The sequence below is a fragment of the Polynucleobacter sp. 31A-FELB genome (assembly GCF_018882405.1).
Lineage (GTDB): Bacteria > Pseudomonadota > Gammaproteobacteria > Burkholderiales > Burkholderiaceae > Polynucleobacter.
Genome location: NZ_JACVOO010000015.1, coordinates 1 through 51,990 on the forward strand (window position 1 = coordinate 1; position 51,990 = coordinate 51,990).

57 protein-coding genes and 1 pseudogene are annotated in these 51,990 nt (G+C 45.4%); 33 read left to right on the top strand and 25 right to left on the bottom strand.

Going from position 1 to position 51,990, the window contains the following annotated elements; all coding sequences use genetic code 11:
• On the bottom strand, window positions 1–64 hold a 64-nt coding region (locus tag ICN30_RS11780; protein ID WP_223146557.1), incomplete at its 3' end, for a transposase.
• 81 nt (window positions 65–145) lie between these two features.
• On the opposite strand from ICN30_RS11780, the gene ICN30_RS09010 reads away from it, so the two are divergent.
• The 3 genes from ICN30_RS09010 to ICN30_RS09020 are packed head-to-tail and all read left to right on the top strand — an operon-like array spanning window position 146 to window position 3,712.
• The gene (locus ICN30_RS09010; protein WP_216136276.1) at window positions 146–1,024 is read left to right on the top strand and encodes a branched-chain amino acid ABC transporter permease; all 879 of its coding nucleotides are present in this window, start codon (window positions 146–148) and stop codon (window positions 1,022–1,024) included.
• On the top strand, window positions 1,024–2,952 hold the full coding sequence (locus ICN30_RS09015; protein ID WP_216274979.1) for an ATP-binding cassette domain-containing protein: 1,929 nt from the start codon (window positions 1,024–1,026) through the stop codon (window positions 2,950–2,952). The genes ICN30_RS09010 and ICN30_RS09015 overlap by 1 nt, the downstream gene beginning before the upstream one ends.
• Before the next feature lie 31 nt (window positions 2,953–2,983).
• Window positions 2,984–3,712 (top strand): ABC transporter ATP-binding protein, encoded by a 729-nt coding sequence (locus ICN30_RS09020; protein ID WP_015420530.1) that lies wholly within the window; start codon window positions 2,984–2,986, stop codon window positions 3,710–3,712.
• 80 nt (window positions 3,713–3,792) lie between these two features.
• Here ICN30_RS09020 and ICN30_RS09025 read toward each other — a convergent pair whose 3' ends face one another.
• Both ICN30_RS09025 and ICN30_RS09030 read right to left on the bottom strand, forming a co-directional pair.
• Window positions 3,793–4,290, bottom strand: a complete 498-nt coding sequence (locus ICN30_RS09025; protein ID WP_255533193.1) for a hypothetical protein — start codon at window positions 4,288–4,290, stop codon at window positions 3,793–3,795.
• A gap of 59 nt (window positions 4,291–4,349) precedes the next feature.
• Window positions 4,350–5,174, bottom strand: a complete 825-nt coding sequence (locus ICN30_RS09030; protein WP_216274983.1) for a sulfite exporter TauE/SafE family protein — start codon at window positions 5,172–5,174, stop codon at window positions 4,350–4,352.
• A 66-nt stretch (window positions 5,175–5,240) separates the two neighbouring features.
• Here ICN30_RS09030 and ICN30_RS09035 point away from each other — a divergent pair, with 66 nt between their 5' ends.
• The 3 genes from ICN30_RS09035 to ICN30_RS09045 are packed head-to-tail and all read left to right on the top strand — an operon-like array spanning window position 5,241 to window position 6,696.
• Window positions 5,241–6,113 carry an MBL fold metallo-hydrolase gene (locus ICN30_RS09035; protein WP_216274984.1) on the top strand — a complete coding sequence of 291 codons (873 nt, stop codon included), beginning with the start codon at window positions 5,241–5,243 and terminating at the stop codon, window positions 6,111–6,113.
• 13 nt (window positions 6,114–6,126) lie between these two features.
• A complete protein-coding gene (locus tag ICN30_RS09040; RefSeq protein ID WP_216274987.1) occupies window positions 6,127–6,444 on the top strand; it encodes a metalloregulator ArsR/SmtB family transcription factor in 318 nt (105 codons plus the stop codon).
• 39 nt (window positions 6,445–6,483) lie between these two features.
• Complete coding sequence (locus ICN30_RS09045; RefSeq protein ID WP_216136262.1) at window positions 6,484–6,696, top strand: DUF2892 domain-containing protein; 213 nt, start codon at window positions 6,484–6,486, stop codon at window positions 6,694–6,696.
• A 40-nt stretch (window positions 6,697–6,736) separates the two neighbouring features.
• On the opposite strand, the gene ICN30_RS09050 is transcribed toward ICN30_RS09045, so the two are convergent.
• From ICN30_RS09050 to ICN30_RS09070, 5 genes are read right to left on the bottom strand one after another with little or no spacing between them, the layout of a single operon-like run.
• Window positions 6,737–7,183 carry a hypothetical protein gene (locus ICN30_RS09050; protein ID WP_216274990.1) on the bottom strand — a complete coding sequence of 149 codons (447 nt, stop codon included), beginning with the start codon at window positions 7,181–7,183 and terminating at the stop codon, window positions 6,737–6,739.
• Entirely contained in the window at window positions 7,180–8,007 is an 828-nt protein-coding gene (locus ICN30_RS09055; protein ID WP_216274992.1) for an FAD:protein FMN transferase, read from the bottom strand. Before ICN30_RS09055 ends, ICN30_RS09050 begins: the two co-directional genes overlap by 4 nt.
• Window positions 8,004–8,558, bottom strand: a complete 555-nt coding sequence (locus ICN30_RS09060) for an FMN-binding protein (RefSeq protein ID WP_216274994.1) — start codon at window positions 8,556–8,558, stop codon at window positions 8,004–8,006. The genes ICN30_RS09055 and ICN30_RS09060 overlap by 4 nt, the downstream gene beginning before the upstream one ends.
• A gap of 33 nt (window positions 8,559–8,591) precedes the next feature.
• Window positions 8,592–8,771 (bottom strand): hypothetical protein, encoded by a 180-nt coding sequence (locus ICN30_RS09065; protein WP_216274996.1) that lies wholly within the window; start codon window positions 8,769–8,771, stop codon window positions 8,592–8,594.
• 35 nt (window positions 8,772–8,806) lie between these two features.
• Window positions 8,807–9,721, bottom strand: a complete 915-nt coding sequence (locus ICN30_RS09070) for a DUF6662 family protein (RefSeq protein ID WP_216228744.1) — start codon at window positions 9,719–9,721, stop codon at window positions 8,807–8,809.
• 148 nt (window positions 9,722–9,869) lie between these two features.
• On the opposite strand from ICN30_RS09070, the gene ICN30_RS09075 reads away from it, so the two are divergent.
• Entirely contained in the window at window positions 9,870–10,109 is a 240-nt protein-coding gene (locus tag ICN30_RS09075; RefSeq protein ID WP_215334436.1) for a DUF3820 family protein, read from the top strand.
• Between the two features lie 4 nt (window positions 10,110–10,113).
• Here the strand turns inward: ICN30_RS09075 and ICN30_RS09080 are convergent, their stop codons facing one another.
• Complete coding sequence (locus ICN30_RS09080) at window positions 10,114–11,133, bottom strand: DNA/RNA non-specific endonuclease (protein WP_216274998.1); 1,020 nt, start codon at window positions 11,131–11,133, stop codon at window positions 10,114–10,116.
• A gap of 553 nt (window positions 11,134–11,686) precedes the next feature.
• On the opposite strand from ICN30_RS09080, the gene ICN30_RS09085 reads away from it, so the two are divergent.
• The gene (locus ICN30_RS09085) at window positions 11,687–12,637 is read left to right on the top strand and encodes a transglycosylase SLT domain-containing protein (RefSeq protein ID WP_255533195.1); all 951 of its coding nucleotides are present in this window, start codon (window positions 11,687–11,689) and stop codon (window positions 12,635–12,637) included.
• A gap of 74 nt (window positions 12,638–12,711) precedes the next feature.
• Here the strand turns inward: ICN30_RS09085 and ICN30_RS09090 are convergent, their stop codons facing one another.
• On the bottom strand, window positions 12,712–13,059 hold the full coding sequence (locus tag ICN30_RS09090) for an FKBP-type peptidyl-prolyl cis-trans isomerase (RefSeq protein ID WP_216275002.1): 348 nt from the start codon (window positions 13,057–13,059) through the stop codon (window positions 12,712–12,714).
• A 75-nt stretch (window positions 13,060–13,134) separates the two neighbouring features.
• On the opposite strand from ICN30_RS09090, the gene ICN30_RS09095 reads away from it, so the two are divergent.
• The gene (locus tag ICN30_RS09095) at window positions 13,135–14,151 is read left to right on the top strand and encodes a DUF6352 family protein (protein ID WP_216275004.1); all 1,017 of its coding nucleotides are present in this window, start codon (window positions 13,135–13,137) and stop codon (window positions 14,149–14,151) included.
• On the opposite strand, the gene ICN30_RS09100 is transcribed toward ICN30_RS09095, so the two are convergent.
• Window positions 14,148–15,350: an MFS transporter gene (locus ICN30_RS09100; protein WP_216275006.1), complete on the bottom strand. Its 1,203-nt coding sequence runs from the start codon at window positions 15,348–15,350 to the stop codon at window positions 14,148–14,150. The two genes, ICN30_RS09095 and ICN30_RS09100, sit on opposite strands and share 4 nt — an antisense overlap.
• A gap of 251 nt (window positions 15,351–15,601) precedes the next feature.
• Between ICN30_RS09100 and ICN30_RS09105 the strand changes: the two genes are divergently transcribed.
• Window positions 15,602–17,836, top strand: a complete 2,235-nt coding sequence (locus ICN30_RS09105) for an NADP-dependent isocitrate dehydrogenase (protein ID WP_216275009.1) — start codon at window positions 15,602–15,604, stop codon at window positions 17,834–17,836.
• A 68-nt stretch (window positions 17,837–17,904) separates the two neighbouring features.
• Here the strand turns inward: ICN30_RS09105 and ICN30_RS09110 are convergent, their stop codons facing one another.
• Window positions 17,905–18,552 (bottom strand): energy-coupling factor ABC transporter permease, encoded by a 648-nt coding sequence (locus ICN30_RS09110; RefSeq protein ID WP_216275010.1) that lies wholly within the window; start codon window positions 18,550–18,552, stop codon window positions 17,905–17,907.
• A 146-nt stretch (window positions 18,553–18,698) separates the two neighbouring features.
• On the opposite strand from ICN30_RS09110, the gene msrP reads away from it, so the two are divergent.
• Genes msrP through ICN30_RS09130 form a run of 4 tightly spaced genes read left to right on the top strand, consistent with a single transcriptional unit; the run spans window position 18,699 to window position 21,799 of the window.
• Window positions 18,699–19,661, top strand: coding sequence for a protein-methionine-sulfoxide reductase catalytic subunit MsrP (msrP, locus tag ICN30_RS09115; RefSeq protein ID WP_216275013.1), 963 nt, complete (start codon window positions 18,699–18,701; stop codon window positions 19,659–19,661).
• 21 nt (window positions 19,662–19,682) lie between these two features.
• Window positions 19,683–20,270, top strand: coding sequence for a sulfite oxidase heme-binding subunit YedZ (locus tag ICN30_RS09120; protein ID WP_216275015.1), 588 nt, complete (start codon window positions 19,683–19,685; stop codon window positions 20,268–20,270).
• Between the two features lie 13 nt (window positions 20,271–20,283).
• Window positions 20,284–20,859 carry a lipocalin family protein gene (locus ICN30_RS09125; protein WP_216275017.1) on the top strand — a complete coding sequence of 192 codons (576 nt, stop codon included), beginning with the start codon at window positions 20,284–20,286 and terminating at the stop codon, window positions 20,857–20,859.
• Window positions 20,834–21,799, top strand: a complete 966-nt coding sequence (locus tag ICN30_RS09130) for an MBL fold metallo-hydrolase (RefSeq protein ID WP_255533196.1) — start codon at window positions 20,834–20,836, stop codon at window positions 21,797–21,799. Before ICN30_RS09125 ends, ICN30_RS09130 begins: the two co-directional genes overlap by 26 nt.
• A 9-nt stretch (window positions 21,800–21,808) precedes the next feature.
• On the opposite strand, the gene ICN30_RS09135 is transcribed toward ICN30_RS09130, so the two are convergent.
• Window positions 21,809–22,624, bottom strand: coding sequence for a hypothetical protein (locus tag ICN30_RS09135; protein WP_255533197.1), 816 nt, complete (start codon window positions 22,622–22,624; stop codon window positions 21,809–21,811).
• Window positions 22,625–22,695: 71 nt separating this feature from the next.
• On the opposite strand from ICN30_RS09135, the gene ICN30_RS09140 reads away from it, so the two are divergent.
• Window positions 22,696–23,466, top strand: coding sequence for an SDR family oxidoreductase (locus tag ICN30_RS09140; protein ID WP_216275019.1), 771 nt, complete (start codon window positions 22,696–22,698; stop codon window positions 23,464–23,466).
• 6 nt (window positions 23,467–23,472) lie between these two features.
• Here the strand turns inward: ICN30_RS09140 and ICN30_RS09145 are convergent, their stop codons facing one another.
• A complete protein-coding gene (locus tag ICN30_RS09145) occupies window positions 23,473–24,012 on the bottom strand; it encodes a DUF2889 domain-containing protein (RefSeq protein ID WP_216228731.1) in 540 nt (179 codons plus the stop codon).
• A gap of 101 nt (window positions 24,013–24,113) precedes the next feature.
• Here ICN30_RS09145 and ICN30_RS09150 point away from each other — a divergent pair, with 101 nt between their 5' ends.
• The gene (locus ICN30_RS09150) at window positions 24,114–24,848 is read left to right on the top strand and encodes a pseudouridine synthase (RefSeq protein WP_216275021.1); all 735 of its coding nucleotides are present in this window, start codon (window positions 24,114–24,116) and stop codon (window positions 24,846–24,848) included.
• The gene (locus ICN30_RS09155) at window positions 24,841–25,143 is read left to right on the top strand and encodes a 4a-hydroxytetrahydrobiopterin dehydratase (protein WP_370626627.1); all 303 of its coding nucleotides are present in this window, start codon (window positions 24,841–24,843) and stop codon (window positions 25,141–25,143) included. The genes ICN30_RS09150 and ICN30_RS09155 overlap by 8 nt, the downstream gene beginning before the upstream one ends.
• Before the next feature lie 4 nt (window positions 25,144–25,147).
• Here the strand turns inward: ICN30_RS09155 and ICN30_RS09160 are convergent, their stop codons facing one another.
• From ICN30_RS09160 to ICN30_RS09170, 3 genes are read right to left on the bottom strand one after another with little or no spacing between them, the layout of a single operon-like run.
• Window positions 25,148–25,366 (bottom strand): hypothetical protein, encoded by a 219-nt coding sequence (locus ICN30_RS09160; protein WP_216275025.1) that lies wholly within the window; start codon window positions 25,364–25,366, stop codon window positions 25,148–25,150.
• A gap of 58 nt (window positions 25,367–25,424) precedes the next feature.
• The gene (locus ICN30_RS09165; protein ID WP_216275027.1) at window positions 25,425–25,967 is read right to left on the bottom strand and encodes an isochorismatase family protein; all 543 of its coding nucleotides are present in this window, start codon (window positions 25,965–25,967) and stop codon (window positions 25,425–25,427) included.
• A gap of 11 nt (window positions 25,968–25,978) precedes the next feature.
• Window positions 25,979–26,509, bottom strand: coding sequence for a GNAT family N-acetyltransferase (locus tag ICN30_RS09170; RefSeq protein ID WP_216275029.1), 531 nt, complete (start codon window positions 26,507–26,509; stop codon window positions 25,979–25,981).
• Between the two features lie 111 nt (window positions 26,510–26,620).
• Between ICN30_RS09170 and ICN30_RS09175 the strand changes: the two genes are divergently transcribed.
• The 4 genes from ICN30_RS09175 to ICN30_RS09190 all read left to right on the top strand — a co-directional run bounded on the left by ICN30_RS09175 (window position 26,621) and on the right by ICN30_RS09190 (window position 29,293).
• Window positions 26,621–27,394, top strand: coding sequence for a sulfite exporter TauE/SafE family protein (locus tag ICN30_RS09175; protein WP_216275031.1), 774 nt, complete (start codon window positions 26,621–26,623; stop codon window positions 27,392–27,394).
• Window positions 27,395–27,407: 13 nt separating this feature from the next.
• On the top strand, window positions 27,408–27,725 hold the full coding sequence (locus ICN30_RS09180) for a hypothetical protein (RefSeq protein ID WP_216275034.1): 318 nt from the start codon (window positions 27,408–27,410) through the stop codon (window positions 27,723–27,725).
• 48 nt (window positions 27,726–27,773) lie between these two features.
• The gene (locus ICN30_RS09185) at window positions 27,774–28,592 is read left to right on the top strand and encodes a peptidylprolyl isomerase (RefSeq protein WP_216275036.1); all 819 of its coding nucleotides are present in this window, start codon (window positions 27,774–27,776) and stop codon (window positions 28,590–28,592) included.
• 137 nt (window positions 28,593–28,729) lie between these two features.
• Complete coding sequence (locus ICN30_RS09190) at window positions 28,730–29,293, top strand: phasin family protein (RefSeq protein WP_216275038.1); 564 nt, start codon at window positions 28,730–28,732, stop codon at window positions 29,291–29,293.
• A gap of 5 nt (window positions 29,294–29,298) precedes the next feature.
• Here ICN30_RS09190 and ICN30_RS09195 read toward each other — a convergent pair whose 3' ends face one another.
• Together ICN30_RS09195 and ICN30_RS09200 are read right to left on the bottom strand one after the other, a co-directional pair.
• Window positions 29,299–30,267 carry a sodium-dependent bicarbonate transport family permease gene (locus tag ICN30_RS09195; RefSeq protein WP_216275040.1) on the bottom strand — a complete coding sequence of 323 codons (969 nt, stop codon included), beginning with the start codon at window positions 30,265–30,267 and terminating at the stop codon, window positions 29,299–29,301.
• Between the two features lie 3 nt (window positions 30,268–30,270).
• The gene (locus ICN30_RS09200) at window positions 30,271–31,143 is read right to left on the bottom strand and encodes a LysR family transcriptional regulator (protein ID WP_216863117.1); all 873 of its coding nucleotides are present in this window, start codon (window positions 31,141–31,143) and stop codon (window positions 30,271–30,273) included.
• 119 nt (window positions 31,144–31,262) lie between these two features.
• On the opposite strand from ICN30_RS09200, the pseudogene ICN30_RS11675 reads away from it, so the two are divergent.
• From ICN30_RS11675 to ICN30_RS09240, 9 genes and pseudogenes are all read left to right on the top strand, one after another.
• Window positions 31,263–31,931, top strand: a pseudogene (locus tag ICN30_RS11675) (TerC family protein); the annotation flags it as partial.
• A gap of 93 nt (window positions 31,932–32,024) precedes the next feature.
• Complete coding sequence (locus ICN30_RS11680) at window positions 32,025–32,534, top strand: universal stress protein (protein WP_255533201.1); 510 nt, start codon at window positions 32,025–32,027, stop codon at window positions 32,532–32,534.
• Between the two features lie 159 nt (window positions 32,535–32,693).
• Window positions 32,694–33,026: a hypothetical protein gene (locus ICN30_RS09210; protein WP_216275045.1), complete on the top strand. Its 333-nt coding sequence runs from the start codon at window positions 32,694–32,696 to the stop codon at window positions 33,024–33,026.
• Window positions 33,027–33,341: 315 nt separating this feature from the next.
• The gene (locus ICN30_RS09215) at window positions 33,342–34,607 is read left to right on the top strand and encodes a TolC family protein (protein WP_216275047.1); all 1,266 of its coding nucleotides are present in this window, start codon (window positions 33,342–33,344) and stop codon (window positions 34,605–34,607) included.
• Complete coding sequence (locus ICN30_RS09220; protein WP_216275048.1) at window positions 34,604–35,950, top strand: efflux RND transporter periplasmic adaptor subunit; 1,347 nt, start codon at window positions 34,604–34,606, stop codon at window positions 35,948–35,950. Before ICN30_RS09215 ends, ICN30_RS09220 begins: the two co-directional genes overlap by 4 nt.
• 5 nt (window positions 35,951–35,955) lie before the next feature.
• A complete protein-coding gene (locus ICN30_RS09225) occupies window positions 35,956–39,051 on the top strand; it encodes an efflux RND transporter permease subunit (RefSeq protein ID WP_216275050.1) in 3,096 nt (1,031 codons plus the stop codon).
• On the top strand, window positions 39,048–39,371 hold the full coding sequence (locus tag ICN30_RS09230) for a P-II family nitrogen regulator (RefSeq protein WP_216275052.1): 324 nt from the start codon (window positions 39,048–39,050) through the stop codon (window positions 39,369–39,371). Before ICN30_RS09225 ends, ICN30_RS09230 begins: the two co-directional genes overlap by 4 nt.
• A gap of 112 nt (window positions 39,372–39,483) precedes the next feature.
• The gene (locus ICN30_RS09235) at window positions 39,484–42,381 is read left to right on the top strand and encodes an FAD-binding and (Fe-S)-binding domain-containing protein (protein ID WP_216275054.1); all 2,898 of its coding nucleotides are present in this window, start codon (window positions 39,484–39,486) and stop codon (window positions 42,379–42,381) included.
• 170 nt (window positions 42,382–42,551) lie between these two features.
• The gene (locus ICN30_RS09240) at window positions 42,552–43,826 is read left to right on the top strand and encodes a Glu/Leu/Phe/Val dehydrogenase (protein ID WP_216275057.1); all 1,275 of its coding nucleotides are present in this window, start codon (window positions 42,552–42,554) and stop codon (window positions 43,824–43,826) included.
• Window positions 43,827–43,911: 85 nt separating this feature from the next.
• Here ICN30_RS09240 and ahpF read toward each other — a convergent pair whose 3' ends face one another.
• Both ahpF and ahpC read right to left on the bottom strand, forming a co-directional pair.
• Window positions 43,912–45,456 (bottom strand): alkyl hydroperoxide reductase subunit F, encoded by a 1,545-nt coding sequence (gene ahpF, locus ICN30_RS09245; protein ID WP_216275059.1) that lies wholly within the window; start codon window positions 45,454–45,456, stop codon window positions 43,912–43,914.
• Between the two features lie 120 nt (window positions 45,457–45,576).
• Entirely contained in the window at window positions 45,577–46,140 is a 564-nt protein-coding gene (ahpC, locus tag ICN30_RS09250; RefSeq protein WP_216275061.1) for an alkyl hydroperoxide reductase subunit C, read from the bottom strand.
• Between the two features lie 233 nt (window positions 46,141–46,373).
• On the opposite strand from ahpC, the gene ICN30_RS09255 reads away from it, so the two are divergent.
• Complete coding sequence (locus ICN30_RS09255; RefSeq protein ID WP_216275063.1) at window positions 46,374–47,645, top strand: NRAMP family divalent metal transporter; 1,272 nt, start codon at window positions 46,374–46,376, stop codon at window positions 47,643–47,645.
• A gap of 6 nt (window positions 47,646–47,651) precedes the next feature.
• Window positions 47,652–48,260 (top strand): glutathione S-transferase, encoded by a 609-nt coding sequence (locus ICN30_RS09260; RefSeq protein WP_216275065.1) that lies wholly within the window; start codon window positions 47,652–47,654, stop codon window positions 48,258–48,260.
• A 218-nt stretch (window positions 48,261–48,478) separates the two neighbouring features.
• On the opposite strand, the gene ICN30_RS09265 is transcribed toward ICN30_RS09260, so the two are convergent.
• From ICN30_RS09265 to ICN30_RS09280, 4 genes are all read right to left on the bottom strand, one after another.
• A complete protein-coding gene (locus tag ICN30_RS09265; RefSeq protein WP_216275067.1) occupies window positions 48,479–49,072 on the bottom strand; it encodes a Fic family protein in 594 nt (197 codons plus the stop codon).
• Window positions 49,059–49,247, bottom strand: a complete 189-nt coding sequence (locus ICN30_RS09270; RefSeq protein WP_216275069.1) for an antitoxin VbhA family protein — start codon at window positions 49,245–49,247, stop codon at window positions 49,059–49,061. Before ICN30_RS09270 ends, ICN30_RS09265 begins: the two co-directional genes overlap by 14 nt.
• A 104-nt stretch (window positions 49,248–49,351) precedes the next feature.
• Window positions 49,352–49,741: a 4-oxalocrotonate tautomerase family protein gene (locus tag ICN30_RS09275; RefSeq protein ID WP_216275072.1), complete on the bottom strand. Its 390-nt coding sequence runs from the start codon at window positions 49,739–49,741 to the stop codon at window positions 49,352–49,354.
• Window positions 49,742–49,822: 81 nt separating this feature from the next.
• Window positions 49,823–50,242: a MarR family winged helix-turn-helix transcriptional regulator gene (locus ICN30_RS09280; RefSeq protein WP_216275073.1), complete on the bottom strand. Its 420-nt coding sequence runs from the start codon at window positions 50,240–50,242 to the stop codon at window positions 49,823–49,825.
• A 310-nt stretch (window positions 50,243–50,552) separates the two neighbouring features.
• On the opposite strand from ICN30_RS09280, the gene ICN30_RS09285 reads away from it, so the two are divergent.
• Window positions 50,553–51,719, top strand: coding sequence for a linear amide C-N hydrolase (locus tag ICN30_RS09285; protein WP_216275075.1), 1,167 nt, complete (start codon window positions 50,553–50,555; stop codon window positions 51,717–51,719).
• Window positions 51,720–51,990: the final 271 nt, after the last annotated feature.

Sequence of the window (51,990 nt, forward strand, 5' to 3'; positions counted from 1 at the left end):
GTTCAACTACCTGTTTGACTGCCTCTAACTTGAACTCTTCAGTAAACCGTCTTCTTGTACTCATGACACACCTCCTAATAGACTAAATATTAGGCTAGAAAGTGTCTATAGAAGTGGTAGCGATTCATTCTTTTAGGCCAAAAAAATGGACATGCTTGCACAAATCCTCTCAAGCGGTATCGCGGTGGGGATGATCTATGCGGTAATCGCTTTCGGTTTCCAGCTAACTTTTGCCACATCAGGCACTTTGAACTTCGGTCAAGGTGAAGCGCTGATGTTAGGTGCTCTCGTAGGTTTAACCTGCGTAGACACTTTTGGCATGAACTATTGGGTCATGATTCCCGTAGTTTGCTTATTTGGAATGTTGCAGGGTGGCTTTGTTGAGCTCATCGGTGTGCGTCCAGCTATCAAAATTAAATCTGAGTTTGGTTGGATTATGTCCACCATTGCGCTCGGTATTATTTTCAAGAACGTAGCTGAAAATATCTGGGGTCGTGATGCATTGCCATTCCCATCACCATTGCCAATGGAGCCAATGGAATTCCTCGGGGCAAACATTTTGCCAATGGAAATTTTGGTAGTGGTTGGTGCTTTAGTAATGATGATGTTGGTAGAATTTTTTAACCGTAAAACAATTTACGGTAAAGCGGTGGTTGCAACTGCAAACGATCGCGATGCAGCAGGTTTGATGGGTATCAACACCAGCGTGGTGATTACCTTCTCTTATGCGCTTTCTTCCTTAACTGCAGCGTTTGCCGGCGTATTGATTGCACCGTTGACATTGACTGGCGCAAGTATGGGTGGCGCCTTGGGTTTAAAGGCTTTTGCGGTAGCGATTATTGGCGGCCTATCAAGCGGTATGGGAATCATTGTGGGTGGTTTGATTCTGGGTATCGTTGAGACTGCAACCGGTTTCTATATTTCTACTGGCTATAAAGATGTGCCAGGTTTGATCTTGCTCTTGCTAGTGCTTGCATACAAACCATCTGGCCTCTTTGGTAAATCTGCAATTAAGAAAGTTTAATGATGAAGAAGTCCCTAATACCTCTATTAATTGCGATCGCGGCACTCTTTACCCTGCCGTTATTTATTCACAATCCTTATTACATTCACTTAGTTGAAACCATTCTGATCTACACCATTTTGTTATTTGGTTTGGATATCGTGGTGGGTTATGTTGGTCAGGTTTCCTTAGGTCACGCAGCGCTGTTTGGTATCGGTTCATATACCGCTGGTGTTCTGTACTTCCACTTTGGTTGGACTATCTGGGGAACACTGCCAGCATCTATCGTGGTGACTTCCATCTTCGGCGGTATCTTGGCATTGCCAGCATTGAAGGTAATCGGACCTTATTTGGCGATGGTGACCTTGGCTTTTGGAACGATTGCACAGATTCTCATTAACGAGATGACTTGGTTGACTGAAGGCCCATTGGGTATCAAGATCCCTAAGCCTGACTTAATGGGCGTGCCTATGACGAAGGCAGAGTACTTCTGGATGGTTGGCATTATCTTGATTGTCTCCATGATCATCGTGGATCGTTTTGTGAAATCCCAAATTGGTCGTGCATTTGAGGCATTGCGTGACAGCCCAATTGCTTGTGACTGTATGGGCGTGTCCGTATACCGCTTTAAAGTGATTGCGTTTGTGATAAGTGCCGGCTTTGCTGGTTTAGCTGGTTGCTTGTATGCCTACTCAGAGCAATATATTTCACCAAACACTTACAACAACGAACTTGCTGTGTTGTTCTTGTTGGGCATCATCATGGGTGGACGTAAGTCACGCCTTGGCGCTGTCATTGGTGCGGCCATTATTGTGTTGTTGCCAAAACTCTTGGACGACATCTTCTTATTCCGTATCGTTGCTTCGATCATCGCAGTTGTAGTGGTGGTTGGTGCTGCAATGGCATTGTCGAAAAAAGTCACAACACTACGACGTGTGTCAGTTCCTATCGCTGGTGTAGTTGGCTTGGCAGCATTCTCATTCTGGCTCAATAGTATCTCCGATTGGCGCTTGAGTATTTTCGGCTTCATGATTTTGTTGGTGGTGTACTACTTGCAAAACGGTATTGTTGGTTTTGCGAAGAGCTTCTACCAATCTATTGCTGGTAAGGCCAAAACGACTCGTGGTGGTGATGCTGAGGTGGTGGATGATTCCATCAGCTTTATCAGTAAAGTCAGCGATCAAAATACCGGTGCTGAGCTCTTGAAGGTTGATTCTGTATTGATGCAGTTCGGTGGCTTAAAAGCTTTGAACAATGTTGATCTGAGCATCAAGCGCGGCACTATTCATGGTTTGATCGGTCCTAACGGTTCCGGTAAGAGCACGATGATGAACGTGTTGACAGGTATTTACGTGCCTACAGCCGGCAACGTTCTCTATGCTGGTCAAAGCGTAGTGGGTCGTACATCTTCAGACATCGCACTTTCTGGTATCGCACGTACTTTCCAAAACGTTCAACTCTTCGGTGAAATGACAGCAATCCAAAACATTTTGGTTGGCCTGCACCACACCTTCAAATCAAACATGGTGGAGATTGCCTTAAATCTGCCGCGTTACAAGAAAGAAGAAGCTGAAGCGCATGCTCGTGCAATGGCTCTCCTGAAGTTTGTTGGTTTGGATGACCTGGCAAATGAAGAAGCGCGTAACTTGCCATACGGTAAGCAACGTCTCTTGGAGATTGCTCGCGCCTTGGCTTTGGATCCAGAACTGCTCTTATTGGATGAGCCAGCTGCTGGTTTGACAGCTCCTGACATTAAAGAACTCTTGCGCATTATTCGTAAGATCCGCGATAGCGGTATTACCTTCATCCTGATTGAGCATCACATGGATGTGGTGATGTCAGTCTGCGATACCGTTTCTGTATTGGACTTCGGTCAGAAGATTGCAGAAGGTAAACCAGCTGAAGTTCAGGCAGACGAGAAGGTGATTCATGCCTACTTGGGTACTTAATCACTAGAACCATATTGAATCGGTAAATACCATGTTATCTATTAAGAATCTTGAAGCAGGCTACGGCAAAGTAAAAGTTCTGCACGGCATCAATATTGATGTCCCTAAAGGACAAGTCATTACTTTGATCGGGTCAAACGGCGCCGGTAAAACAACAACCATGCGTGCTATCACCGGCATGATTAAGCCAACGGGTGGCGAAGTAACCTTGGGTGGCGAAAAAATTGATGGTTACGACTCTCATAAAATCGCCCGCTTAGGTTTGGCTCATAGCCCAGAAGGTCGTCGTGTGTTTACGACTATGTCAGTCAATGACAACCTCTTGTTAGGCGCATTTCCACGCTTTACAGGTAGCCGTCCAAAAGGTGACATCAAGAACGATCTAGAGCGCGCTCTCGAAATGTTCCCTCGCTTAAAAGAGCGTCGCAACCAATTGGCTGGAACATTGTCAGGTGGCGAGCAGCAGATGTTGGCGATGGCCCGTGCCGTGATGCTCAATCCAGAGATTATTCTCTTGGATGAACCATCAATGGGCCTTGCACCAATTTTGGTTGAGGAAGTATTTAAGATTATTTCTAACCTCAAATCTCAAGGTGTGACGATGTTATTGGTTGAGCAGTTTGCTGCTGCAGCCCTGAACGTTGCTGACTATGGTTATGTGCTCGAGAATGGCAAGATTGCTACTCATGGTCCAGCCGACAAATTGATGCATGATCCAGCTGTGAAAGCAGCTTACTTGGGTGGTGCTGGCGGTCACTAAGATTTAGTTGTGTCCTGATTGTTAAAAAGCCCTCGAAAGAGGGCTTTTTCTATTGGGGTGCAATCAAACTACTTGCCAAACTAATTCTGAAGCAGTGAGATCGCCTCTCTAATGAGTAGGGCGCGATAACCCATATACATAGCGACACCTACAAAACCAATCAGAAATAACTTAGGTACTAATGCACCCTCAGCCACTAGTTCTGAGTTGAGAAGCCCTAGGGCAACAACTAAGAAGAATAGGGCGCCCAGGCCCAAGACAATCCAATTCTCATGCTTGCTCACTTGTTGAGTCTGATTAGCATAAGCAAGCACCTGAAAGCCATTGCCTTTTTGGTAGCCTGAGACTGTCATGGTATCGCCATCACTCACCACCATAGGCGTTGAGAATTTGGCTTCAATAGCGCGGTCACCTAAAGTAAATTTGGATATAAAGAAGCGCTGGTAATACACCGAAGAATGATCATGAGTAGGCTTTTCAGGATTTACATATTCCAGAAGCTCATTATTGAGATTGCTGACCGTTCCGGAAATGGTGGCCACGGAGCTAGTTAGAAAAGCGCTGGGTTTCAGAGTCATGAGTAGAGCTCCCATCAGTGCGAGGGAAAAAATAAGAAGAAAAGATAGAAGCGGTCGTTTCACAGATTCAAAGTTAGCACACCTTTAATGAGTAGGCTAATTGCAATCGTTAAAGTGAAGATCGAGAAGATGAGTTGAGTATGCGGACCACTTAACTTTTTCCCCAGGAGGAGTCCAATCAATAGCCCCCCTAAAGCTGCCAGCGAAAATGGCGCTGCCACCAATACGTTAAGACCGCCAGAAGCTGCTGAGAAAATCGCACCTCCACCAGTGATGATGGCAAGAACCCCGAGTGAGGTAGCAACAATCGATTTGATTGGTAAATCGGTATAGCGTTTTAAGGCGGGGACGATTATGAAGCCGCCACCAACACCGAGTAATCCAGATAAGAAGCCAGCGATACTGCCGGCAAACATTAATGCGCGTGCGCAGGGCAGGGTCCACTGGAGTTTTCCAATGGCTGGGTTAATTAGGCAAGGGGGTGGCTTTCTGTTTTCTTCGGGCACACCATTAATTTGATTACGGGCTTGACTCAATAAGCGTACGGCTACGTATAAGAGAATCAAGCTAAACAGAATCTGTAGTGGTGCATTCGGGATCCGTGGGGCAAGCCAAAGGCCTAGGGGGGATAGCGCCAAACCGAAGAGAGCCATGAACCCTGCTGCTTTGTAGCGCAAGATTTTATTTCTCAGTCCCAGAATGGCCCCAATACTTGAAGCTAAGGCAACGGCACAGAGTGCAATCGGAGCTGCCTCTGCAATAGGAAGGCCCAGAAAGAAGACTAGCAAGGGAACTGACAAAATACCGCCCCCAGCGCCAGTGAGGCCCATAAGTACGCCTACTAGGATTCCTAGTGCTGGGCTGATAAGGGTTGAATAGTCCATTGCAATTTATTTTAGATTAATATAGTATATAAATATATATAATATTTATTCAATTGAAAGAATAACGTGACCACACAGCAAACCCCGCTAATCAAGGACTTTTTTGATCCAGAGACCTGGACCTATACCTATGTGGTCTATCAAGGTGATGCTAGCCCATGCGTCATCATCGATTCGGTGATGAACTACGATCCTAAATCAGGCAGAACTAGCACCAAGTCAGCTGATGAGGTCATTGCTTTCGTTAAGGAGCACAAGCTTCAGATCAGTTGGATTTTGGAGACCCATGCCCATGCAGACCATTTAACTGCTGCCCCTTACTTGCAAAGTCATCTGGGTGGCAAGCTGGTAATTGGAGATCACATCAAAAACGTACAGACGGTATTTAAAGGCGTATTCAATCTAGATGATCGCTTTAAAGCTGACGGTGCCCAGTTTGACCACTTGCTAAAAGAGGATGAGTCACTCGCATTTGGAAATCTTTCCTTGAAAGCACTTTTTGTACCCGGACATACCCCTGCCTGCATGGCTTATGAAATCGGTGATGCAATCTTTGTGGGCGATACCTTGTTTATGCCGGATGTAGGTACGGCTCGCTGTGACTTTCCTGGTGGTGATGCGAAGACACTCTATCGCTCGATTCAGAAGATCTTGTCTTACCCTGGTCAGACCAAGCTATATATGTGCCATGACTACCCACCAAATGGACGTCCAGCTATGGGCATGACTACCGTTGCTGATGAGAAGGCTAACAATATTCACGTGCACGATGGTGTTACTGAGGATCAATTTGTGCAGATGCGTACAGCGCGAGATAAAACCTTGGAAATGCCAACATTAATTTTGCCTTCTATTCAGGTGAATATTCGGGCTGGGCATTTTCCTGAGCCAGATGCCAATGGCGTTGCGTATCTAAAAATTCCTTTAAACGCACTTTAATCGAGGGATGACAATGAATATGTCTATCTCTAAGGCGGAGTTAAAAAAGATGCAGTCATCGGCTGATGATGCATGCAAACTCATGAAGGTCTTATCTAACCGCGATCGCATGATGCTCTTATGTGAAATCGGTCAAGCCGAAAAGTGCGTTGGCGAGCTAGAAGCAGCATTAGATTTGCATCAACCAACCCTCTCCCAGCAGCTCACCGTATTGCGCAAGGAAAAGCTGGTCAAAACACGTAGAGAGGGTAAGCAAATTTATTACTCTCTCTCAAGTCAGGTTGCTGTAGCAGTCATGAGCTTGCTATATAAGCACTACTGTAAGAAGTAATTTAAAGAATTATTTAATCGTTTTTAAAAGGAGTTCAATATGAAATGTAACGTCGGTGGTATCGATCGTATTTTAAGAATCTCGGTAGGCATTGTGCTGGTTGCGCTTGCAGCTAACGGCATCGTAGGCTGGTGGGGCTGGCTTGGATTAATTCCATTGGCTACGGGTATTTTCCGTTTCTGCCCAGCTTACCCATTATTGGGAATTAATTCTTGCGGAACTTCATGCGGTAAAGATTCTTGCTGTAAGTAAGTTTTCTAATATTTGACTAAAGCGCGTTGAGAGATAAACCTCAACGCGCTTTATTTCCATTTGGGGTGACCACTTTTTTTGTATGAACGCCGTGCAATAAAAAGATGGCAAAGAATGCGAGACCAATCATCCAGTGGGTTGTGATGACGCTATCTCGAATTTCTTCAGGGCCGTAGTACAACAGGGCGCCTGATATCAATAATGTAGCTAAAAAAGCCAATTGGCTTAAGCCGCCCCACAGCTTCCTCTTGGACTTGAGGCCAGCCTTGAGGTGAAAGGGTAGGACTGAACCCAAAGCCATCGTAGCAATCATTGCGGCAATGCCATGCCACATCAATATTGAGTGAGCGCCCAATGCGGCGCCTTGAATATGAAATTCATGACCAAGTAAATAGGCTGTGCCGGTAAGCGAGCAACTCAACATACCAACGAGAACGAAATGTCTTTGCCATGCCGGCATCTTTCCAAGGCGACTACTATTTTTCATAAGGTGATGGTCTGAGGAATTTTGATCGCGTGAGCAGAGAAATGACTCAAGCAGGGATGTTGGGCGTTACCAGAAATGCTGACTACCTTTGTTAGGGCGTCGGCGTAGACGCATTCATTGGCAATCACTGAGTAAGACTCTGAAAACTCAATATGCTCTTGATTGAGGGGGTTGACCATATAGCTTTTGGCATCAGCGTCGCGCTTTGCAAAGTAAAGGCTGCTAGTAGCAACGGCTCCTGACTTCAAGCTACCAATCTGAATTAACTCCAGAGGCTTACTTGGATTTCGGATTTGAATATCCTGAGTGCAATTTCCAAAGACGCGCATATCGCCACCAGCATTAACCGATCCAGATTGGATATCGTGAGAAAATAAGACCTCTGCTGCTTTATCAACTGCATAGCCTTTGGCAATGCCACCAAGATCAAGGCAGAGTGGAAGCTTGGATTGAACCAAGTTTGGCTCAATAAAGAGGAGATCTTCAATGCCTCCAAATGACTGACCATTCAAGCTGATGTGCCTTGGTAGAAGACCTGCCTCTACAAGGCGATGACCAATGCCACAATTAAATATCCCTTGAGACTCAATATGAATCTCCTTGGCAATGGCCAGCACCTCGGCCGTCCAGGAGTGAATGCGAATTGGCTCTAAACGGGATCTGGCATTAATTTGAGAAAGCTCGCTGTCAGGATCATGAAAGCCCATCAGGGATTGAACCTGTTCAATGGCTGTAAATGCCATCTCTATTGCATGGGGTAAATGCTCTCCATCTTCAGTTGAAATTTCAACAAAGGTGCCTAAGAGTGGTTTGCAGCGAATCATTTTGCTTTGGGTGCTTGGGATTGGTTTTTCAGAGCAATCTCATAAAGTACTGCAACACGTTTGACGCCGTCAGTGAGATGTTTGCAAGAGAGGGTGGCGCCACCAATATTTTGAATATCTTGATTAAGCTTAATAGGGTCCGATGCAGTTTTGCCAACAAACTGATTGCGCCACTGGGCTTCTGCTACTTCATATCCATAGGATTCAACATATTCCAGGATCTCGATGCCGGTGACTGCGCCCGATGGGCTCAGTGCTACGGCATAAGTAATCATTTCGTGCTTGCCAACTACCTCATCTACGATGAACCAACTTCCGTCCGCCGCCTTCCAGATACGATCTCCTTGAAAGGGGTGGCGAACGCTTGAGGCCGAACGCATTTTGTCCTGAAGTTCATCTGTAATGATGATGGAATTTTTGACAAGCGGTTTATTGGGTATGAGTATCTTTTGAGCTTGCTCCACTGATACGTAAATCTTGGCATGCGCTACGATCGGTGCCGTTGTTGCAGCAAGACCAGCTATTAATAGAGAGTTAAGTTTCCAGTTCATGTTCTAAATTCTTTTGCTAGAGGGTGATATAAATTAATTAGCCAGCAATTCATTGGCTTGAAAGCAAAGTTCATCAAGATCTTCGGTGCTCTCATTTATCTGAGCTAAGGCCTCAAACATCATCAAAGCTCGCTCTCTCGCGGTGGCGCAATGGGTTGATTGAAACTTAATTAAATGTATTAGTGCGGCCATTAATAAATTTTGCTTTTCCATAGTTACCTTTAAATTAAAAATACGAGAGATCTTGTTCAGTTCAATGGGAAGCCGAATTTGACGATAAATTCATTTACTGAGTGACTATCCCAAACGCGAGCATTGGAGCACTCTGCAGTTCCATCACCCATGCAGTTATTACCTTTGAGTTGATAGCGCCAAGCACCGGTAACCCACCAGTCTTTTTCTGCGTAATGTAAGTTGGGGCCAACAAAGGTAGCTCTTTGCACTTGGTTTTGTAGGTTGTAGCTAGAGTAGTCATTGTGAAAACGTGCCTCAACGCCACCAGACCACTTGGGTGCAAATCGATAACTCGCCCCCACCAGGAAATCCAGCATCGATTCAGGAACATTGCCATTGCCAACAAACTTCAATTGCTCGTTAGCGACAACAACGTTGCCCGCTAGAACTAATTTATCGTCAATAAAGTTTGATTGCAGTAATAAGCGCGCTTCTATTTCATTTTTGTTCTTGCCTATGGTTGGCTCTAAATACAGTCCAACTCCGACTGGAGAGGTGACCGGATTAGTGATGCGATAGATTGCTTCTAAGGACCCACCTTCGATGCCACCTTTTCGGTATGGTGACGCTGGGTTATGTGACTCTGGTACGGGTTGCCCTCCAGTACAAGAAGCGCTGTCGCCACAGGCCTCTGGATTGGTGTAATTTTGATTTGCATTGACGTAATAGGCATTCAGGTAGCCCGCAATCTGAAAGTCATTCGTGACGCCGTATTCCAATTCTGATCTAGAGAACCATGCGTTGTAGGATCCTGCTGCTTGTTGTTTATTCAGTTGTAAGCGCTGCTCAAACTCGAGCTTCCCTTTTGGTTGTAGATCTAGGGTGTAAATCCATCCAAAAGCACCTTCACCCGCATTGGCGAATGAGAAGTGCAAGGCGGTGGCTAATAGGATGCTAAAGGCAACAAGTCTTTTGATGGTCAGTTTCATGGTGTGAAGGGGCTGGTTAGTAAAAGTAATTGAGAATCATTCGCAATATACAGCAATTGAGAATAATTCTCAATTGAAAAAATGACCCTATGTGCTTAGGTGTTGAGATTTGCCTGGGGTGAATGCCAAGCTTGTAAGATCCATAGCTATGGATTCAGAAGCCCTAGTGAAGCTGGTCACAATGAAAATGCCTTATGGCAAGCATGCTGGCCGTGCGCTTGCGGACTTGCCTGGTAATTATTTGGCCTGGTTCGCTCGCGAAGGCTTTCCTAAGGGTGAGCTTGGTCAGCTACTGGAGCTAATGCACACCCTAGATCACAATGGGTTACGAGGTTTATTGGCGCCCATTCAGCGGGCTCATGGAATTGCTCCCCGCACTCAGGGGTAACAATTTATTTAGTGCGCACTATCGCTATGACGCGATTGCGTTCATAAGTCACATTAGGTGAATCCGGCGGGCTGCTTTGCGAGAGTGTGACCAAGATTGAGCTCTGCGCTTCAACCTCTTTTGCGAGGCTTTGAGCTAAATTGAGGTTGCGATCATATTGAAGCTCTATGCTGGCAATCTTTCCTGACTTGATATTGGAGATGAGTGCCGCTACCTTCTCGGGTGAGTATTGGTCAAAAAAGACCGGATACCAGCCACCCAATACTTGCCTAGGTGCTGATGCGCCCTTCGTAGCCGATTTGATTGACTTACTTTCGGCGCTCTCTACCGGTAAGTGAAAGTCAATCCCGGTTTTCTGAATCAATTCAGCATAGGAGATTGGCGCACTCATTTGTGCATCGTCAGCATTCTCAACCCAATAAGCCCAAGCCAATTTTTTGTTGGGGTCATAGACTAACTTATATAGATGGCTTGGAATGGTGACCTTGCTTTTACCGATACTGCCTGCATTGCCAACCGATCCAGTAAACACATACACATCGCCTTGTGCGCGTTTGATGTACATCCGCGTAGGCTCTTCAACCCGTTTTGCCCAGATACCCTGATTGTTTTGTCTGGCTTGCGGCATCATATTGGCTAGGGAGAATGACTGCGCCATCCCCTTTTCGCTTGTCATGTCACCGGCTGGCACGTTATGGCCTCGGTCATACCCACTGCCGCGATAGTCTGCCAGTAGGGCGCGCTCATTAAAGGGGAGTCTGGCCTCTTCATAAAACTGATTAGTACGGCGTGGGTGAGGCGCTTGGAGCTGTTCACCATTGAGTTTCTCGATGGTGTAGATGGGCTTTTTATCTGAAGGCGAATAGTAAATAGCAAAATCATCAAAGCAAAGGTCTCGTCCCGCCTGAGTGGTTGTCGGTATTTGCTGGGCTGGGAACAGATCTTTACATTGATCAAAGAGTGCGAACGCACTCAGCGGTAGCCAAAGCAGGCTAAGTAAGAGTGGTTTGACCAGGAATTTCATTGCACGTCAGTGTAATGAGTGGCGCCGTGAACAAGCAAAAGTTTTTCGTCTATCGGGCATTTAAGTTAGCTCTACAGCTAGTGTGGATGAGGCTTTAGAGGCATTTTGCGCCGCAGCTTTACGTCGTCATGATGTATAAAAATTGTAAGAGTCTCGATCGATAGGTAGGGCCGTCGGAACACTACCGGTAGAAAATCCTGCCCGGTTGAATACTAGATGTATGGGTCGGGCAACTCTTTTGAAGTTGAAAAATAGTAAAAAAGTTGGATTTCGAGCACTTTTTTTATTATATGAAATAAGTCCTCACTAACTTATTTAAGTCATTGAATTTAAAGGGTTAAATATAAAAATTAGAGACTTCATTAGGGATCATCCCTATTTCGAGACCTAAAAGTTATGGAAACAGAGTTCTTTATTCTTGACTTGATATAAGAACCTTTTTAGGATGGCTCATGTTTTTTACTTATTGCATCGCAACATAAATCAGAGGTTTGGTTTTCGGTGTGCTGCAAGACCATGAATGATTAAATGTTTTTCTACCAATTCGAGTGACATGCAACTAGCGCAACCAGCAACGGTCAACGCTAAGGAGTTGCTGGCTCACGCACTATCCCCTGTTTATCGGGTGATGAATGGTTTATTGATCGTGACTGTTTTCATGATCGTGGGACTCTGGCTCTCCGGAAATGGAACTCAAGCAGGCGCTTTTGATTTGGCTCGTATCCTGGTTCCCGATGAAGCGCGCCATATGGTGTGGCAAAACGGTTTTGGAATGCTCGATCAGTACCAAGAAGAAACTCCAAAGGCCACTGCAGATAAAGAAATTGCCAATGTGATCTACGGAAAGGCTTCGGCCAGCACTAGTAGCGGCCTCATGAGCGCTAAGCAGCAAACAGTTGCCCTCTTGATGCCTTCAGTGGCTCATGCTCAGGTAAAGCCGATTTCTCATTTATCAGATCGCATTCCCACTTCAAAAATTGATCCTCAGGCACTCGATTCGAAGTTGATGGTATCGATTCAGAATCAACGTGCAGTTGCTGACTTCTTTGAGAAGAAATACAAGTTGGATCGTGCCAAGATTGAGGAATATGTTTCCAATACGGTGTTGATTGCAAAAGAAGTCAACATTGATCCAGTTTTATTACTTGCCGTAATTTCAGTGGAGTCAAACTTTAATCCACTGACGAAAAGTCATGCCGGCGCCGAAGGTTTGATGCAGGTGATGACCGCCATTCATAAAGATAAATACGCTTTGTATGGCGGCACTACTGATGCTGTTAAGCCTGAGGTAAATATTCGGGTAGGCGCTTACATCTTGAAGTATTTAATTGCTACCAGCGGCTCATTGCGCAATGGCTTGAAATACTACGTCGGCGCTGCAAATGCGGATAACGATGGTGGTTATACCGACAAGGTAATGGCAGAAAGAAATCGCTTAATTAGTTTATGCCAGCCAACAACACAAAATAAACTCACCTTGAACGGAAAAGACTTGCGTTCGTAAGATGGGTATTTTCTCAGGTAAAAAATAAGGCCACTCATCGAGTGGCCTTATTACTTGCGGATGCTAGCTTGGAATTAATTTACTCCGTGTAGCTCTACGTCAAATACTAAGGTTGCGTTTGGGGGGATGACACCACCAGCACCACGTGCGCCATAGCCCATCTCAGAAGGAATAATGAGAGTGCGTTTGCCGCCGATCTTCATGCCTTGTACGCCTTGATCCCAGCCCTTGATTACATGGCCGGCACCCAAAGGAAAACTAAACAATTGGCCGCGGTCCAGGGAGCTATCAAACTTCTGGCCTTTGTTATCTGGCGCTTTGTCATCAAACAACCATCCGGTGTAATGCACGTCTACATGGTTGCCAGCAGTCGCCTCTTTGCCATCACCAACAACGGTATCTATTTTTTGGAGTTCGCTCACGTTTATCTTCCTCTTTGGCTGAAATTGAAGGGCTAGTATATTCTGAGCGTAATCTTTTTGTTCGAGCAAACTAACATGACAAACTTTTGGCCCCATTCTGCGTATAAAACCCTTGCGGTCGGCTCGGACAATCAGCTGCAGGTGACCGATGATTTTCTGCGCACCTACCTATTGCGCCCAGAGTTAAATCTTGTGCCTGAATCTTGCGATGCAGAGCGAGCCCTGCATCAGCGTCTCAGTGAGAACCCCCGAGCAGCCATTTCGGATCAAGAAATTACTGCCATGGCGGATCTGGATATTCAAGTGAACTATCAAGTTTGGCTAAGGTATCGCGCCAAGCTATTAGCGGCCAGTTCTTTAGAAAACTTCTATATGAGTTTGTTTAAAGGTGATGGTGTGGATGTGCCGCCATTGTTTATTTCTCAGTTGGCACAAATATTTATTCGACATATCTTGGGTGAAGATTGCCATCCTTTGGATGCGCGTATGGGTGAGATTTTCTTCCGGACTCAAAAGATTACCGTGTTAGAAGATGGTGTTGTGATGGGCGCGGATGATGAGGTGGTAACTCGCAATGCGCAAGCCGGTGAGACTGGCAACATTCTTGATCTTCTGAAGAGTAAATCGATGTCCATGCGCTCGATCGATTTAGATGTATTGCATGAAGAAAATGCTGATCTGTATTGGGAGAAGAATGAAGATCATGATTTTGCAGTTCAGCTGAATTTTGGTCAGCCACCCATCAATCATTTTTGCCGCGTCCTCGAAAAATGGATCCAACATTTTTTAGGCGCTCAAGTGCGCATTACCCCAATGCAGCAAATATCTGATCCTAAGTGGTCTTGGCATGTTGGTCTAGATGCTGCTGCAACCGATATCTTGAATAAGCTTTACAACAAAGAGCCGGTTGATTCTGACGAGCTTGAGAAGGCGATTTGTTTATTCCGTCTAGACTTCATTGATGAAGCTGCCGTCACCCAATCTCAGTCTGGAAAGCCGGTTTATATGGGTATCGCCATGAATGACGAAAAGCAACTCAAACTCAAACCGCAAAACTTACTTTTCAATTTACCTCTGGCTAAAGCCTCCTAAGTAGAAGAGGCTGCGCTAACCTTCTTACGATTGGCGCTAAGCCAAATTAATGCACCCGCTGTAACAGCCACGGGGAGTAGTGATCCGAGATTTAGGATATTCCAACCCTGCGAGGTAATGAGTGCGCCAGATCCAAATGAAGTGAAGGCCATAGTGCCAAACACAAAAAAGTTAATTGCCGCCTGAGCTTTGTCACGCTCTTCCGGGCGGTAAGCTGTCATCGCTAATGAAGTTGAACCAGTAAATAAAAAGTTCCAGCCGACACCCAGCAAAAATAGTGCGATTAAGAATTGATGTAAGTCGGTACCGGAAAGCGCGATTGCAATGCACAGGAGATTGAGGATCACTCCAACGCCCATGATCTTGAGTGTGCCAAAGCGCTGAATGAGTGAGCCAGTAAAAAATCCAGGTGCGAACATACCAATCACATGCCATTCCAATACCAGCGCTGTCTCGGAAAAAGGTAGTCCACAAATCTGCATGGCTAGCGGCGTTGCTGCCATGAGTAGGTTCATGACGCCGTAGCCCAGAGAGGCACCAATCACGGCAACCATAAAAACAGGTTGGCGAAGAATAGTCTTCAGATCTCTGCCATCAGAAAGTGAGTGCTGGGTTTTGAACTCTTCTGGGAAGTGGATGAACTGCATCACGATGATCCCGATAAAGCCTGCTATCGAGAGGGTGAGGTAAGCGCCCAAGAAGGCGGTATCAAAGAAGTCTTTCGTCCATGAGGCAAGGTTGGGTCCAATGACGGCCCCAAGGATTCCGCCGGCCAATACCCAGGAGACCGCCTTATCCCTCTGGCTTACAACGGTTAGCTCAGCAGCTGCAAATCGATAGAGTTGCCCATTGGCGCTGTAGTAGCCCGCAATAAAGGTGCCGAGCACGAGAAGCCAGAAGTTCTTAGTAATGGCGGCATAGGCGCACAGGAGTGCTGAAAAGACCGCAACCAAGAGGCCTAGTTGAAAGGAGATCTTCCGACCAAAGTAATTTTGGGTTTTGGCCACAATCGAGGTCGAGAATGCTCCCCCTACAACGTAGCCCATTACCGGCAAGGTAGCCATCCAGGCAACCGGGCTCAGACTGAGCCCAACTAGGCCATTAATGGCAATAAAGGTCACATTATTGGTTAAAAACAAGCCCTGGCAGAGAATCAACAGTACGAGGTTTTTGTTGAGTAGGGGGTGCTTGTTAGTCATGTATCGCAGTTTACGTTGTAAGTGGGCGGGGGATTGGCTTGGTGGATTCCCTTAAATTGGCCAACTTCAGTCAATTTGGTGCCGAAAAGCCCTTAAATTACCGGGGTCGATGATTTAAAATAGATGCCTCGGTCCAGTGCGTGAAATTACACCTAAGACAGCCAAAAGCGCCTGAAGTGTTGCGTGCGGAATGCGAGAGTGGTTCGGTATAAGACCGGGCCCTAATATTTATCCATATCGAGGAAACATCAATGGCTTCAGAGAAATCAAAGATCATTTACACGCTGACAGACGAAGCGCCCTTATTGGCGACCTGTGCATTTTTACCAATCATTCGTACTTTTACAGCGCCAGCTGGAGTGCAGGTTGTAGAGAGCGACATTTCTGTTGCGGCACGTATCTTGTCAGAGTTCTCTGATTGCTTAACTGCTGAGCAGAAGGTTCCTGATAATTTGGCTGAACTGGGCCGTATGACTTTATTGCCTGATACCAACATCATTAAGTTGCCTAATATCAGCGCTTCAGTTCCACAGTTACTCGCTGCTATTAAAGAGTTGCAATCTAAGGGCTACAAGATCCCTGATTTCCCAGAAGATCCTAAGGACGATGCTGAAAAATCAATCCGCACCCGTTACTCCAAGTGCTTGGGTAGTGCGGTAAACCCAGTATTGCGCGAAGGTAACTCAGATCGCCGTGCGCCTAACGCTGTTAAGCGTTATGCCCGTAAGAACCCACACTCTATGGGTGAGTGGAGTCAAGCTTCCCGTACGCACGTATCCCACATGCATGGTGGCGACTTCTACGCAGGTGAGAAGTCAATGACCATGACTAAGGCATGTGATGTGAAGATGAATTTGGTAACAAAGAGTGGCAAGACAATTGTTCTTAAGCCAAAAGTCTCTTTGCTTGCCGGTGAAATTATTGACAGCATGTACATGAGCAAGAAAGCGCTCTGCGAGTTCTACGAAAAAGAAATCGAAGATGCTTACAAGACTGGCATGATGTTGTCCTTGCACGTGAAGGCAACCATGATGAAGGTGTCACACCCAATCGTGTTCGGTCACGCTGTCAAGATTTTCTACAAAGATGCATTTGAAAAGCATGGCAAGCTGTTTGAAGAGTTGGGCGTTAATCCCAACAACGGTATGAGCAGCTTGTATGACAAGATCAAAACTTTGCCAGAATCTAAGCGCGAAGAAATCATCCAAGATTTACACGCCTGTCATGAGCACCGCCCAGCATTGGCGATGGTGGATTCTGCTAAAGGCATTACCAATCTCCATTCACCAAGCGATGTGATTGTGGATGCATCTATGCCAGCGATGATTCGTGTTGGCGGCAAGATGTGGGGTGCTGATGGCCGTTTGCATGACACTAAAGCGGTTATTCCAGAAAGTACCTTTGCCCGTATTTACCAAGAGATGATTAACTTCTGTAAGACTCACGGTAACTTCGATCCAAAAACAATGGGTACGGTGCCAAACGTGGGCTTGATGGCTCAGCAGGCCGAAGAGTACGGCTCACATGACAAGACTTTTGAGATCCCCGAAGCTGGTGTAGCTCGCATTGTTGCGGATGACGGCACAGTATTGCTTGAGCAGAACGTCGAAGAGGGTGATATCTGGCGTATGTGCCAAGTTAAAGATGCACCGATTCGTGACTGGGTCAAGTTGGCAGTAAACCGTGCACGTTTATCTGGTACTCCAGCAGTATTCTGGTTGGACGAGTACCGTCCACACGAAGCCGAGTTGATCAAGAAGGTTCAAACCTATTTGAAAGACCATGACTTAACTGGTGTAGATATTCAGATCATGTCTCAGACTCGTGCAATGCGCTTCACATTAGAGCGCATCATCCGCGGTAAAGATACGATCTCTGTGACAGGTAATATTTTGCGCGACTACCTCACTGACTTGTTCCCAATTATGGAGCTCGGTACTAGCGCCAAGATGTTGTCTATCGTGCCTTTGATGGCAGGTGGCGGCCTCTTTGAAACTGGTGCTGGTGGCTCTGCTCCTAAGCACGTTCAACAGTTGGTTGAAGAGAACCATTTGCGTTGGGATTCTTTAGGTGAGTTCTTGGCCTTGGCCGTTTCATTGGAAGATATTGGCGATAAAACCAATAATCCAAAAGTGAAGATTTTGGCCCGCACTCTAGACGAAGCAACTGGCACATTGTTGGATAACAACAAGTCACCATCACCACGTACAGGCGAGTTAGATAATCGCGGTAGCCAGTTCTACTTGGCGATGTATTGGGCTCAAGCCTTAGCTGCCCAAACCGAAGACAAAGAGTTACAAGCTCACTTTGCTCCGATTGCAAAAGCGTTGACTGAGAATGAGCAAAAGATTGTTGCTGAGTTCAAGGCAGTACAAGGCAAGCCAGCCGATATTGGTGGCTACTTTATGCCCGATCAAGCCAAGTTCAAAGCAGTAATGTGCCCAAGCGCTACATTGAATGACATCTTGAAAAAAGCAGCAGCTTAAGCTGAGTTAGCTTCACAAAAAAGGCAAACCACACGGTTTGCCTTTTTTCTTATGCGCAGCTGAAATGCTTAGGCGTTCATATACCGTTCTTCTTGGTAGGTGCTAACCCACTGTGGTCTGTATACCAGGAGAATGGCCAGTAGCATTCCTGAGAGTGAGCCCTCCATAAAGGAGAGGACAAGCAAGCCTAAAAACCAGCCCAAAGGATCGCTGGTTCCAAATGAGGTCATTTGAAAATACTGCTGCAAGCCATAAATCAGTAAACCGGTTGCAAAGGTGCTAACGAATGCAGCCAAATAACCATTGCCCAAAATAAGAATAAATAAATGCTTGGGTAGGAGTCGTTGAACTGCCTTCATAACGCCGCAAGCAATGAGTGCTGGTATGACGCTGACTAACAAGTAGTGTCTTGAGGTTTCTACCAAATCGCCGCTAATCCCAAATACTCCAACTAATGCGACGATAAATAGTAGTGTGATGGCGCTCCAGAATCCAAATAGGGCAACTAGGAGTGAGGCTCCAAAAAAGTGAAAAGAGAGATCGATCAAGTTGTCGATATTGCTATTGGGTAGATGGGCGCGAACATTCCAGGCAAGCGCCAATAGCAAGATGCAGGAGATAAAGATATTTCTGAGGCGCGGTTGCATTAAGACGCCATTGCGGCTCTTATAGACGCCCAATAAGAAAATGGCGGTTGCAGACAAAATCCAAGCCATATTGGCCTCATAAAAGGGGTAAAAACCTGATTTAACTCGTTTCTATTGCTTGAGGGTATTGGATTTAACCCTATTCACTAAAGAGAGGTTCAGCAATAAATCCTTAGGCGTAGGAGAATGATTAAATCCACTTAAGAGATATTGATATGCACCCAAATGATCTAAAGCGACTTGCTCAAGAAATTACCCCCAAGGCAGTGTTTGAGGGACGTCGTGACTTGATTAAAAGTGCTGCTGCTGGCGCTTTTGGAATCGCACTTGCGCCTTGGTTTTCTCGTGAAGCTATGGCAGTCAATCCGCAGAAGTTGGCCGCTACTCCAAATCCTGCTTTTATGGCAAAAGATGAGCCCACCAGCTATAAGTACGTTACTACCTATAACAACTTCTATGAATTTGGGACTGATAAATCTGATCCCGCTGCTTATGCTCATACTCTCCAAACAAGGCCATGGACAGTGAGTATTGAGGGTTTGGTAAAAAAGCCTGTCACTTTGGATATCGATGCTTTATTGAAGTTAGCTCCGATGGAGGAGCGTATCTACCGTATGCGTTGTGTTGAGGGTTGGTCGATGGTAATTCCTTGGGATGGCTACTCTTTATCAAAGCTCTTGAATTATGTTCAGCCACTCGGTTCAGCAAAATATGTGGAATTTATTTCCTTGGCAGATAAAAAACAGATGCCTGGACTTGGGGATAATATTATTGACTGGCCTTACCGTGAAGGCTTGCGTTTAGACGAGGCAATGAACCCACTGACTTTGCTCACTTTTGGTCTGTATGGCGAAATGCTGCCAAAGCAAAATGGAGCTCCAGTGCGCATTGTGGTTCCTTGGAAGTATGGCTTTAAGAGCGCTAAGTCGATTGTGAAAATTCGTTTAACAGAAGAGATGCCTAAAACTAGCTGGGGGAGAATTGCTCCTCGAGAATACGGCTTCTACTCCAACGTAAATCCTTCGGTGGATCATCCTCGTTGGAGTCAGGCTACTGAGCGCCGCATTGGAGACTCTAAAGGGGTTTTCGCTCCGAAGATCAAAACAGAAATGTTTAATGGCTACGGTGACCAAGTAGCGAGCATGTATGCCGGAATGGATCTCAAGAAGCTCTATTGATGGTAATGAAATAAAGCGTTTATGAAAGTAATGATTTTTCTATTGGCGCTACTGCCCTTAGATCGTTTGATCTTCTTGGGTTTTACCGATGACTTGGGTGCTAACCCCATCGAGCTCATCACGCGCTCAACGGGAACATGGGCGCTAGTCTTTCTATGCTTGACTTTGGCGATGACGCCATTACGTTTACTGACAAATTCCGTGACATGGATTCGGTATCGCAGAATGTTGGGCTTGTTTAGTTTTTTCTACGCCTGTCTGCATTTTGGTATTTGGCTATGGTTGGATCAAGGCTTTGATCTGGCAGAAATGCTAAGAGATGTGCTCAAGCGACCATTTATCACCATGGGCTTTATCAGTCTTGTTTTGCTGATTCCGCTAGCCTTGACCTCTACCCATTGGGCTCAAAGAAAACTGGGGCGTCGTTGGGCGAAACTACATCGACTAATCTATGTCATAGCTTGCACCGTGATTCTGCACTATTGGTGGCACAAGGCGGGCAAGAACGATCTTGATACTGTGACAATCTATGCAATTGTTTTGCTATTGCTGTTATGTTGTAGGATTCCTTATATCCGCAAGCTCTTGGGCAAGCAATTCATCACTTAATATCACCTCATCTATGGCTCTGTTTTCACATTCTCGCGCTTCACTATTTTCGATATTGGGCGCGCTGCTGATTGGTCTAGGATCATCTCAGGCCACAGCTCAACAAAGTGACCAAGCGGTGCAGACTATAGCCTCTCTAGATGTCCCCCGCTATTTGGGAACCTGGTACGAGATAGCCAAGTTTCCGAACTGGTTTCAGAAAAAATGCGTTTCGAATACCAAGGCTGTATATACCGCTAAACCAGATGGCAATCTTCGAGTGCTTAATAGCTGCAAAACTGCTGGCGGAGAGACTTCAGAGGCAGAGGGCTTGGCTCGTCAAATAGGTGCCAAGGATTCCCCAAAATTGGAAGTACGCTTTGCTCCAGAGTGGCTTTCATTTTTGCCGCTGGTATGGGGGGATTACTGGGTGATCGATTTAGATTCGCAATATCAGGTGGCGGCTGTAAGTGATCCGAGAAGAGAGTACCTTTGGGTTTTGTCGAGAACGCCGCAGCTCGATCCTAAAGTCTATGCTGATTTATTGCAGCGCTTGAAGCAGCAGCAATTCGACATTCAAAAGCTTGAGCTCACCTCTCAGAAAAATTAACGTGCCTGAAAAGCGAATCGGCAACTACTTGCTACCTCCCGGAATCGATATTTTCGAACGTGGGTGGTTATCAGCAAATAATATTTTTCTTTTCGGTAATGATGATGTTTCTTTGGTTGATACGGGCTACTGTGCCCATCAACAAATGACGGTTGATTTAGTCTTCAACGCTCTTAAGCAGCATGGTTTAAAAACGCTCAATAAAGTAGTTAATACCCATTTGCACTCAGATCATTGTGGTGGCAATGCGGCTCTATCAGAGCAATTTGATTGCGAGATCTGGATACCAAAAGCCGAGGCAGTTGCTGTGCAAAACTGGGATGAGAGCCTTCTTAGTTTTCAACAATTGGGACAGGAGTGCCCTCGCTTTACCCATCATGCCCTCCTGGTGCCTGGCGAAGAAATTATCTTAGGCCCGTATCGCTGGCAAATTCTTGCAGCTCCTGGTCATGACAATCACTCCATCATGCTGTACCAAGAGCAGCATCAAATCCTGATCTCCGCTGATGCGTTGTGGGAGGAGGGCTTTGGAGTCATCTTTCCTGAGCTCTGGGGTGAGGGTGGCTTTGAAGAGGTGGCACAGACGCTAGAGCTGATTGAAGGGCTCCCAGTTGCCTTGGTTATTCCGGGGCATGGCAAACCTTTTACTGACGTTAAAAAGTCTATTGAGACTGCTAAATCCCGCCTAGATTACCTCTCAAGCGATGCTGATCGAAATGCCCGTCATGGGGCTAAGGTGCTCCTAAAATACAAATTATTGGAATGGCGCAATCAGGAGTTGGCAAAGGTGAATCAGTGGATTTCAGGTACGCCAGCAATGGAAGGTATCCGTCAGCAAATGAATCTCGGGGTCGAAGAGTTTCAAGCTTGGTTAGTGCAGGCTTTAGTGAAATCAAAAGCGGCAACTATCGAGAAAGATCATCTCATTAATCTTGATTAATTTTTTTAATCAGAAATTAAACGATAGCTTTCCGTAAAAAGACCAGTCATAAACAGGATAGCTCTGCACTACCTGTTTGCTAGCCCCCACCGCAAATAAGAAGTGTTTATTGAGTCGATGAGTCACCATAGCATCAAGCGGCACAAACCAGCCACCACCTCCACCAGTGTTCCACGCAATCCCATTTTCATCCCAAAAACGAATTTGAGTATCAGGAAGGATGTTAAATCCTAGCGTTGGGAAAATATTCAGATTGCGAACCAAAGGTGGTTGGTTGGAATTATTGGCAAATGAATTGCCTTTGGTGTTAAACCCGTACATATATCGCAAGAGTGGCGAAAAATCTGAGAGCCGGGAGTCAGATCCTTTTTTGGGAACATATACCGTGCCTATCTGAGGCCCAGCTGCCCATTGCCCATAATTACCAAACGGAAAGACTATGCGACCGCCCAAAGTCCCTTCCCAATTTTTTAGAATACTAGGATGGTTTCCCCAGACGGTAAGCATTGTGTTGCCCGCACTATAGGTTCCAGATGATTGCTCTGGAAGTTGAGGTCCATAAGTAGATACATAGGAGGTATCTAAGCGCAAGGTGCCCCGCCATTGATCAAGTTGAAGGGGTTGGTAGTAGCGCAACTTCAGGGTGTCGCTTTGGGTTTGCTCTCCGAAGGTGTCGTGATAACTCCAAAATTCGAGAACCCGTTGACTGGAGTACTGATCGGATGCTTTCTCAAGGTCTAAAAAACCTCCCGAGAACTTACTTTCATCAGCCATCGCTTTTCCCATCAACCCCATCAGGGCCAATGAAATCAGTAGGTGAGTCATAATCCGCAACAATGCCATATAGGCAGTAATATAAATGACTCAGTCAATTACAGAAGATAAGCAGAGAGAATATGGAACATACAGTATTAGTAACCGGTGCTACAGCTGGCTTTGGAGAGGCAACCGCCAGACGTTTTCTGGCGAATGGTCATAAAGTGATTGCTGTAGGCAGAAGGGTGGAGCGCTTAGAGGCATTAAAAGCATCTCTTCCGGCAGAGCAGCAGAAAAAATTACTTACCTTGGTCGTGGATGTATGTGACAGCGCAAAGGTTGATGTTCTTGCGGCAACATTGCCAGCAGACTTTGCCAAGGTAACAGTGCTGGTCAATAACGCTGGACTAGCTTTAGGCTTAGAGCCAGCACACCAAGCATTTCTCTCGGACTGGGATCAGATGATTGATACCAACATCAAAGGTCTAGTGCATATGACGCGCGCTTTCTTGCCTGGAATGGTAGAGCGTAAGTGTGGGCACGTAATCAACCTAGGTTCTGTAGCAGCAAATTATCCCTACCCAGGTGGCAATGTTTACGGTGGCACTAAAGCCTTTGTGCAGCAATTTAGTTTGAACCTCAGAGCTGATTTAATTGGTACACCAGTGCGCGTTACCTGCGTTGAGCCTGGCATGTGTTCGGGTACAGAATTTTCTAATGTACGCTTTAAGGGTGATGATGACAAGGCGGGTCAGGTCTATAGCGGCGTTAAGGCATTGAGCGCGGATGATGTTGCTGAGGCTATTTACTGGTCTGCCAACTTGCCAAGCCATATGAATATTAATTTGGTCGAGCTGATGCCGGTGCAGCAAGCTTTTAACGGCTTTAATGTTCACCGTGGTGAGTTTTAAGGATATCTAGACTGTAGGTTTCCATTTGTAAAACTTGGGATAGACGCGCATCACTACTGGTCCGTCAAAGTCCCAAGATTTACAGGTTCCCAGATAGAGCGGCGGCTTGTTGTCATCTGGGTCAAATAGCGCCCCAGGAATAGACTGGAAAGCTGCTGTGGCAATATTGCTCAGCAGCTCTCGCAAGTGCGTACACCCTTTAATCCCGCCAAGATGTTCATTGATCGTTTTGCGCCAACCTTTGCCAAGGCGTGCGCCAATTAGCGCATCCATTGGAGGTATGACTTGGGGGCATTCTGGGTGAGGATGACTGTCCATTGCCACCTCAATTGCTTGAATGATTAATTCGGTATTGACGGTAATACGAACCCACATATCGTGAAAAGCTTGGCCAGGCTCCCAGGTTTTTCCACCAGTAGTGAATGGATGAAATTTGAAATCCCGTAAATGGGCTTCAATGTCCCACAGACCATCTTCTCGGGCATAGCCCTGAAAGGTAATTTCACGGGTATGTAAGGGGTTTCTGGGGGCTGGGGTTGATAGCATGGCGACAGTAAGTAAGAAGCAAAAAGAGGGTATACATCAATCATAACGGCTTCATTTCACGATCGCTTAGTTAGTCTGCTTTGTAGTATTCTCGGCAACATATGGCCAAACCAATTTCTCTCGAAAAAATATTATTTAGCCAAGGATTTGGCACAAGGCGCTTTTGCAGCGATTTAGTCTATGCCGACCTAGTCAGGATCAATGGTGTTTTGGCAGAAGATCCCGAGGAGCGCATCGCGACAGAGGGTTTGATACTTAATGTGGAAGGCAAGGACTGGGAGTTTCATGAAAAAGCCTATATCGCCTTTAACAAGCCTCCAAACTATGAGTGCTCTCACAAAACTACGCATCATCCAAGCGTTTATAGCTTATTGCCTAAGCCCTTTGTAGAGCGAGGCTTGCAATGTGTTGGCCGCTTAGATTTTGATACTACCGGCTTAATTCTGATTTCAGATGATGGCCAGTTTATTCATAAGATGACTACGCCAAAAAAGAATATTGGCAAGGTGTATGAGATCACCACTCCCGAGCCCATTACCCAAAAACAGATCGATCACTTACTCAATGGTGTTGTGCTGGATGACGATCCGAAGCCTTGTTTTGCTACAGCATGCAAACAGCTCGGCGAAAATTTACTGGCAATGACTATCGTTGAGGGTCGCTACCATCAAGTGAAGCGAATGATGGCGGCAGTAGGCAATCATGTTGCCAAACTACACCGTACTGAAATCGGTCAATACCTGATGCCTGCAGATTTGGCTGAAGGTGAGTGGCGTTGGCTATATCCAGAAGATTTACAAAAGTTGTCTAAAAGCGTGGATGCCCCCAGTGCCTAAGCCAAAGCTAGTGCCAAGCGATTTTGATTATGAAAAAATACTGCCCGAGTGGCGGGTGAATCAGAATGCTCAGGAGTTAACTCGAGCATTTGAATTTAAAGACTTTAAAGATGCCTTTGAGTTTATGACGCTCTGTGCAGACTTTGCTGAAGAGCTGGATCATCATCCAGATTGGTCTAATTCTTGGAATAGGGTGTCAGTACGCTTGAGCACCCATTCGATGAAAGCCTTAACTGAGCTGGATGTCACCATGGCAAGCGCCATGGATCAATTTGCCCGCCAAGTCTTGACCTAGCTATTTACTGAACTTCCTCGTCATCTTCATCTTCGGAGGTAATACTCATGAGGATGGTTGCTAGCAGACCGTAAACAACTTCTGTTGCGATCATGCCATCTTCATCAAGCTCGTCAATCAGATCATTCAGGCAATCTTCTGTCGGCTCATTTAAGAGTGTCATGGCGCATTCGCACCCATAGTCAAAGTCTTCGTCGTTTTGGGTTTGAGTGTCGTTTGCCATATGGATCCTTTAAGTGATGATGCAGAATAGCAAATAAAGCCTCACTAGCCCAGATCTATTATTTGAGTAGAGCAAGAACTTCTTTGAAGACTGGATTTTGAGCGCTCTTGAGCCACTCAAATCCCAGCATCTCTCCAGTAATAAGTCTGGCCCCAGCGATTTGCAGTCGGTCTAGAGCAATTTGCTTATCGAGCGCTCTGCGTGAGCCAACTCCGTCTACTACCACCGATACATCGTAGCCTTCGTCGATGAGTTTGAGTGCTGTTTGCATTAAGCAAACATGGGTTTCGCATCCCATCAAAATGCATTGCTGACGATTGACGGGAATTGCTTCAGTGAGGCCATCGGCACAGGCATTGAAATGCTCTTTGCTAATCGTGGTACCGCAAAAGGACTTGATGGATTCAATATTGCTTCCCAGGCTATTTGGGCTCTGCTCCGTGCCGATAATCGGAATCTCGAGTAGTTGGGCAATCTTAGCAGTGCGGATGCATTGATTCAGTACCGCCTCGCCTTGATCTATTGCAGGCATCAAGCGTCCTTGTAAATCGATCAAGATCAAGATGGATGACTCTGCATGAATGTGATTGGATGTATTCATAGACATTGGGCTCATAGAAGAAGGCTGACAGTTTTAAAGTCGGGATCGTCATCGAGATTGGTAATTTGAAATCCCAAGTCAGAAACCAGGCGCAACATTTTGAGATTCTTGCTTAAGACATAACCTAGCATTTCTTGTAATCCATTTTCTTTTGCATAGGCAATGAGGTCAAGCATCAAATGCATTCCGATGCCATGTGCAGTGTGGCTATCGCTCACACTCAGTGAAAACTCACAAATGCTTTGATTGGGTGGAGTCACATAGCGTGAAATTCCAACAATCTCATCCATGCCTGAATGATTTGTAATGACTGCAACTAAGGCCATTTCTTTTTTATAGTCTAGGTGCAAGATGTCATCCAGAAAATCATCTGGTAATTTAGAGATTGAATGCGCAAAGCGCAAGTAGCGACTCTCAGGTGAGAGATGATTAAAGAGTCCAATGATTCGCTCTCGATCGTCGAGCTTAATAGGGCGAATAAGGTATTGCGATCTACCGTCAAGCGCATATGTCTTATTGGAAAATGAAATCGGCGTCTTCATGAGTTGGGGATGGGCTAAGTTTCTTGCTTTAGGATACCTTATTAAAGCCACTTCCATCGTGTTTTGGCTTTAAAATAGGTCTTCACCCCTTTCGTACTTGGCAATCCCCTCATGATTTCTTTGGTTCAGGCTTTCAATGACCATTCCTTAGCCTTCTTTGTGTTGGCAACTATTAGCGTCATCATTGTCGGAGTCTCTAAAAGTGGGTTTGGTGCCGGTTTAGGAGTTCTGTCTTTGCCTCTCATGGCGAGTCAGTCCAGTATTAATGAGGCTTTAGCAATTCTTCTGCCGCTTTTAATTGCAATTGATTTGGTCGGATTGCGACGATTTCTCAAAAATGCCGATTGGAGAATGCTAAGGCTGATCCTATTGCCAGCTGCACTCGGAATGCTTTTGGGTTATCTTTTCTTTTCTGCTATTACCCCCAAAATCCTATCGCTATCGATCGGAATTTTTACCTTACTCTTTTTGATACAAAGCTTAGTGATCTCCCGTTTGAATCTAAAAGAAGCTAAACCATTTCCTTGGCTTGGAAGATTGATGGGGGGAGTTTCTGGTTTTACTTCATTTATTGCGCATATAGGGGGTCCACCAATCACAATCTATATGCTCAGGGAAAAAGTTTCACCAATGGTGTACACCTCTACATTGGGCATATTTTTTACGGTGATAAATTTTGGCAAATTAGTTCCCTATGCCTATCTTGATTTACTGAATTTCAATCAGCTGGCCACTTCAATATTATTTTTGCCTTTAGTGCCGGTGGGCGTATATCTAGGTTTTTATTTGGCTAAGAAGATTTCGGCTAAGTGGTACTACATCATTGTCCAATTTTTCTTATTAGTAGCTAGTATTAAATTAATTGCTGATGGCTTGCTGGCCTAGGCACGAAAGACTTATGAATAATTCCATTTGGCAAAAATCAATTCTGGTATTCGGGATTGCCTTTAGCTCTGCAATCTCATTGACTGCAATTGCCCAAACTTTCTCGCCCTATACTCCGGAGCAAATCCAAGAGTTTAATAACCAGCCTATTGCTCCGATGGAGACTCCCGCAGGCCCGGTTTACTTAGACCCGCCACCCGTTAGTCAGAAGCCGAAGGTTCCTTTTGATTCACGTTATGTCAAAAATCCAGATGGTGAAGAGCAGGCTGAAGCGCAAGAGGTTGAATCTGCTGCCCCCTTTGAGCCAATACCCGCTACCTTTACCTTCTAGCAAGGTCTAACTGTTAATATTGCTTCTACATTTTAGAAAAGAGTTTCCATGAAATTACATTCCATTCGTTTACTTACAAGCGCTGTAATAGCCCTAGGCTTTGTTACATCAGCTCATTCTCAAAACTCGTTGCCGATTAACGCGGCTGCCTCTGTTAATGGATACATTATTTCCAATGACACTGTTGAGCAAGGAATTCAAGCGGCCCTGTCTCAAGGTCAAAAAGATTCTCCAGAGCTTCGCAAGGCAGTCTTAGCGAAGATGATTGAAATTGCTCTCTTGTCACAGCAGGCCGATAAAGATGGCCTCGCAAATTCAGACAGAGCTAATAGTCAGTTGGCTATGATTCGTCAAAATTATTTAGCTGATCTAGAGCTATCTACTTATATGTCAAAAAATCCCGTGAGTGATGCGGATGTCCAAGCAGAGTACAACCGTGAGATTGCTTCTTTGGGCTCACAGGGCATGATCGTGGAATATAAGGTGAGTGATATTGCTGTTGCTACTGAGGCTGATGCGCAAGCTGCCTTGGCCAGAATTAAAAAAGGTGAGTCTTTCGATAAAGTGGCTAAGAGTGTTTCATTGGCTCCAAATAAAGTTCAAGGTGGTGCTGTAGGTTGGGTACAGGCAGGTCAGACCTTGCCGCAAATTGCCAGTGTTCTGACAACCCTATCTAAAGGCCAGGTTTCTCCAGCGCCAATTCAGATGCCACAAGGTTGGTATTTAATTAAGTTAGAAGATAAAAAATCCAGCAAGCCGCCAACTTTTGAGCAGGCTAAGGCAGCTATTCGCAATGGTTTGATGCAGAAAAAGCAGTTTGAATTCCTGTCCCAATTGCGTCAGGGTGCCACCATCGTCGTACGTTAAATTAGGTCAAATGATCAAAAAGGGCGCCTGAGGGCGCTCTTTTGCATTTCTGCCAGTCTCTAGTGGTATTTCTCTATCTCCTTACCAATCATTCGGGAGTAGATTGAAAAAATCACTGATTAAATAAGGGAGTGCAAATGAGCAAGAATCCATTTGATTTAGGTGCAATGGCAAGTCAGAACAAGGGAATGAAAGCTGCCCAAGCAGTTGGCCAAGCCGCGCTGACAAGCGCTCAGGAGATTGCCCAATTAAATCAGCGCGCTGCACAAGAACTATCTTCTCGTTTGCAATCTAAGGTTGCAGAGCTCATGAAGACGCAGGATCCAAAGGCAGCCTTTGAGTATGTGCATGCTGAGGTATTGCAAGAAGCCGCAAAAGAGGTGGCCGACTATCAGGCTCAACTTTTTCAAGCTTTCGCCAGCGGCAATAAAGAGCTCGCGAAAATTGCAGAAACGATGATTAAAGACTCGCAACACGACTTAATTCATTTTGTGAATGAAGCCACCCAAAATGCTCCGGCGGGAACTGAGCCTTATACCTCTGTATTCAAAACCTCATTTAACAATGCGCTCCAGAATTTTGAATTGATCCGTGCGGCAATGGCAGACTCATTTGTAAGCTTTGAGAAGAGCGTAGAAAATATGAGTCAGTTTTCATCAGTACAAAAAAGTAGTGATACACCGAAACTAAAAAAGAAATAGCACTTTTATATTACTAGCTTGGCAAGCATGGCATAGAGAGGAATGCCCAAAATAATATTGAATGGGAAAGTGATGCCCAGCGACATGCCCATATAGAGGGCTGGATTCACCTCCGGTAAGGCATGTCGTAAAACAGCTGGCACGGCAATATAGGAGGCGCTTGAAGCAAGGACCATCAGCAAAATAGTATTGCCAAGTGGCAGGCCTATCAACTTGCAGAGCGCTAATGCGATGAGAGCATGTGACAGTGGAGAGGCAATTGCATAGAGGAGGGTGATGGGCGGTTTTCCCTTCAGACCTTTTATATTTCTGGCTGCCATCAAACCCATATCCAGTAGAAAAAATGCGAGCATTCCCTTGAAAAGATCAATGGAAAAGGGTGCCATGAGTTTTTGACCCGTATCTCCACTTACCAAGCCAACTACCATTGATCCAAGCAGCAAGAGTTGCGCGCCATCGGTAAAGGATTCATGTAGTATTTTTGAGACCCCTGTTTGAGTAAGCTCAGTTTGAGTTTGTTTTGCGTGTGCAGCCCTCGCTTTGTTTGCTAGCACTATCGCCAGAATGATTGCTGGAGATTCCATCAGCGCCATCGCCGCTGCCATATGGCCACCATAGCTGATATTGAATTGATCCAGGTATTGGGTGGCTGTGATGAATGTTACGGCGCTGACAGAGCCATAGGTAGCGGCAACGGCCGCTGAATCAAATGCGTTTAGCTTTGTTCTGAGGATTTGATAACCAATGATAGGAATAAGGACGGCTAAAAATATTGCGAGACCAAGTGAGAGGACGATTTCAGTTGTAAACCCAGATTTATGTAGCGCGAATCCACCCTTGAGTCCCAATGCCATTAATAGGTAGAGTGATAGAAAGCGAGCAATCGGTTGTGGGATTTCTAGGTTTGATTTCACAGCGCCAGCAAATGCGCCAAATATAAAAAACAAGATTGCCGGATCTAAAAAATTTGCCATCTCCTAACGCCTGATAATCGCTTCTACTAGTGGGTGCTGAATTTTCTTCTCTGAGCGAATGGCATAAAAATATTCGTAGATATCCTCGCACTTACCAATCATTTCGATGTGATAAGTCTCTTGTAAATCTTTCTTGATGCTTTCTCCGGCTGGGAAGACTCCAAGGCCACTGGCAGCAAAGGTTTTCAGTAGAGCGCTATCCTCAAACTCTCCTGCAATATTGGGGTTGATGCCATTTTCAGCAAACCACTGATCTATCAAATGGCGAACCTTCGAGTGAGAGGTTGGCAGCAGAATGGGTAACTCATTCAGGCAGGCAGGAAAAGCTTTCTTAGAATTTTTGAGTAGCTTCTTAGGGCCAAACCATGCAATGGCTGACTTGATTAATTCTTCACTGTAGACGTGAAGATTTTTGTTGATTGGGGCAGGTCTGTCTGCAAGCACAACATCTAATCTATGAAGCGCTAGGTCTGCTAAGAGATCTTCAAATTCACCTTCATGCGCAATCAGCTGCACATCATTTTTTTCTAAGATCGGCCCCAGAAGTTGTCTTGTGACTAGCTTGGGAAGGCCATCGGATACACCAACTGTAATTTTGGTTTTAGGAGAGCTTGCGGCTTCCCTTACTGCCTCTGGCAAGCGCTCGCCCAAGAGAAAAATTTGATCAGCAATTTCTAGGGCGGCAAAGCCAGACTCAGTGAGGGTGATACCTCGACCCGCAGGCTTAAATAGTAGATATCCCAGTGATTTCTCTAATTCGTGTACTTGGGCGCTAATCGTCTGGATTGCGATATTGAGGCGTTCAGCGGCTTTAGACATACTGCCTTCTTTGGCCACTACCCAAAAGTAGTAAAGGTGACGGTAGTTATAGAGCATTTTGATTATCAGGTTTTTACGAAATTATTATCAATATATCTCTGCTTTTAGTTAAGTGCAAATCAGCCTAAATTAACCCCATAGAAATCCATGGAATTCATGGGTAATTAAATGAGGAGATGAAATTGGAACTATTTAGCCCCGAATTTTTTTCGGCTTTACTGGCAATTATTGTGATTGACTTGGTGCTTGCGGGTGATAACGCCATTGTGATTGCGATGGCTGCTAGAAATCTTCCAGCGCATCTGCAGAAAAAGGCAATTATCTGGGGCGCTGTCGGTGCGATTGCAGTTCGAAGCGCAATGACGCTATTGGTTGTCTACTTACTGAAGATTCCTGGTTTGATGTTGATAGGTGGTTTGCTATTGGTTTGGATTGCCTACCGCTTGCTAAATCCCGAGCAAGAGAATGATGAGCATGGCCAAGCATCCACCACTTTTTGGGGTGCCATGAAAACCATTGTGATTGCCGATGCCATCATGGGTCTAGACAATGTTCTCGCAGTGGCAGGTGCTTCGCACGGTAGTTATGTGTTGGTTGTTCTTGGATTGTTAATTAGCATTCCTGTGGTGATCTGGGGTTCAACACAAATCCTCAAGCTGGTCGAGCGTTACCCTTCTGTTACCTACTTGGGTGCTGGCGTATTGGCATGGACAGCTGCAAAAATGATGACCTCTGAGCCTATCTCTCAGGACTGGCTTGCTTCCCAGAGCCCCGCTTTGGAATATGTGATTCAAGTAGCTGTTGTATTGGGAGTGTTAACTAGCGGTTTTATTAGAAGTAGGCGTGCGCTTGAAGGTGTGATTGCTCCCTCGGTTGTTGTTCCTGAGTCTGCAAATGCGGTTTCACAAGAGCAGTCCCCTAATTATGGAGAAAGCAAAATGAATAAAATTTTAATTCCTGTAGATGGTTCAAAAAATTCAGATATGGCGGTAAAGCATGCTGTGAAGACTTATGGGCAGGACCCCAGCGCCCATTTTCACTTGTGCAATGTGCAGCCTACCTTATATCGTCACATCGGTAAATTTTTGAGCAAGCAAGATATTAATGAGTGGCATGCTGAACGTGCTGCTCAGGCTGCAGCCTCAGCATCTGCATATCTTGAAAGTCGCGGGCTAAACTTTTCCTTTGCTTATGTATGTGGAGATAAGGGTAGCGCCATTCGTGATGAAGCGGTGCGACTTGAATGCAATCGCATTGTGATTGGCGCTTCAAAGCAAAACTCCCTGAGTCGTTTATTTGAAAACTCCACTACCGCTAAGTTGCTTGAAATCAGCGATATTCCAGTGGAGGTGGTAACTGGCAGTTCCTTGCCTGCGCTTGAGCGTTGGGGCATTCCGGCTCTGGGTGCTGGCGCAGCAACTGCACTGATGGCAGTAGTGATTGATTAGTTTTAATCCAGCTGTTCTCTTTTATACCCTCGATCTGAGGGCATTTTTTTTGCTTATCAATATTCAGTTAAATACTGAATTAAAGTCAATTAAATTCTGCTTTATTAGAAGTAAAGATTGTCCTATTCTGAGCTTGTGTTTAACAGAGGAGAGATGCGAATGGATGTGATCTTAGATGCGAAAGAAGCCGTAGAGCCAGAATTAAAGGTCTTCACAGAGAATCGGGTGAAGTTCTCTTTGAAGCGGCTTTTTTGGATGGTTCGAAAAATTAAGATTCGATACTCTGCAGTCCCATCATCAAAGGCGACCTGCAATCAACATTGCATGATTAGCTTAGAGACATTTGACCACCATCAAATCGAAGTGAGCATGACCGCGAGAGATAAGCGTATGGCTCTGGAAATGTGCCTAAAGAAAATTTATAAGCTGATTCAGAAGACGTTTCATAAAAGTCAAAAATATGGTCGATTTTCAAAACACGTCTACGTATGAGAAATTCATCCTTAATTCAATTTATTCATCATAAGTATGATCTAATTACCCCCTTACATGTGGGGAGTAGCCTGCTCAGTCTTCTGAGTCCCATATATCGTCAATTCGGCCTTTGGGCCCGGTATATGGGTGATGCATCATCAAGGCAAGACCATTTAAATTTTTATAAATGGTTATCTTTTGAATTTGCTAGACCAATCTTTGATATACCTACTCAAAACCGTGCCCAGATCCCTGATTTGGGGAATTTCTCACCTATTTCCAGCCTCAGGGTCGGATAATGGGATGTCACCTCGAATCTCTAAAATTGTCGTAATGAATCGCTTAACGTCTGCCTCAATCCTGACTTTCTGCATCCTGTTCGCAGGCGGGGTTAGTGCGCAAGCTCAAAAGCCACTTACGCTCAATGAGTTGATTGGGATTGCATTGGAATCGAGCCCCCAAGTATTAGCCGCGCGAGATCAATCGAAGGCAGTCAAAGGCCAGCTCTCTTCAGCCCGCGCAATTCCAAATCCTGAGTTTGAATTAAATACTGGGCAACAACGTTCGGTATCGGGGCCATTAACTACGGGCAATGTGTCATCGTGGTCAGTAACACAACCTCTGGACATGCCATATACCCGTTATCCAAGAGTGAATGCTGCCGAGGCTAATGTCCGGGCCGCGGATGCAGCGCGCATTGCTTTCGAGATTGAAATGATTTCAAGAGTGCAGCAGCGTTTTTATGAATTAATGCGTCGTGATGCGGAATTAAAAGCTGCTGAAGAAGATTTGGGGTTAACGAAGCAAATTCGTGATCGTATGCAAATTCGGTATGACGTTGGCGAGACTGCTCGATTTGAATTAATTCGCGCGCAAACTGAGTTCCTAAATGCACAAATTAATACGGAATCTAGCAAGCTTAGGGTTGAGCAGGCCAAGGGGCAACTCAGACAGGTGGTCGGGCATAACTTGCCAGCTGACTATGAAGTGGTTTCTCAAACCTTCAAGATAGAGCCGTTACCCCCTTTACCAACCTTGCTCAGTGAGTTGCACTCGCAGAGTCCTGAGTTACAAAGGGCAAAAGCAGAGGTTGAAGCGACTGAATCTAGGCTCAGTTTTGAGCAGAACTCCCGCTTACCAAAGCTATCCATCAAGGCGCAGCAATATAACGACCCCAACTTCACTGACCGCCTCTATGGCTTAGTGGTGAGCATTCCTATTTGGGACTTTAAGGGTGGCCAGATTGCAGAGGCGGAAGCCAATGCATCTAAAGCCAAGAATCAATTCAATGCACAAAGCCAGAGCCTAGAGCAGCAGTTAGAGACGGCTTATAAGTTATATCAAATGACTAGCTATCAGGTAAAAATATTGGATCAGGAAGTTGTTCAGCTGGCTTCGAGCGCAAGACGGATTGCGGAAGTTTCTTATCGTTATGGTGAGCGGGGCATGCTCGAGTATTTAGATGCGCAAAGAACATTTAGAGTGGCTCGTAATGACTTAATTAAAGCGCGGTTTGATTTGGCTTCGGTTGTCACAGAGATTCAGCGTTTAAGGGCAACTCCAGAGTGGATTGCAAAAATTGAGAGTGGAAAGCAATGAAGCAAGAATTCACGGTAATGATGGATAAATTAAAGGGTTTTTACTCCCGCTATATGGCGATTGCAAAAGTCTATGCGCGTGAGTGGATTGCCCTCGTTATTAAAACCCAAAATGATTTATATGTGCTTACCCATGAGTGGTTTAGCACTCATTTACCTCGTGTGGCTCATCAGTACGATAAGAGTCCGCAGTGGACGCAGAAAGGTCTTTTCTACTTTCCTTGGTTTTGTTTATTTCTGATCATCCTAAATTATTTCAACGTATTTGATCGCAGTCCGGCCATCAAGTCTGTGCAAGATCCTAACGTGGTGATCGTCAACAGTGATCTGCGAAATATGATTACAGATGGACGGATCTCTACTGGGTCTTTTGTAGAGGAGCTACGAGCCTCTGGCCGCATTGATTTCAATGAATTATTTTTGTCTCGTATTGGTGCGAACGTCACGGGTCGTGTTTCCGATATCTTGGCAATCCCAGGACAGGTTGTAAAGCAGGGTGATATTTTGGCGAAGATCACTTCTACTGAATTGACTCAATCCCAACTGTCTTACTTAAAAGCAAAGAGTGCTAGCCAGTTAGCAGATCAAGCTGCTAATCGCGCCAGAATTTTGTACAAAGAAGATGTGATTGCTTTGGCTGAGCTCCAAAAGCGAGAGGCTGAGGCGAGCAGTGCAAAAGCAGAATATCGGGCAGCGAATGATCAATTACGCGTTCAGGGTATGGATCAGCCCAGCATTGATCGTTTAGCAAAATCAGGGGTCATTGAATCCACCAACAATGTAATTGCCACCATCCCTGGTGAAATTGTGGAGCGTAAGATTAATAAGGGTCAAGTGGTTCAGCCTGCTGATGCCTTATTTACTGTTGCGGACCTGGGCTCACTGTGGGCTGTTTCAGAAATCCCCGAGAGCAATGCTTATTTGATTCACAAGGGTCAAAAAGTAAATCTGATTATTCCTGCCTTAAGGAATGCCGAGATTGAAGGTGTAGTTGCGCACGTAGACTCTATCGTTAATCCGCAAACTCGTACGGTAGTAGTCAGAATGGAAGTGCCCAACAAAGAGGGTCTAATTAAACCTGGCATGTTAGCAACCATGATGATTGAAAGTCAGCCTACAGAACGCTTATTAGTGCCAGCTAGCGCAGTTATTCGTGAAGACAATCATGATCACGTTTTCATCCGTGAGGATGACGACACCTATCGCATGGTTACCGTTAAATTGGGCCCAGAGGGTAAAGGGTATCGCCCTGTTGTCTCCGGCCTTAAAGATGGCCAAGAAATTGCTATTAATGGTGCTTTCCATTTAAATACTGAACGCAAGCGACAATTGAGTGGCGGCTAGTCAAGATGATTGAAAAAATTGTTCGTCTCTCGCTGCAACAACGCTTATTGGTTGTCATCATTGCGTTGGTGTTGTTCGTTGCAGGTTTACTAGCCACAAAACGACTATCAGTAGATGCGTTTCCAGATGTCACAAACGTACAGATTCAGATTGCAGCAGAGGCACCAGGCCGCTCGCCTGAAGAGGTAGAGCGTTTCGTTACGGTGCCAATTGAGTTGGGCATGACTGGTTTGCCTGGCTTGACTGAAATGCGCTCACTGAATCGTAATGGCCTATCAGTCATCACCCTGGTATTTACAGAAAAGACCGACCTCTACTTTGCTAGGCAGCTCGTTACCGAGCGTTTGATCGAGGTCGCTTCCGCTATGCCAGTGGGAATTACTCCTGTTATGGCGCCTCCATCAACGGGCTTAGGCGAAATCTACCAGTACACACTTGATCATCCCTCTGATGGCGATAGGCAGTTAACGGTCGAAGAGCTTGAAGAGCGTCGCACCATTCAAGATTGGGTTGTTCGTCCAATGTTGCGTTCCATCCCTGGTGTTGCTGAGATCAATACGCAAGGTGGATACGCACGCGAATACCAGGTTTTGGTAAACCCAGAAAGATTGCGTCACTATCAATTAGGTCTTCGCGACATTTACGAAGCCCTAGCTAGAAATAATGCGAATTCTGGAGGTGGGCAGCTACCTACCTATGCAGAGCGCTACCTTATTCGCGGCGTGGGTCTAGTTACTAAACCCGAGGATATTGGAAAGATTATTCTCAAAGAAGTAAAAGGCATTCCGGTCTACGTTAGAAATGTGGCTGAGGTAACTATCGGTAGCGAAATCCGGCAGGGTGCAGCCATTAAAAATGGTTACACCGAAAGTGTTGCTGGCATTATTCAGATGATTCGTGGCGGCAATGCCCGGGAAGTAGTCAATCGGATCAAACTCAAGGTTGCCGAGATTAACGAAGGCAAGTTATTGCCTGACGGTCTGCAGATTGTTCCTTTTTACGATCGTACGGACTTGGTAAATGCTGCGATGTTCAATGTGGCCAAGGTATTAATTGAAGGCGTCATTCTCGTTGTCATCCTACTGTTTTTATTCCTAGGTGATGTTCGCTCTTCACTCATTGTGGTGGCAACCTTAATCCTGACGCCCTTACTGACATTCTTAGTGATGAACCGTTACGGCATCTCTGCCAACCTGATGTCGCTTGGCGGCCTTGCCATTGCGATTGGCATCATGGTGGATGGATCGGTAGTGGTGGTAGAAAACACCTTCGCCAAGTTAGGCGAAAGACTCAAAACAGGTGAATCTAAGATTCGTATTATTTTAGAGGCCGCCACTGAGGTGGGTACGCCCGTACTGTTTGGTGTTGGCATCATTATTTTGGTTTTCATGCCCTTACTCTCTTTAGAGGGTATGGAAGGAAAAATGTTTGCGCCAATGGCTATTACTATCGCCATTGCACTCACTATTTCACTGATCCTTTCATTTACTTTATCTCCAGTTCTTTGCTCTTACATCTTGAAGGGCGGAAGTGAAGATGACACCAAAATTGTGGCTCGTTTACGCGCGCCATATGAGCGTTGGTTGCATTGGTGTCTTGCTAATCCAAAGTTAGTTGTTAAAAGATCTTTAATAGGATTAGCAGCTAGTATTGTTGGATTTACCTTGCTTGGAAAAGCATTTATTCCAGTGATGCAAGAAGGTTCTATTACCCCAGTGATTGTGCGAGCTCCAAATATCTCTTTGGATGAATCCATAAAGTTGGAGTTTGAGGCCATTAAACGCATCATGACTATTTCAGATGTGAAGATGGCGGTATCTCGTCTAGGTAAGGGTGAGTCTCCCGCGGATCCAGGTCAGCCAAATGAATCAGATCCAATCGTAACGCTCAAGCCTATAGGTGATCGCAAGTTTAGTCAGGAGGAGATTGCCCAGCAGATCCGTGACAAGTTAAAAACTTTACCGGGGATTGAGCTCTCCATTTCTCAGCCAATTGCCGCTCGTGTTGATGAGATGGTTTCTGGAGTGCGTTCGCAGGTAGCCATCAAGATTTTTGGAGATGACTTAGTAGTTTTGCAAAAGCTGGGTAGCCAGATTAGTCAGATTTTGACCAAAATGAAGGGTAGCAATGACTTGCGTATAGAGCAAGCCTCAGGACAAAATTATTTAAATATCAATATCAATCGTGATGCAATCGCGCGCTATGGCATTAATGTTTCTGATGTGAATGAAGTTATTGAAACAGCGATTGGTGGCAAACAGGCTAGTACGATCTACGAGGGTGAGAGACGTTTTCCCTTAGTGCTTCGTTATCCTGGGCCGTATAGGGATAATGTTGATGCAATTAGTAACATTATTTTGCATTCTCCAGATGGAGCTCAGGTGTTAATGCGCGACCTGGCGGATATTTCCCTCGTAGATGGTCCAGCGCAGATTTCTAGAGAATCTGGCAAGCGCCGTCTTGTGGTCGGTGTGAACGTCGATGGTCGAGATCTGGGGGGATTCGTTCAGGAGGCGCAAGAGCTTATTGCCAAAGAGGTTGAGCTTCCTCAGGGTTATTCTTTGCAGTGGGGTGGTCAGTTTGAAAATATGGAACGTGCGATGGCGCGCTTGATGATCATCATTCCAATCACAATTTTAGCGATCTATTTCTTGCTCTTCATGCTCTTTAAGTCGCTGCGCTTAGCTGGACTCATTATTTTGGTTTTGCCATTTGCTTCGATTGGTGGCGTATTTGGTTTGTTTATATCTGGAGAGTATTTATCTGTGCCAGCTGCTGTTGGATTCATTAATCTCTGGGGTATCGCGGTTCTTAATGGTGTGGTGTTGATCTCATTCATTAAGCAATTGCGTGAAGATGGCTACTCCATGGAAGATGCTTTGCTACATGGCTGCGGCCACCGCTTCAGGCCAGTCATGATGACCGCCTCAGTGGCGATGTTGGCTCTAGTCCCGATGCTTTTTTCTGGTGGACCTGGTTCTGAGGTAACTCGCCCATTGGCGGCTGTAGTAATCTCGGGACTAATAACCTCAACCGCATTAACATTACTAGTATTGCCCGTCTTATATAGATGGTTTGAAGATAAAGAGGTGGAAGCATGATGGAAGTGAAGGCAGTTATTCGCCCAAATAAATTAGCTGCCCTCAGAACGGCGCTCCTAGAGACCCCAGGTTTCCCGGGGATGACGGTAACTAAAGTTGAGGGATGTAGCGCACCCAATCGCACTGGTAAGTTCAATATCAAAGATGAACTTACGGACTACTCTGCGAAAGTGAAGGTTGAAATTGTTTGCAATGATGAGGTCGCACAGGTTTTCATGGACCGGATTGTGACTATTTGTCAAACAGGTCAAATAGGGGATGGTGTAGTTTGGTGTACTGAGGTTCCCAAGGCCTTCTTTATTGCAAAGTCTACTCCATAAACGAGTATAAATTCAGCATATTTGAATAATCTGCCAAGCATCACAAAACAGCAGAAATTGTTAGAATGTACAGTGCCCAATAGAGGGTAAGTGCATCTAACAAGGATTGAATATGGGTGGTATTTCTCAGTGGGAGCAGCTCAACGTTGAGCTCACAGCAGCTCTTGGAAGCTCTGTTCATTTCGATACGGCTCATCAGGCTGTATACGCTTCCGAGGCATCTAACTATCGCCAAATTCCGATTGGGGTTGTTACCCCAAAAAATACCGAAGAATTTGTAAAGGGTATCGAGATCTGTCATCGCAATAAGGCTCCTGTGCTGATGCGTGGCGCTGGTACCTCTATGAATGGCCAGACAGTGAATAACGCTGTGGTGTTCGATATCTCCAAGTACTGCAACCATATCCTCGAATTAGATCCGGTTGCTGGTAATGCAGTTGTTGAGCCGGGCGTCATTTGTGACTCCTTGCGCGATGCTGCTGAATTACATGGCCTAACTTTTGCTCCAGATCCTTCTACTCATAGCCGCTGCACTTTAGGCGGGATGGTTGCTAATAATTCCTGTGGTGCTCATTCGGTGATGGCGGGTAAGACGCTTGAGAATACCGAGGCTTTAGAAATTCTGACTTACGATGGCGAACGCTTCTGGGTTGGCCCAACATCCGATCATGAGTTGCAAGAAATTATTGCTGCTGGTGGACGCAAGGGTCAGATCTACCAAGACCTGCTTACCTTGCGTGATCGCTATGCCGATCTAATTCGTGCGCGCTTCCCCAATATTAAGCGCCGCGTTTCTGGATATAACTTAGATCAACTCCTGCCTGAGAACGGTTTTAACGTTGCGCGCGCATTGGTTGGCACCGAAGGTACTTGCGCACTTACGTTGGCTGCCAAGGTGAGATTGGTAAAGAGCCCTGCTAAGCGTGTGGTTTTGGTATTGGGTTTCGATGACATCTATTTAGCCGGTGATGCTGTACCCGAATATCAATCCTTTAACCCTATTGCGATCGAAGGCTTAGATTACAAAATTATTCGTGGCTTGCAAGAGCGTAATTTAGCTAAAGCTGAAATTGATTTACTTCCCCCTGGAAATGCTTGGGTAGTTGTGGAATTTGGTGGTGACACACTTGAGGGTGCAATAGCTCAGGCTGAGAAAGCTCAAGAGTACTTCAAGTCCCGAACCAAGGGGCCTCGCCCATCTACATGGCTCGAGTCTGATCCATTGGTGCAAAAGCGTGTTTGGTCTATTCGTGAGAATGGTGCATCTGCCACCCATCTGTCTATTGACCCGAATTCTCCTGACCCAGTAGTGGGCTGGGAAGATGCCGCGGTCGATCCGGCACGTTTGGGTGAGTATCTACGTTCCTTTCAGGCGCTGGTCGATTCTTACGAGTATGAGACCTCGCTCTACGGACACTTTGGCGATGGATGTATTCATGCACGCATTACCTTTAACTTGCGTTCTGCAGAGGGCGTGGCCAAATTTAGATCCTTTATTCGAGATGCTGCGACTTTAGTTGTTGCGTTTGGTGGTTCGCTGACTGGCGAACATGGTGATGGCCAAGCTAGGGCAGAATTTCTCCCTATTATGTTTGGCGAAGAGTTAATGGGTGCGATGCATGAGTTCAAGCGCATCTGGGATCCACAGAACAAACTCAATCCTGGCAAAGTAGTGCATCCCTATCGCGTAGATGAAAACCTCCGCATGGGCCCAGAATACAAAGTCGTCAACATCAAGACACGGCTGAATTTCTTGAGCCAAGAGGGAAATGGATTCCAGAGGGCGGTTGAGCGTTGCGTTGGCATGGGTAAGTGCCGTAGTGAAAAAATCGGCACCATGTGCCCAAGCTATCGCGCTACTAAAGAAGAGCGCTTCTCTACTCGTGGACGCTCACGACTCTTTTGGGAAATGCTCCAAGGCGAGGTGATTAAAGATGGCTGGGAAAGCGAAGAGCTTAAAGATGCTCTCGATACCTGCCTCTCCTGTAAAGGTTGTAAGTCGGATTGTCCTGCGCACGTGGATATGGCTTCCTATAAGGCGGAGTTCTTATCTCATTATCACGAGACTAATAGTAGGCCACGTCAGGCCCTCACTATGGGGCGGATTGGTGATTGGGCCCCGCTTGCAAGTAAGCTCTCTTGGCTTATTAATGGAATTATGCAAACCCCAGGCATATCTAGTTTTGCAAAATGGGTTGGGGGCGTAGCGCAAGAGCGTAGCTTGCCTAAGTTTGCAAACCAATCCTTCAGAAAGCAATTTCAGAAATCCAAGAGCGCAAGTGTTGGGCAGAAGAAAGTGATCCTCTGGGTAGATACTTTCTGCGAGCATTTTCATCCTGAGGTCGCTAATGCGGCAGTAGAAGTTCTGGCTCATGCAGGCTTTGAGGCAACCCTGCCAAAGACTCCGCTATGCTGTGGCCGTCCTTTATATGACTTTGGTTACTTGGATCTTGCTAAGCAAAAACTAGAGAAGATTCTAGATGCTATTGGAGATGAAATTAATTCAGATCCAAATTCACCAATCGCAGTAGTGGGCCTTGAGCCTGGCTGCATGTCAGTCTTCAAGGATGAGTTGTTAAAGTTTTTCCCTCATGATCCAAGAGCTCAACTCTTGGCTGCGAACACTTATTTGCTTGGGGATTTCTTGCACGAGAAGGGCTACACGCCGCCGCCTCTAGACTGCAATATCTTGGTTCACTCTCATTGTCACCAGAAGTCTCTCTTTGGCACCAAGGGGGATGTAGCGCTCCTGGCTGCTTTGGGCGCTAAAGCGAATTACATTGATAGTGGCTGCTGCGGTATGGCTGGTTCATTTGGATTTAATCCTGAGCATGTGGAAATATCTAAAGCAGTTGGAGAATTGGTATTGCTTCCAGCCATCCGCGCTGCTGATCAAGAAACGATCATTCTTACCAATGGCTTTAGCTGCCGAGAGCAGATCGAACAAGAAACAGGTCGCAAGGTTAAGCATTTGGCAGAGCTTTTACAGATGGCACATCAAGCAAAGTAACAAATTTACTATTTAAGATAAAGAATCCTCCGAGAGCCTATTCGGAGGATTCTTTATTTGTACCCCCTAATTAAACGTATTGGCAATATGGGAATCTAGATATTGGGTATGTTGCTCTACCTAAGGCGTAATATGTACTTTAGTTAATTACATCACTTTCTGGAGCGCCTATGAGTCATGAAATCGCATCTTATTTGGACCCTAAAAATCTTGGTGCTTGGGGCACATACCTCGAACAGATTGATCGTGTAACTCCTTATTTAGGCCCACTGACACGCTGGGTCGAGACCTTAAAGCGACCCAAGCGATCTTTAATTGTGGATGTGCCTATCGAGTTAGATAACGGCACGATTACCCATTTTGAAGGATATCGTGTGCACCACAATTTATCTCGAGGTCCGGGTAAGGGTGGTATCCGCTTTCATCCGGATGTCACGTTATCTGAGGTCACCGCTTTATCAGCATGGATGTCGATTAAAACTGCCGTTGTGAACGTACCATTTGGTGGGGCAAAAGGGGGTATTCGTGTTGACCCTAAAAAGCTATCGCAATCTGAGCTTGAGAGAATGACCAGACGCTTTACTAGTGAGATCAATATGATGATTGGTCCTCAAAAAGATATTCCGGCGCCCGATGTCAATACCAACGAGCAAATTATGGCGTGGATGATGGACACTTATTGCGTTAATCAGGGTTACACCACCTCAGGAGTTGTCACCGGAAAACCAATCTCACTTGGTGGAAGTTTGGGGAGGAGGGATGCCACTGGCCGAGGTGTATTCGTAGTGGCAAGAGAGGCTTACGGGCAAATGAATCGCGAGCTCTTAGGAGCAAGGATTGCGATTCAAGGCTTAGGAAATGTTGGCGGTCATGCGGCTCGTCTATTTGCTCAGGCTGGCGCAAAGGTGGTGGCAATTCAAGATCACTCTGGTGCTTTGTATAACCCCAATGGCTTCGATGTAGATGCCTTGCTTGATCATGTCTCGCTTGCGCGCGAGATCAATGGTTTTCCTGGTGAATCTATTACCAGCCAACAATTTTGGTCATCGCCATGCGATATTTTGATCCCAGCCGCATTAGAGTCTCAAATTACTCCGGCTAACGCTGCAAGCATTCAGGCGAAATTAATTGTGGAGGGCGCGAATGGACCTACGACACCAGAAGCGGATGACATCTTGAGGGATATGAATGTCACCGTTGTTCCTGATGTCATTGCCAATGCTGGTGGAGTAACTGTGAGTTACTTTGAATGGGTACAAGATTTTTCTAGCTTCTTCTGGACTGAGGAAGAAATTAATAATCGCCTGGATATCTTAATGGTCGATGCCTTTAAGGGTATTTGCGATGTAGCCAAGAAGCATGATGTGAGCTTGAGAACTGCCACCTTTATTGTCGGATGCGAACGTATTCTGAAGGCTAGGCAGATGCGGGGTTTATACCCTTAATGATGCGCGGGCAGTTAGCCCTTTGAAATAAAAAAGCCCCGAGCAATTCGGGGCTTTTCTACATCCAGATCTTATTTAGAAAATCTTATGAGCGAATCAAGTAATCAAATGCCGAGAGGGAGGCTTTTGCACCTTCACCCATGGCAATAATGATTTGCTTATAAGGCACAGTGGTGCAATCTCCTGCAGCAAATACTCCAGGCATTGATGTTTCTCCTTTAGCGTCAATAATGACTTCGCCGCGAGGGGATAGATCAATCACGCCTTTGAGCCAATCGGTATTCGGGAGTAATCCAATTTGCACAAAGATACCTTCAAGTGCAATGTCATACATTTGATTATTGGCGCGATCTTCATATCTCAAGGTAGTTACTTTGCCATCAGCACCCAAAACTTCTTTACTCAAAGCGTTGGTAATGATGGCTACGTTAGGCATGCTATTTAATTTCTTTTGCAAGACTGCATCAGCACGTAGCTTGGTATCGAACTCAACCAATGTGACATGACTCACAATACCTGCCAAATCTATAGCAGCCTCAACCCCAGAGTTTCCTCCGCCGATTACTGCTACACGCTTTCCTTTATAAAGCGGGCCGTCACAGTGCGGGCAATAAGCTACACCTTTACCGCGGTACTCTTGCTCACCCGGTACATTCATTTCACGCCAGCGTGCGCCAGTACTCAAAATAACGGTCTTGCTTTTCAGAACTGCGCCATTCTCTAGAGTGATAGAAATTTCATCGCCAGTCTTGCTTAAGCTCTTAGCGGTTTGCAAGTTCATAACATCAACTTCATATTCCTTCACGTGCTGCTCAAGCGCCATCACTAATTTAGGCCCTTCAGTTTCCTTAACTGAGATGAAGTTCTCAATGCCCACGGTGTCTGCAACCTGGCCACCAAAGCGCTGAGCTACAACACCCGTTCTGATTCCTTTTCTGGCTGAGTAGATTGCTGCTGAGGCGCCTGCTGGACCACCACCAATGATGAGGGAGTCATAGGCAGCCTTAGTACTCAATTTTTCTGCATCACGGGCTGAGGAGTTGGTATCCAATTTAGCGGCAATTTCTTCAACGCTCATACGACCTTGGCCAAATACTTCCCCATTCAGAATCACGGTAGGTACAGCCATGATTTGATATTGATCCACCAAGCCCTGGAAGAGGGCGCCATCAATCATTTCATGTTCGATATTCGGATTGAGAGCAGCCATCAGGTTCAAAGCCTGAACAACATCTGGGCAGTTGTGGCATGACAAAGAGATGAATGTCTGAAAGCGCTTTTTACCTTCCAAGCCTTTAATACTCTCAATGATGTCTTGCTCAACTTTAGGTGGATAGCCGCTAGTTTGCAAAATAGCCAAAATGAAAGAAGTCATCTCATGACCCATTGGCAGACCAGAGAATGCAATGCGAGCAACTTCATCTGCCTTAGCAACAGTAAAGCTAGGAATATTTTTGCTGCTACCAGAAGTCTTTACTGTGATCTTGGTGGATTGCTCGGCAACCTCATTCAATAACTCCAGCATCTGGGCAGACTGGGTGCTGTCATCTAAAGTTGCCTCTAAAACAATCGGGCTCTCAATTTTTTCAAAATAGGCCTTGAGCTGGGCCTTGATGTTTGCATCTAACATGATGTGTTCCTTGGTATTTAATCTTGATGAGTCTATTGGGCAGGGCTTCTGCTTCTCATCCTGCCCAATAGACTCTCCGAAGAGAGTCTATTGATTGCTAGTTACTGCTGACTTCGATGATTAGATCTTGCCTACGAGATCCAAAGATGGAGTCAAAGTAGCTGCGCCTTCTTTCCACTTAGCTGGGCAAACTTCACCTGGGTGAGCTGCTGTGTACTGAGCAGCCTTGAGCTTACGCAATGTCTCAGAGATATCGCGAGCGATTTCATTTGAATGGATTTCAGCTGTTTTGATAACGCCTTCTGGGTTGATGATGAATGTGCCACGCAATGCGAGACCTTCTTCTTCAATGTGTACACCAAAACCACGTGTCAATGTATGAGTTGGATCACCAACCAATGGGAACTTCGCCTTACCTACTGCGGGTGAGGTCTCATGCCATACTTTGTGTGAGAAGTGTGTATCAGTAGTGACGATGTATACCTCTGCACCCATCTTCTGGAATTCAGCGTAGTTATCAGCTGCATCTTCAATTTCTGTTGGGCAGTTGAATGTGAATGCTGCTGGCATGAAAATCAATACTGACCATTTGCCTTTGAGAGTCTCATCGGAAATAGTTACAAACTTACCGTTGTGGAAAGCTTGGGTCTTGAATGGTGGAACTGCTGTGTTGATTAGTGACATAGGTTTCTCCTGAAAAAAATGAAATAGTTGATTCACAACAGCAACCATTCTAGAGGCTATTTATTTATTTGCATAATGAATAATTTAGATATTAATGATCTATTTATTAGATTAATAAAGCTACCTCAATATAGGCCTAAAACGCTCCTTTCGCTTATTAAACTCATTCGTGATGATATTTCGTGCTAACTTGATGAGGCTTAAGTGATTGAACACCCTATACCTTGCCATTTATGAATATTCGCAGCATCTGGGCCCGCATTAAAGCTCATCCTTTAACCCGTGTTGGGCCGGGATTAGTGACGGGCGTTGCAGATGATGACCCAAGCGGAATTGTTACGTATTCTCAGGCTGGCGCTCAGTTTGGCCTCAATATGTTGTGGACCATGCCGATTGCCTATCCCTTAATGTCGGCAATCCAGCTTTTGTGTGCACGTATTGGTCGGGTGACGGGGCGCGGTTTGGCGGCCAACATTAAAACCACTTTTCCGTCTGCGGTCCTTTTCTGTTTGGTGTTTTTGTTACTCATTGCTAATGTCTTAAATATTGCCGCTGATATTGCTGCCATGGGTGAGGTAGCCGAACTTGTGACTGGAATTAACTGGCACATCATGACAGCCTTCTTTGTCATGCTTACCCTCGCCTTGCAAATACTGGTGCCATATCACCGTTATGTTTTTTTTCTGAGATGGTTAACGCTGTCTTTATTGGCTTATGCAGCTGTTTTATTTACGGTGCATGTTCCTTGGGGTGAAGTGCTCTGGAGCACTTTGTTTCCAAGATTCAGCTTTAATCCTGAAGCTGCCGCAGTCATCGTGGGAATTTTTGGTACGACGATTAGCCCTTATTTATTTTTTTGGCAGGCTTCTCAGGAGGTCGAGGAGATGAAGGGTCACCATCAAGTTGATTTACTCTCTGAGAATAGTGCCACCATTAAGTCTGAGTTGCGTCGTATGAAATGGGACACCTGGAGCGGTATGCTGTACTCCAATGTGGCTGCCTACTGCATTATTTTAGCTACCGCTGTGACTTTGCATGTTGCTGGAATCAATGATATCAATACAGCCTCCCAGGCGGCATCTGCACTAAAGCCTCTTGCTGGAAATTTTGCCTACCTCTTATTTTCTTTAGGAATTCTAGGTGTAGGTTTAATGGGTGTCCCAGTTTTAGCGGGTTCTGCTGCTTATGCTTTATCTGAAGTATTTGGCTGGCCAGCAAGCCTTGAGGCGACCCCTTCGCATGCGGCAAGATTTTATGCAGTAATTGCACTCAGTGTAATAGGTGCACTCGTGATTCAGTACTCTCCCATTAGCCCCATGAAGGCATTATTTTGGAGTGCCGTAATTAACGGCGTCGTTGCTGTGCCATTGATGGTGGCGATTCTGATTCTGGCTTCCAAGGCCTCTGTCATGGGGCCCCATACTGCTGGAAAGATCTTATTATTTTTGGGGTGGTTTGCTACGGCCTTGATGGCGTTCGCAGCAATATTAATGTTCTTAGGTTAGTTATCAATGTTGCCAATTTTGTACTCTTACCGAAGATGCCCTTATGCAATGCGGGCTCGTATGGCTTTGAAATACGCTGGTATTCAGGTTGAGCATAGGGAGATTGCGCTGAGAAGTAAGCCGCATTCAATGTTGCTTGCATCCCCTAAGGGCACTGTACCGGTCTTATGTGTTGACGGGTATGTCGTAGATCAAAGTTTAGATATCATGCGTTGGGCTTTAGAGAAGTCTGACCGAGATGGTTGGATAGGGGTTGATGAGGAAATCTCACAAGCTTGGATCGAGAAAAATGATGGTCCATTTAAAGTGCTGCTAGACCAGTGCAAGTATCCAAATCGATTTCCGGATCTGAACCCACAGGATGTTCTCAATAGCGCCATAGAGCTCATGCTTAAACCGATGGAGCGCGCTCTCCAATCTAGCAAGTATTTAATGGGAAATAAGATGTCTTTGGTGGATGTGGCCATCTTTCCATTCATCAGGCAGTTTGCTGCAGTGAATCCGCAACGGTTTGAAGGCCTGCCATTTGCCTCTGTCAAAGCATGGCTAAATCAACATCTTGAGTCAGACCTATTTAACTCCGTGATGGATAAACATCCAACCTGGCTTGATTGATGTTGGTTGGCCGGATGACTTCGCCCACCCGATGCTGTAGTTATTCCAGGTAGATGTCGCGAGTAGCACTGCAGTTAGTGAAAACAGTGCAGCAGGAAGACTAAAAAAGGGGGCACCAATCCCTTCATATTACTGGTGGGTCGGGTGAGATTTGAACTCGCGACCAACGGGCTCAAAGAGGCTTAATTGGCGCAGACAGTTCAGTAAATTGCTTAAACCTAGTCACTGCTCTCCAAGCGTTCCAGAATCAGATTGGCAAGAATGGATTCATCGCCACTAAAAGCTAGCTCCATTGCTCGATAAATTTGCTCCTGCTCTAGGTCGGAGTAGTCCAGTTGATAGCCTGCTGATTGACTAAGTTGCGAGATAAATATGCGTTGTACGCGACCATTTCCCTCCCGAAAAGGGTGAAGGGCATTTATCTCCGATAGGTAGTGAGCGAGTCTTTTTGATAAAGCAACAGCATACAAGCCTCTGAGCCAGTTTTCACGAGCTAGTTTGTTAAAGAGGTCGTTTGCCGCAGATTCAATAAAGCGCACATTAGCAAAAGGACTATTGCCACGGCTAATATCTACTGTGCGAATCTTCCCGGCCCAGTCGTATACATCCTGAAAGAGAGCTAAGTGAATGCGCTGAAGATGGGTAAGATCAAATTGACCTGCTATGGGCCTCTCTAGAATTTCAATTGATCGCAAAGTAGATAGCTCACCTTCAAAGGTGTCTAAATCTTGTGTGTTAGTTATTTCTGCTTTGTTTCGAAGTACGTCTGTACCTAGGTAGCAGTAAGTGTCATCCGCGTCATAGCGTGGCATAACGTTGTTTGGTTTCTTCCAGTATTTGCGCAATGCTCTTTTTGCCAGCAACGTAGTCAGTGAGGCTTTGCTCTAACTGCTTAGTTGGAACAATACCTTCAATCCGAGCAGAAGCTACAGCGTTAGAAACGTTGTATTGGCGGGCTTGAGATTGGGTGGCAAGCTTAGTTGGCATGCGACTATTTTAGTAGCTTTAGACCTATTTTCCTAGAGAATTCTGCTCAATAATCCCCTCATAAACCCCTGATATTTCAGAGGGTTATGGGTGTAATCAAGGAATTATTTGTGATATCGATATTCCTGAGTTTTCCCACCATACCCATGGCTAGCAGCCCTGACATCCTGAACGTAGATATAGCTCTCTTCATGCAGATTGCCTAGGATTTGTTCAAAACCCTCAAAGGCTTCCTTGATGTACTGAGCCTTCTCATCTTTGGTATTGGTTTTATCAGTAATCTTAATATCAAAGTAAAAGCTATTCGTCCTCTGCTCGCTTAATAGCTTGCCACCCACAAACCAATAATCTGGATCTACGTATTCGATGGCAATAGCAGTCACTTCCTTTTTCTTGCCTAGAATGCGATGGGTAAGGTCTAGCAGTAGCTCATTAATGGCTTTAGTCGTAGCAATATTCTTTTGTCCGCTGACTTTTACGTTCAAGATTGGCATGTAATTCCCCTTTGGTAATTAAATAAAACACAAAATAGCAAATAAGTTAGCTATGCAACTATTTGAAAAATAAAAAAGTTACTATTCCTTCAGGGCAGAGCTAATACCCCGGAGTTGTCCGACAACATCTTCAAAATGGTTTGTGCCTAACATCTTCTTTAGACGCTTGGTAACGGTGCCACTAGCAGCATTAATCGCATCCTTCATCTCAACAGCTTTCTTGGTTGGATGAATCTCTTGTTCACGGCCGTCCTTTTGGGAGGCAACCCGCTTAATTAAGCCCAGTCTTTCTAAGCCATCCAAACCTCTGGTGGTAGTCGGGCGGCTAATATTCATCTCCAAAGCTAGCTCACTTTGCAATAGTGGAGCTTTATCTAAAACTACTCTGAGCATGAAGGCTTGAGAAGGCGTCAAACCAAAAGGCTTAAATGCACCAGTCCACTCCCGCTCTAGCTGGCGAGCTAGGCTGGTGGTATTGAAATAGAGGCATTGTTCAAACATGGATACAGTGTAGTTGATATTGGTTAGCTATGCAACTATATGTAGATAAAAAAGCCCCGCAGAGCGAGGCTTAGTAATGCTGGTGGGTCGAGCTAGATTCGAACTTGTGACTAAAAAAATGAATTTGGCGGCCAATAAACCACCTATTTTTTCGTGTAAAAATGCACCTAAAGGTGAAAACCCTTCTTTGCCATCCAATCTTTATGGATAATGGGTTTCATAGGTAAAGACCCTCATGGTTTTATAGGGCCCAGCATGTAATATGGAATTTTAATCTTAATCAATTTCAGTAAACATAGAGAGTTTTTAAATGAAAATTAAACGCTTAATCGGCTTGTTAATTACCACATCCCTTGCATTTTCTTCTGTGGGAAATGCAATCGCCTGCACCTCATTGGTGTATACAGATGCTCAAGGTCGCGCTTACGTTGGTAGGACAATGGAGTTTGTTGGGGTTCAGCCTGACCATTTAACCTATTTTCCAAAAGGAAGCCAGTTTTCCTCTACAACACCAGATGGCAAGCAGGGCATAGCTTTTAGTTCAAAGTATGCAATTTTTTCTTCTAGCATTAAAAAAGGCTTAGTTCCTGGTGACAAGAATGAAACTGTCATTGATGCGATGAATGATCAAGGCTTAGTTTTTTCAATGCAATCATTGGGGGGCAACAGTTCGCCTGATGTCAGTAAAGCTCCGCAAGATAAGATTCTCTCGCTCGTGGATTTTGGTCCATGGACTTTAGGTAATTTTGCATCGGTAGCCCAAGTGAAAAAAGCTATTGAAAATAACGAAGTGGCAATTTGGCTACCAACAGTTCCGTTTTTGGGTAAAGGCGCGTTTCCTGTCCATATTGCACTCTACGACAAGACAGGCGCAGGAATTGTGGTTGAATGGATCGGTGGAAAAACAACTGTTTATGACAATCCAGTAGGAGTTATGACCAACAACCCGCCTTTCCCTTGGCATATTCAAAATATGAGCAACTATGCCTATTTAACAAATGTAGATAAAAATAGCGGGAAATTTAATAACTTAAAAGTAAATGCTTTTGATGGTGGCGGAAATATGGCAAATCTTCCCAGCGTTGAAACTTCGCCTGGTCGTTTTGTTAAAGCCGCTTACTACTCAACATTCGCTGAAAAAGCTACTACACCTGATCAAGCCATTTATACCCTTGGGCATATCATGAATAATTTTGATAGGCCTAAAAATATTTCTATTGATTTGCCAAGTGATATGCCGGGTGGCGAGCGAGATATGACATCTGCCAAAGGGGCTAAATCTGCATCCGAAGTAACTCTTTGGACAACCATGAGAGACACAAATCGAAATCTTTTTTATATCAGAACCATTGATAGTATTAACTACTCTATGTTCGATCTGAATAAACTAAGCTCATTGAAGGGTGTTACAAAAGTCTCGTTTGAGGCTTTAAATGCAAATCCAAATGTGGACGGCACATCGTTGTTTCTAAGATAATTAGGGCGCCGCCAAAATATATTGGCGTCAAAGAGTATTAGCCACCTTAGGGTGGCTTTTCTTTTATCGGTTAATTCGACAACACAAGTGTCGTGTTTCGAGGCGCCTGGATTCCATCGGGCCAAAAGAAAAGGGACCACATTTTGAACTGACCCACAAAAGTTGGACACCAAATCCAACTCAAAAGGGTCAGTCTCATGTCCAAATACAGCAAAGAGTTCAAACTAGAAGTTATTCAGCATTACCTCTCCGGTAAGGGTGGTTTTAAAGC

Excerpts from the sequence above, each read along its gene's own strand:
- ICN30_RS09020 (WP_015420530.1), top strand. The coding sequence starts at position 2,984 with ATGTTATCTATTAAGAATCTTGAAGCAGGCTACGGCAAAGTAAAAGTT.
- ICN30_RS09260 (WP_216275065.1), top strand. The coding sequence starts at position 47,652 with ATGTTGCCAATTTTGTACTCTTACCGAAGATGCCCTTATGCAATGCGG.
- ICN30_RS09235 (WP_216275054.1), top strand. The coding sequence starts at position 39,484 with ATGGGTGGTATTTCTCAGTGGGAGCAGCTCAACGTTGAGCTCACAGCA.
- ICN30_RS09030 (WP_216274983.1), bottom strand. The coding sequence starts at position 5,174 with ATGGACTATTCAACCCTTATCAGCCCAGCACTAGGAATCCTAGTAGGC.
- ICN30_RS09150 (WP_216275021.1), top strand. The coding sequence starts at position 24,114 with ATGGCCAAACCAATTTCTCTCGAAAAAATATTATTTAGCCAAGGATTT.
- ICN30_RS09060 (WP_216274994.1), bottom strand. The coding sequence starts at position 8,558 with ATGAACTGGAAACTTAACTCTCTATTAATAGCTGGTCTTGCTGCAACA.
- msrP (WP_216275013.1), top strand. The coding sequence starts at position 18,699 with ATGCACCCAAATGATCTAAAGCGACTTGCTCAAGAAATTACCCCCAAG.
- ICN30_RS09105 (WP_216275009.1), top strand. The coding sequence starts at position 15,602 with ATGGCTTCAGAGAAATCAAAGATCATTTACACGCTGACAGACGAAGCG.
- ICN30_RS09120 (WP_216275015.1), top strand. The coding sequence starts at position 19,683 with ATGAAAGTAATGATTTTTCTATTGGCGCTACTGCCCTTAGATCGTTTG.
- ICN30_RS09285 (WP_216275075.1), top strand. The coding sequence starts at position 50,553 with ATGAAAATTAAACGCTTAATCGGCTTGTTAATTACCACATCCCTTGCA.
- ICN30_RS09110 (WP_216275010.1), bottom strand. The coding sequence starts at position 18,552 with ATGGCTTGGATTTTGTCTGCAACCGCCATTTTCTTATTGGGCGTCTAT.
- ICN30_RS09070 (WP_216228744.1), bottom strand. The coding sequence starts at position 9,721 with ATGAAACTGACCATCAAAAGACTTGTTGCCTTTAGCATCCTATTAGCC.
- ICN30_RS09040 (WP_216274987.1), top strand. The coding sequence starts at position 6,127 with ATGAATATGTCTATCTCTAAGGCGGAGTTAAAAAAGATGCAGTCATCG.
- ICN30_RS09080 (WP_216274998.1), bottom strand. The coding sequence starts at position 11,133 with ATGAAATTCCTGGTCAAACCACTCTTACTTAGCCTGCTTTGGCTACCG.
- ICN30_RS09225 (WP_216275050.1), top strand. The coding sequence starts at position 35,956 with ATGATTGAAAAAATTGTTCGTCTCTCGCTGCAACAACGCTTATTGGTT.
- ICN30_RS09045 (WP_216136262.1), top strand. The coding sequence starts at position 6,484 with ATGAAATGTAACGTCGGTGGTATCGATCGTATTTTAAGAATCTCGGTA.
- ICN30_RS09210 (WP_216275045.1), top strand. The coding sequence starts at position 32,694 with ATGGATGTGATCTTAGATGCGAAAGAAGCCGTAGAGCCAGAATTAAAG.
- ICN30_RS09055 (WP_216274992.1), bottom strand. The coding sequence starts at position 8,007 with ATGATTCGCTGCAAACCACTCTTAGGCACCTTTGTTGAAATTTCAACT.
- ahpC (WP_216275061.1), bottom strand. The coding sequence starts at position 46,140 with ATGTCACTAATCAACACAGCAGTTCCACCATTCAAGACCCAAGCTTTC.
- ICN30_RS09145 (WP_216228731.1), bottom strand. The coding sequence starts at position 24,012 with ATGCTATCAACCCCAGCCCCCAGAAACCCCTTACATACCCGTGAAATT.
- ICN30_RS09200 (WP_216863117.1), bottom strand. The coding sequence starts at position 31,143 with ATGCTCTATAACTACCGTCACCTTTACTACTTTTGGGTAGTGGCCAAA.
- ICN30_RS09240 (WP_216275057.1), top strand. The coding sequence starts at position 42,552 with ATGAGTCATGAAATCGCATCTTATTTGGACCCTAAAAATCTTGGTGCT.
- ICN30_RS09140 (WP_216275019.1), top strand. The coding sequence starts at position 22,696 with ATGGAACATACAGTATTAGTAACCGGTGCTACAGCTGGCTTTGGAGAG.
- ICN30_RS09280 (WP_216275073.1), bottom strand. The coding sequence starts at position 50,242 with ATGTTTGAACAATGCCTCTATTTCAATACCACCAGCCTAGCTCGCCAG.
- ICN30_RS09125 (WP_216275017.1), top strand. The coding sequence starts at position 20,284 with ATGGCTCTGTTTTCACATTCTCGCGCTTCACTATTTTCGATATTGGGC.
- ICN30_RS09220 (WP_216275048.1), top strand. The coding sequence starts at position 34,604 with ATGAAGCAAGAATTCACGGTAATGATGGATAAATTAAAGGGTTTTTAC.
- ICN30_RS09100 (WP_216275006.1), bottom strand. The coding sequence starts at position 15,350 with ATGACTAACAAGCACCCCCTACTCAACAAAAACCTCGTACTGTTGATT.
- ICN30_RS09185 (WP_216275036.1), top strand. The coding sequence starts at position 27,774 with ATGAAATTACATTCCATTCGTTTACTTACAAGCGCTGTAATAGCCCTA.
- ICN30_RS09170 (WP_216275029.1), bottom strand. The coding sequence starts at position 26,509 with ATGAAGACGCCGATTTCATTTTCCAATAAGACATATGCGCTTGACGGT.
- ahpF (WP_216275059.1), bottom strand. The coding sequence starts at position 45,456 with ATGTTAGATGCAAACATCAAGGCCCAGCTCAAGGCCTATTTTGAAAAA.
- ICN30_RS09165 (WP_216275027.1), bottom strand. The coding sequence starts at position 25,967 with ATGAATACATCCAATCACATTCATGCAGAGTCATCCATCTTGATCTTG.
- ICN30_RS09190 (WP_216275038.1), top strand. The coding sequence starts at position 28,730 with ATGAGCAAGAATCCATTTGATTTAGGTGCAATGGCAAGTCAGAACAAG.
- ICN30_RS09075 (WP_215334436.1), top strand. The coding sequence starts at position 9,870 with ATGGATTCAGAAGCCCTAGTGAAGCTGGTCACAATGAAAATGCCTTAT.
- ICN30_RS09160 (WP_216275025.1), bottom strand. The coding sequence starts at position 25,366 with ATGGCAAACGACACTCAAACCCAAAACGACGAAGACTTTGACTATGGG.
- ICN30_RS09010 (WP_216136276.1), top strand. The coding sequence starts at position 146 with ATGGACATGCTTGCACAAATCCTCTCAAGCGGTATCGCGGTGGGGATG.
- ICN30_RS09180 (WP_216275034.1), top strand. The coding sequence starts at position 27,408 with ATGAATAATTCCATTTGGCAAAAATCAATTCTGGTATTCGGGATTGCC.
- ICN30_RS09015 (WP_216274979.1), top strand. The coding sequence starts at position 1,024 with ATGATGAAGAAGTCCCTAATACCTCTATTAATTGCGATCGCGGCACTC.
- ICN30_RS09135 (WP_255533197.1), bottom strand. The coding sequence starts at position 22,624 with ATGACTCACCTACTGATTTCATTGGCCCTGATGGGGTTGATGGGAAAA.
- ICN30_RS09175 (WP_216275031.1), top strand. The coding sequence starts at position 26,621 with ATGATTTCTTTGGTTCAGGCTTTCAATGACCATTCCTTAGCCTTCTTT.
- ICN30_RS09085 (WP_255533195.1), top strand. The coding sequence starts at position 11,687 with ATGCAACTAGCGCAACCAGCAACGGTCAACGCTAAGGAGTTGCTGGCT.
- ICN30_RS09230 (WP_216275052.1), top strand. The coding sequence starts at position 39,048 with ATGATGGAAGTGAAGGCAGTTATTCGCCCAAATAAATTAGCTGCCCTC.
- ICN30_RS11680 (WP_255533201.1), top strand. The coding sequence starts at position 32,025 with ATGAATAAAATTTTAATTCCTGTAGATGGTTCAAAAAATTCAGATATG.
- ICN30_RS09255 (WP_216275063.1), top strand. The coding sequence starts at position 46,374 with ATGAATATTCGCAGCATCTGGGCCCGCATTAAAGCTCATCCTTTAACC.
- ICN30_RS09065 (WP_216274996.1), bottom strand. The coding sequence starts at position 8,771 with ATGGAAAAGCAAAATTTATTAATGGCCGCACTAATACATTTAATTAAG.
- ICN30_RS09095 (WP_216275004.1), top strand. The coding sequence starts at position 13,135 with ATGACAAACTTTTGGCCCCATTCTGCGTATAAAACCCTTGCGGTCGGC.
- ICN30_RS09025 (WP_255533193.1), bottom strand. The coding sequence starts at position 4,290 with ATGACTCTGAAACCCAGCGCTTTTCTAACTAGCTCCGTGGCCACCATT.
- ICN30_RS09275 (WP_216275072.1), bottom strand. The coding sequence starts at position 49,741 with ATGCCAATCTTGAACGTAAAAGTCAGCGGACAAAAGAATATTGCTACG.
- ICN30_RS09215 (WP_216275047.1), top strand. The coding sequence starts at position 33,342 with ATGAATCGCTTAACGTCTGCCTCAATCCTGACTTTCTGCATCCTGTTC.
- ICN30_RS09050 (WP_216274990.1), bottom strand. The coding sequence starts at position 7,183 with ATGAAAAATAGTAGTCGCCTTGGAAAGATGCCGGCATGGCAAAGACAT.
- ICN30_RS09270 (WP_216275069.1), bottom strand. The coding sequence starts at position 49,247 with ATGCCAACTAAGCTTGCCACCCAATCTCAAGCCCGCCAATACAACGTT.
- ICN30_RS09195 (WP_216275040.1), bottom strand. The coding sequence starts at position 30,267 with ATGGCAAATTTTTTAGATCCGGCAATCTTGTTTTTTATATTTGGCGCA.
- ICN30_RS09265 (WP_216275067.1), bottom strand. The coding sequence starts at position 49,072 with ATGCCACGCTATGACGCGGATGACACTTACTGCTACCTAGGTACAGAC.